At 69.9% G+C, this 57,132-nt stretch carries 47 protein-coding genes, 2 tRNA genes and 2 pseudogenes (2 of these 51 only partly in view); 21 read left to right on the forward strand and 30 right to left on the reverse strand.

From position 1 onward, the window contains the following. Nucleotides 1–567, reverse strand: partial view of a pentapeptide repeat-containing protein gene (locus ABZ851_RS05575; protein ID WP_361122550.1) — the 5' portion only. It extends 501 nt beyond the left edge of the window; the window shows 567 of its 1,068 coding nt (coding positions 1–567); its start codon is at nt 565–567; its stop codon lies beyond the left edge, outside the window. Between the two features lie 426 nt (nt 568–993). On the opposite strand from ABZ851_RS05575, the gene ABZ851_RS05580 reads away from it, so the two are divergent. After that, nucleotides 994–1,530, forward strand: coding sequence for a hypothetical protein (locus ABZ851_RS05580; RefSeq protein ID WP_361122553.1), 537 nt, complete (start codon nt 994–996; stop codon nt 1,528–1,530). Nucleotides 1,531–1,670: 140 nt separating this feature from the next. Here ABZ851_RS05580 and ABZ851_RS05585 read toward each other — a convergent pair. The 3 genes from ABZ851_RS05585 to ABZ851_RS05595 form a co-directional block, all read right to left on the reverse strand. Further along, a tRNA-Ser gene (locus ABZ851_RS05585) sits at nt 1,671–1,759 on the reverse strand. Between the two features lie 405 nt (nt 1,760–2,164). After that, nucleotides 2,165–2,665: a hypothetical protein gene (locus ABZ851_RS05590; protein WP_361122556.1), complete on the reverse strand. Its 501-nt coding sequence runs from the start codon at nt 2,663–2,665 to the stop codon at nt 2,165–2,167. A 469-nt stretch (nt 2,666–3,134) separates the two neighbouring features. Continuing rightward, nucleotides 3,135–4,157, reverse strand: coding sequence for a hypothetical protein (locus ABZ851_RS05595; RefSeq protein ID WP_361122559.1), 1,023 nt, complete (start codon nt 4,155–4,157; stop codon nt 3,135–3,137). Nucleotides 4,158–4,294: 137 nt separating this feature from the next. Here ABZ851_RS05595 and ABZ851_RS05600 point away from each other — a divergent pair, with 137 nt between their 5' ends. Beyond that, nucleotides 4,295–4,600, forward strand: a complete 306-nt coding sequence (locus ABZ851_RS05600) for a helix-turn-helix transcriptional regulator (RefSeq protein WP_361122562.1) — start codon at nt 4,295–4,297, stop codon at nt 4,598–4,600. Then, a complete protein-coding gene (locus ABZ851_RS05605; RefSeq protein WP_361122564.1) occupies nt 4,593–5,117 on the forward strand; it encodes an ImmA/IrrE family metallo-endopeptidase in 525 nt (174 codons plus the stop codon). The genes ABZ851_RS05600 and ABZ851_RS05605 overlap by 8 nt, the downstream gene beginning before the upstream one ends. Nucleotides 5,118–5,683: 566 nt before the next feature. On the opposite strand, the pseudogene ABZ851_RS05610 reads toward ABZ851_RS05605, so the two are convergent. Beyond that, a pseudogene (locus ABZ851_RS05610) lies at nt 5,684–5,985 on the reverse strand (hypothetical protein); the annotation flags it as partial. A 221-nt stretch (nt 5,986–6,206) separates the two neighbouring features. On the opposite strand from ABZ851_RS05610, the gene ABZ851_RS05615 reads away from it, so the two are divergent. The 3 genes from ABZ851_RS05615 to ABZ851_RS05625 are packed head-to-tail and all read left to right on the forward strand — an operon-like array spanning nt 6,207 to nt 7,286. Further along, nucleotides 6,207–6,440: a hypothetical protein gene (locus ABZ851_RS05615; RefSeq protein WP_361122566.1), complete on the forward strand. Its 234-nt coding sequence runs from the start codon at nt 6,207–6,209 to the stop codon at nt 6,438–6,440. Continuing rightward, entirely contained in the window at nt 6,437–6,940 is a 504-nt protein-coding gene (locus ABZ851_RS05620) for a hypothetical protein (protein ID WP_361122569.1), read from the forward strand. Before ABZ851_RS05615 ends, ABZ851_RS05620 begins: the two co-directional genes overlap by 4 nt. Then, complete coding sequence (locus ABZ851_RS05625) at nt 6,918–7,286, forward strand: hypothetical protein (protein ID WP_361122572.1); 369 nt, start codon at nt 6,918–6,920, stop codon at nt 7,284–7,286. The genes ABZ851_RS05620 and ABZ851_RS05625 overlap by 23 nt, the downstream gene beginning before the upstream one ends. An 89-nt stretch (nt 7,287–7,375) precedes the next feature. Here ABZ851_RS05625 and ABZ851_RS05630 read toward each other — a convergent pair whose 3' ends face one another. After that, entirely contained in the window at nt 7,376–8,152 is a 777-nt protein-coding gene (locus tag ABZ851_RS05630; RefSeq protein WP_361122575.1) for a hypothetical protein, read from the reverse strand. 171 nt (nt 8,153–8,323) lie between these two features. Between ABZ851_RS05630 and ABZ851_RS05635 the strand changes: the two genes are divergently transcribed. Next, nucleotides 8,324–9,397, forward strand: coding sequence for a hypothetical protein (locus ABZ851_RS05635; protein ID WP_361122578.1), 1,074 nt, complete (start codon nt 8,324–8,326; stop codon nt 9,395–9,397). A gap of 265 nt (nt 9,398–9,662) precedes the next feature. Here ABZ851_RS05635 and ABZ851_RS05640 read toward each other — a convergent pair whose 3' ends face one another. The 7 genes from ABZ851_RS05640 to ABZ851_RS05670 form a co-directional block, all read right to left on the reverse strand. Beyond that, nucleotides 9,663–10,706: a serine hydrolase domain-containing protein gene (locus ABZ851_RS05640; RefSeq protein ID WP_361122581.1), complete on the reverse strand. Its 1,044-nt coding sequence runs from the start codon at nt 10,704–10,706 to the stop codon at nt 9,663–9,665. Nucleotides 10,707–10,787: 81 nt separating this feature from the next. After that, nucleotides 10,788–11,888 carry a glycosyltransferase family 4 protein gene (locus ABZ851_RS05645; protein ID WP_361122584.1) on the reverse strand — a complete coding sequence of 367 codons (1,101 nt, stop codon included), beginning with the start codon at nt 11,886–11,888 and terminating at the stop codon, nt 10,788–10,790. Then, complete coding sequence (locus tag ABZ851_RS05650) at nt 11,885–12,421, reverse strand: deoxycytidine triphosphate deaminase (RefSeq protein WP_361122587.1); 537 nt, start codon at nt 12,419–12,421, stop codon at nt 11,885–11,887. Before ABZ851_RS05650 ends, ABZ851_RS05645 begins: the two co-directional genes overlap by 4 nt. Continuing rightward, nucleotides 12,418–12,957 (reverse strand): dCTP deaminase, encoded by a 540-nt coding sequence (gene dcd, locus ABZ851_RS05655; protein ID WP_361122590.1) that lies wholly within the window; start codon nt 12,955–12,957, stop codon nt 12,418–12,420. The genes ABZ851_RS05650 and dcd overlap by 4 nt, the downstream gene beginning before the upstream one ends. Beyond that, nucleotides 12,954–14,177 (reverse strand): metallophosphoesterase, encoded by a 1,224-nt coding sequence (locus tag ABZ851_RS05660; RefSeq protein ID WP_361122593.1) that lies wholly within the window; start codon nt 14,175–14,177, stop codon nt 12,954–12,956. The genes dcd and ABZ851_RS05660 overlap by 4 nt, the downstream gene beginning before the upstream one ends. Next, a complete protein-coding gene (locus tag ABZ851_RS05665) occupies nt 14,174–15,496 on the reverse strand; it encodes a UDP-N-acetylglucosamine 1-carboxyvinyltransferase (RefSeq protein ID WP_361122596.1) in 1,323 nt (440 codons plus the stop codon). Before ABZ851_RS05665 ends, ABZ851_RS05660 begins: the two co-directional genes overlap by 4 nt. Continuing rightward, complete coding sequence (locus ABZ851_RS05670; protein WP_361122599.1) at nt 15,493–15,936, reverse strand: ATP-binding protein; 444 nt, start codon at nt 15,934–15,936, stop codon at nt 15,493–15,495. Before ABZ851_RS05670 ends, ABZ851_RS05665 begins: the two co-directional genes overlap by 4 nt. 176 nt (nt 15,937–16,112) lie before the next feature. On the opposite strand from ABZ851_RS05670, the gene ABZ851_RS05675 reads away from it, so the two are divergent. Continuing rightward, the gene (locus ABZ851_RS05675; RefSeq protein ID WP_361122602.1) at nt 16,113–17,384 is read left to right on the forward strand and encodes a helix-turn-helix transcriptional regulator; all 1,272 of its coding nucleotides are present in this window, start codon (nt 16,113–16,115) and stop codon (nt 17,382–17,384) included. Then, complete coding sequence (locus tag ABZ851_RS05680; protein WP_361122605.1) at nt 17,381–17,938, forward strand: flavoprotein; 558 nt, start codon at nt 17,381–17,383, stop codon at nt 17,936–17,938. Before ABZ851_RS05675 ends, ABZ851_RS05680 begins: the two co-directional genes overlap by 4 nt. Here the strand turns inward: ABZ851_RS05680 and ABZ851_RS05685 are convergent, their stop codons facing one another. The 4 genes from ABZ851_RS05685 to ABZ851_RS05700 all read right to left on the reverse strand — a co-directional run bounded on the left by ABZ851_RS05685 (nt 17,939) and on the right by ABZ851_RS05700 (nt 22,438). Then, on the reverse strand, nt 17,939–19,654 hold the full coding sequence (locus ABZ851_RS05685) for a relaxase/mobilization nuclease domain-containing protein (protein WP_361122608.1): 1,716 nt from the start codon (nt 19,652–19,654) through the stop codon (nt 17,939–17,941). It lies immediately after the preceding gene. Further along, nucleotides 19,651–19,992 (reverse strand): plasmid mobilization relaxosome protein MobC, encoded by a 342-nt coding sequence (locus ABZ851_RS05690; protein WP_361122612.1) that lies wholly within the window; start codon nt 19,990–19,992, stop codon nt 19,651–19,653. Before ABZ851_RS05690 ends, ABZ851_RS05685 begins: the two co-directional genes overlap by 4 nt. Before the next feature lie 857 nt (nt 19,993–20,849). Continuing rightward, complete coding sequence (locus tag ABZ851_RS05695; protein ID WP_361122615.1) at nt 20,850–21,548, reverse strand: ATP-binding protein; 699 nt, start codon at nt 21,546–21,548, stop codon at nt 20,850–20,852. Beyond that, on the reverse strand, nt 21,545–22,438 hold the full coding sequence (locus ABZ851_RS05700; RefSeq protein ID WP_361123741.1) for a hypothetical protein: 894 nt from the start codon (nt 22,436–22,438) through the stop codon (nt 21,545–21,547). The genes ABZ851_RS05695 and ABZ851_RS05700 overlap by 4 nt, the downstream gene beginning before the upstream one ends. A gap of 261 nt (nt 22,439–22,699) precedes the next feature. Between ABZ851_RS05700 and ABZ851_RS05705 the strand changes: the two genes are divergently transcribed. The 3 genes from ABZ851_RS05705 to ABZ851_RS05715 all read left to right on the forward strand — a co-directional run bounded on the left by ABZ851_RS05705 (nt 22,700) and on the right by ABZ851_RS05715 (nt 24,785). After that, nucleotides 22,700–22,984, forward strand: a complete 285-nt coding sequence (locus ABZ851_RS05705) for a helix-turn-helix transcriptional regulator (protein WP_361122618.1) — start codon at nt 22,700–22,702, stop codon at nt 22,982–22,984. Between the two features lie 170 nt (nt 22,985–23,154). Continuing rightward, nucleotides 23,155–23,352 (forward strand): helix-turn-helix domain-containing protein, encoded by a 198-nt coding sequence (locus ABZ851_RS05710; protein WP_361123744.1) that lies wholly within the window; start codon nt 23,155–23,157, stop codon nt 23,350–23,352. Further along, a complete protein-coding gene (locus ABZ851_RS05715) occupies nt 23,349–24,785 on the forward strand; it encodes a tyrosine-type recombinase/integrase (protein ID WP_361122621.1) in 1,437 nt (478 codons plus the stop codon). The genes ABZ851_RS05710 and ABZ851_RS05715 overlap by 4 nt, the downstream gene beginning before the upstream one ends. 141 nt (nt 24,786–24,926) lie before the next feature. Here the strand turns inward: ABZ851_RS05715 and ABZ851_RS05720 are convergent, their stop codons facing one another. Next, nucleotides 24,927–26,675 (reverse strand): hypothetical protein, encoded by a 1,749-nt coding sequence (locus tag ABZ851_RS05720; protein WP_361122624.1) that lies wholly within the window; start codon nt 26,673–26,675, stop codon nt 24,927–24,929. Nucleotides 26,676–26,819: 144 nt separating this feature from the next. Here ABZ851_RS05720 and ABZ851_RS05725 point away from each other — a divergent pair, with 144 nt between their 5' ends. Beyond that, entirely contained in the window at nt 26,820–26,969 is a 150-nt protein-coding gene (locus ABZ851_RS05725) for a hypothetical protein (protein WP_361122627.1), read from the forward strand. A 125-nt stretch (nt 26,970–27,094) separates the two neighbouring features. On the opposite strand, the gene ABZ851_RS05730 is transcribed toward ABZ851_RS05725, so the two are convergent. Together ABZ851_RS05730 and ABZ851_RS05735 are read right to left on the reverse strand one after the other, a co-directional pair. Continuing rightward, nucleotides 27,095–30,220 carry a tetratricopeptide repeat protein gene (locus ABZ851_RS05730; RefSeq protein ID WP_361122630.1) on the reverse strand — a complete coding sequence of 1,042 codons (3,126 nt, stop codon included), beginning with the start codon at nt 30,218–30,220 and terminating at the stop codon, nt 27,095–27,097. An 876-nt stretch (nt 30,221–31,096) separates the two neighbouring features. Beyond that, nucleotides 31,097–31,172: transfer RNA gene (locus ABZ851_RS05735), tRNA-Arg, on the reverse strand. Nucleotides 31,173–31,474: 302 nt separating this feature from the next. Here ABZ851_RS05735 and ABZ851_RS05740 point away from each other — a divergent pair. From ABZ851_RS05740 to ABZ851_RS05770, 7 genes and pseudogenes are all read left to right on the forward strand, one after another. Then, the gene (locus tag ABZ851_RS05740; protein ID WP_361122633.1) at nt 31,475–33,490 is read left to right on the forward strand and encodes an ATP-binding protein; all 2,016 of its coding nucleotides are present in this window, start codon (nt 31,475–31,477) and stop codon (nt 33,488–33,490) included. Nucleotides 33,491–34,068: 578 nt separating this feature from the next. Beyond that, the gene (locus tag ABZ851_RS05745) at nt 34,069–35,829 is read left to right on the forward strand and encodes a GTPase (RefSeq protein ID WP_361122636.1); all 1,761 of its coding nucleotides are present in this window, start codon (nt 34,069–34,071) and stop codon (nt 35,827–35,829) included. Between the two features lie 319 nt (nt 35,830–36,148). Then, a pseudogene (locus ABZ851_RS05750) lies at nt 36,149–36,514 on the forward strand (single-stranded DNA-binding protein); the annotation flags it as partial. Between the two features lie 766 nt (nt 36,515–37,280). After that, complete coding sequence (locus tag ABZ851_RS05755) at nt 37,281–38,678, forward strand: LAETG motif-containing sortase-dependent surface protein (RefSeq protein ID WP_088797694.1); 1,398 nt, start codon at nt 37,281–37,283, stop codon at nt 38,676–38,678. 516 nt (nt 38,679–39,194) lie between these two features. After that, the gene (gene ettA / locus ABZ851_RS05760) at nt 39,195–40,859 is read left to right on the forward strand and encodes an energy-dependent translational throttle protein EttA (protein WP_361122639.1); all 1,665 of its coding nucleotides are present in this window, start codon (nt 39,195–39,197) and stop codon (nt 40,857–40,859) included. Nucleotides 40,860–40,864: 5 nt separating this feature from the next. Beyond that, nucleotides 40,865–41,311 carry a thioesterase family protein gene (locus tag ABZ851_RS05765; RefSeq protein WP_361122642.1) on the forward strand — a complete coding sequence of 149 codons (447 nt, stop codon included), beginning with the start codon at nt 40,865–40,867 and terminating at the stop codon, nt 41,309–41,311. Further along, nucleotides 41,308–42,123 carry a hypothetical protein gene (locus ABZ851_RS05770; protein WP_361122645.1) on the forward strand — a complete coding sequence of 272 codons (816 nt, stop codon included), beginning with the start codon at nt 41,308–41,310 and terminating at the stop codon, nt 42,121–42,123. The genes ABZ851_RS05765 and ABZ851_RS05770 overlap by 4 nt, the downstream gene beginning before the upstream one ends. Before the next feature lie 164 nt (nt 42,124–42,287). On the opposite strand, the gene ABZ851_RS05775 is transcribed toward ABZ851_RS05770, so the two are convergent. From ABZ851_RS05775 to ABZ851_RS05810, 8 genes are all read right to left on the reverse strand, one after another. Further along, a complete protein-coding gene (locus ABZ851_RS05775; protein ID WP_088797690.1) occupies nt 42,288–42,692 on the reverse strand; it encodes a globin in 405 nt (134 codons plus the stop codon). A gap of 187 nt (nt 42,693–42,879) precedes the next feature. Continuing rightward, nucleotides 42,880–44,553 (reverse strand): FHA domain-containing protein, encoded by a 1,674-nt coding sequence (locus ABZ851_RS05780; protein ID WP_361122648.1) that lies wholly within the window; start codon nt 44,551–44,553, stop codon nt 42,880–42,882. A 60-nt stretch (nt 44,554–44,613) separates the two neighbouring features. After that, the gene (locus tag ABZ851_RS05785) at nt 44,614–45,966 is read right to left on the reverse strand and encodes a VWA domain-containing protein (RefSeq protein WP_361122651.1); all 1,353 of its coding nucleotides are present in this window, start codon (nt 45,964–45,966) and stop codon (nt 44,614–44,616) included. Between the two features lie 208 nt (nt 45,967–46,174). Next, nucleotides 46,175–47,767 carry a PP2C family serine/threonine-protein phosphatase gene (locus ABZ851_RS05790; protein WP_361122654.1) on the reverse strand — a complete coding sequence of 531 codons (1,593 nt, stop codon included), beginning with the start codon at nt 47,765–47,767 and terminating at the stop codon, nt 46,175–46,177. 1 nt (nt 47,768) lies between these two features. Next, nucleotides 47,769–50,354: a tetratricopeptide repeat protein gene (locus tag ABZ851_RS05795; RefSeq protein ID WP_361122657.1), complete on the reverse strand. Its 2,586-nt coding sequence runs from the start codon at nt 50,352–50,354 to the stop codon at nt 47,769–47,771. After that, nucleotides 50,351–51,682, reverse strand: a complete 1,332-nt coding sequence (locus tag ABZ851_RS05800; protein WP_361122660.1) for a hypothetical protein — start codon at nt 51,680–51,682, stop codon at nt 50,351–50,353. Before ABZ851_RS05800 ends, ABZ851_RS05795 begins: the two co-directional genes overlap by 4 nt. Before the next feature lie 147 nt (nt 51,683–51,829). After that, nucleotides 51,830–52,849: a glutamate ABC transporter substrate-binding protein gene (locus ABZ851_RS05805; RefSeq protein ID WP_361122663.1), complete on the reverse strand. Its 1,020-nt coding sequence runs from the start codon at nt 52,847–52,849 to the stop codon at nt 51,830–51,832. 41 nt (nt 52,850–52,890) lie between these two features. After that, on the reverse strand, nt 52,891–54,279 hold the full coding sequence (locus tag ABZ851_RS05810; RefSeq protein ID WP_361123747.1) for a hypothetical protein: 1,389 nt from the start codon (nt 54,277–54,279) through the stop codon (nt 52,891–52,893). 298 nt (nt 54,280–54,577) lie between these two features. On the opposite strand from ABZ851_RS05810, the gene ABZ851_RS05815 reads away from it, so the two are divergent. Beyond that, on the forward strand, nt 54,578–55,270 hold the full coding sequence (locus tag ABZ851_RS05815) for a FadR/GntR family transcriptional regulator (RefSeq protein WP_361122666.1): 693 nt from the start codon (nt 54,578–54,580) through the stop codon (nt 55,268–55,270). Here ABZ851_RS05815 and ABZ851_RS05820 read toward each other — a convergent pair. Together ABZ851_RS05820 and ABZ851_RS05825 are read right to left on the reverse strand one after the other, a co-directional pair. After that, nucleotides 55,234–56,265: a BadF/BadG/BcrA/BcrD ATPase family protein gene (locus tag ABZ851_RS05820; protein ID WP_361122669.1), complete on the reverse strand. Its 1,032-nt coding sequence runs from the start codon at nt 56,263–56,265 to the stop codon at nt 55,234–55,236. The genes ABZ851_RS05815 and ABZ851_RS05820 overlap by 37 nt on opposite strands. Continuing rightward, nucleotides 56,256–57,132 carry the 3' portion of a 6-phospho-beta-glucosidase gene (locus tag ABZ851_RS05825; RefSeq protein ID WP_361122672.1) on the reverse strand. The gene runs 443 nt beyond the window's last position, so 877 of the gene's 1,320 nt are visible here — the last part of the coding sequence; its start codon lies beyond the right edge, outside the window; the stop codon is at nt 56,256–56,258. Before ABZ851_RS05825 ends, ABZ851_RS05820 begins: the two co-directional genes overlap by 10 nt.

Here is a 57,132-nt window from a genome sequence, read left to right on the forward strand (position 1 = left end):
GGACAGGTTCCGTTTCGGCCGCCTGGCGATCACTGACAGCGCTGCCCTCACATCCTCGGGCAGGAGTACCGATGGGGGATCCGCGCTTTTCTTCGCGAAGTCCGTGGACCGGTCGTCCGCCCCGACGTGATAGGTGCGTGCGTACGCGGCAAGGACGCTCACGATCGTCACGTGATCCTTCGCGGAGTCGTGCATGATGCGCTCCAGGGCATAGATCCCGCCGAGTCGTTCGGTGCGGCTGTCGGAGCCCAGCAGTTTGATCGCTTCCACGTAGCGATCGGTGACCTGCCCTTCGCGTTCGATCTCGGCCTGGACTCGGTCCTTGTCCCGTGTGTGCTGCAGCGTGCGGTGTGTGTAGTACAGGCCGATCGCCGCTATGGCGCCGGCCCCCAGGGCAGCCAGCGTGGTGCGGAAGCCGGTGATCACCACGCCGTCCGCCGGCTCGAGGCGCCGCGTGCGCAGATGGCTTCCGTCCAACCACCAGGGCCCGCGCCATAACAGCAGCGAAAAGCCAAGAATCACAGTGCCGAGGAGCAGAACACCCCCGAGCCGCTTCATCAGCTTCATGCCGGACATCATGTCGGCGTCCTGTCTTTGACGGGGTTGGTTCGCCCGCATCCACGCGGGCGAGTGCCACGTCAGCGGAGCGGTCAGCTGATTGTCCGAAAGCGTGCGCAGCGAGGTGGGCAACCCTGGGCCACGGCTCCGGAAGCCCCCGGCGTATGGCACATCTCCGCAGATCAGCGGCTTGAAAATGCTTCGCGGGAATCTCCCGTCCCTCAATTGGCCATGCGTTCAACGCCACTCGTACCCCACCGGAGTCGGGGCGCGCCCGGCCTTCCGACGGATGCCTACTTGCGCCGTTCGTTGCTTCCCCGCACGGTTTTCGTTGAATGCTGCTCGGCACTCACGTGCCGCGAGGGGGAGGGGCGGTAGTTCGTGGGGACGGTGCCGGAGTGGGCGGAAGAGGCATTCGGAGACGCAGCCGGGCAAGTGGCCGGTCTGATCCCGGCCAGTTTGGTGCGGGCCCACGCCAGGGCGCGCAGCGCGCACGAAGGAGTACACACCCAAACTCTGGAGGCTTACGGCCACGGGCTCTACGCCGCTCAGTACGAAGAGCTGGCAGCCGGCCTTTCCGCGCTTCCCGACGCCGTCCCGGTGCGCTTACAGGGCCGAACGCTGATGATCCTTCGCGACCACGTCATATACCCCTATTGCTATGCGAAGAAGGATGTCCCCGTTACGGCCGCGCGGTTGCGCTGTGTCACCGGCTTCCGCGCGGAGTTGATTCGCAGGCACGGCCCGGAGCCCATGCAGCAGGCATTCGATCTGGGCCTCGGTGATCTCGACGAGCCGGAAGTCCATCCCGACCTCACCTTGCTCTCTGAAGACATCAAGCTTGTTCTGGTCGCCTACGCGTGTTCCATGGCTCAGGGAGTCATGCGCGTCGAGTGGGGGTCGGCGGAACTGCGCCGGGAGGACCGCTACCTCATCTGGCACCACCATGACCCGCTTGATCTCGATCACTAGCCGGAACTTCGGTCCGCAGGCAGGTGCCCTCAGGCGGCGCTACGGCGGGTGGCCGCTTCGGTATCCGTGCCCACACCCGCCCTGACCCGCACCTGCCCTGACCAGCAAAAAGACCCTCCCGAAGGGAGGGTCTTGGAGGGCGCCCCCGGCAGGACTCGAACCTGCGGCCAAGTGCTTAGAAGGCACCTGGTGAGAGAGTGAACAGTAGGGCTCTGAGCTGGACGGATGCGAGAATTCCACTAGCTAGCAGTCCAACTTTCGACGTTTTCGGGAAGCGCCCATCAGAACGTCCCCAGGAAGAGCCTCCTGTCGGATCCGAACCGACAACCCTCGCCTTACAAGTTGGTCGAATTTGCGATCGGGGATGCTGGATCATGCTGTGTGGTGCTCGGCCCAGTATGTGATGGCTCACGCTCCACCATCAGCTCGCGCATGACGGACGGCTGATCAGGCAAGTGGCGCGGTTGCTTAGCGTATTTCGGGGGGGACAGGCGACCACGCCTTGAGTGGTCCTCGGAATGGGGCGCGAGCCTCACTGATGCCGGGACACGGGCCGGTGGGGCAGCGCCCTCGGGCTGGGGGCGCCGGAAAGGTCAGCGTCTGTCTCCCGCGGCTGCGCCCAGGAACGTTGGAGTCACAGATGGCGGCGCATGGCCGCGATGCAAGTAGTCTTGGCGGCGTTGGATCTATCCCGAGAGTACGCCGTGCCAAGGTTCATCCCGTTGTCGGATGTGATCGGCGGGTGAAGCCATGCCACGCTCATTTGGACGCCTGCTTCCGCCCGAGCGGTGGCGACAAGCGCGGCGTATGGACCAGCTACCGAGGAAGCTTCGATCTGTAGCCATGCCTGGTGAAACGCCATGCGTGCCAGGATGGAGCTGACCTCGTCGGTCAATTCCCGACGTACTTCTGGAAGGTCAGGCCGCCGGCGTATGCGGTACGGCATCTCCAGGTATTCCTCGACTGCGGTCAGAGCCTCGGCGAATGTCTTGGACCGTCGCTCCCTTCGCACCGAGCGTTGATTGAGGGCGTAAGTGACGTACACGCCGAGCAGCGCGACGAAAGGCACAATCAGGGCGGTGGTCTGCGCCCATGACCAAGCGCTCGACCTCTCCGCTGCCGAGACGATCTCCACGCACCACTCCCAGGCATGCCGTGCGGCGCATCCCTCACCAGCCACCGACCACCCTGCTCACCCCCGGTGAGGCGCCAGTAGTGCTCAAGGAACAGATGCGTACGAACGATCTCGATGAGATCGAGAAGCCCGTTCTCGCTTGTCCACCGGTGCTCCTTAGGATCGTACGGGTGCCAGAGGCAAAGGGCATCGTCCCGGAAGTACCGGTGCTTCGAAGCTGCACCTGGATTCGCGTGCACGCGGGGGAAGTTACTTGGGTGAAGCCCATAGGTGTCGTACGGCGGATCTTCGAAGAAGCGGATCTGCACATCGATGGGGTGGACTTCGCCTACCACATCGAGTTCTGTGACCTTGTAGGTCAGCAGCCCGGAGCCGTACGAGTGCTGAAGCTCCCCTCCAAAACGGTGGCGCGCATTCCGCTCCAGTGGGGCCCACCATGCAGGCTGTACCCCGTACCAGAGGACCATGGTTACGCTGCCCAAGCGCGCGTCGTGGTTACCCCGGGGGTGACGAGGCCGAGGCCGGACGAGGCGCTGCCAGTCGTACTCACACTGTGAACGAGACGGGCGGCCTCTTCCTCGGCGGAGTTGGCATCGGGGATGATCTCCGGCATTACCTGGTGTAGCACGTGCTGAGCACTGAGCGGGCGCCCTGCCGATTCGTGATCGATGGCGAGATCGATGTAGTCCTTGGCAGTCCGGAGGCGCTTGCGCACTTCCTTGATCGGTAGGCCGAGTGGGATCTCTCCTGCAATGCCGGCGGGGTCAGCAGTAGGGCCCTTTTCGAGCTCTTCCACCGCATGGGTAAAGAAGACCTGCAGTGCGTTGATCAGGGGCATTGGAGCATCGATGCAACCCAGCCCGAGCGCCTTGATGTTCCAGGAACAGAGAGGCTTGCTGTGGGTGGAGTTCCAGTGCTTGAGCAGCCTGACCATCCGCGCGAAGACCATGTTGGTGTCCGCGATGGCCGTGTGGATCATCTGCGTATGTCGAACCGGGTCGGCTCGGTCCCACTTCGCCGCGATCTTGTTGTTGGGGATGTACAGCCCCTTCCCAGAGGGGTGCGGGATGGCTGTCATGACATCCGCTGTGAAGTCCTGCTGGCCCTTGGTTACGGGGGCACCGAACCGCACGAGTACTGCGCGGCGACGGCCCATCACCTCAATCGTGAGATTGGGGAACTCGTCTTCCAGGTCTTCACGGATTGCATCGCGCGCCCGCTCCATCAGCGGCAGAGCATCCCTCCCTTCGGGCCCGTAGCCCTCAGCGGCGGCTGCTCTGAGGATGACGCCGAGGTCAACATCGGTCAAAGGCGTGTTCGCATCGCCGTGGGCGACGCTGCCGTTGAAGTAGCAGATCGAACCAGGGAACGCTCGCCGCATGCATGCGGCGAGCAGGCCACGACGGCGCTTAGCTTCGGCGAGTTCGTCGTCGGTCACTTGAATCATGCGACGGCCGTCGTTGAGCAGTGTCGCGAGTGGCTTCTTCTGCATCAGGGCTTCCTTCCTGTCGTTCCCTGGCCCAGAAATTCCCTGTGCTCCAGTCTGCCAAACTCTGCTCTGATTCCAGTTTCGCAAATACCGTTTGGGATAGTGGAACCGGCCATGACGGTGCTCCAGGATGGGAACTGATGGACTATTTCTATGAGTGCTTCGGAGATCGAGTGCGACGGGCCCGTACAGCTCTTGGCCTGAACCAGCAAGCTTTGGGAGATGCCGTCGGGCTGAATCGGACATCAATCAGCAACATCGAGAAGGGGCGTCAGCGAGTCGCTCTCCACATGCTCTACGAGTTCGCCGCAGCCTTGCGGGTGGAACCGGAGGCGCTCCTGCCTGTCCCAGGTAACCAGTCGGACATTCTGGACGCGGTACCCGAAGACGCAAGGCTATGGGCCCAGCACGTGCTGGCGAATGCTGAGGAGGTCGACCATGGCTAGACGAGCCGAGGCTCGCGCGGCTCAACTGCTCGCTGACTGCGGGGCGTTCTCGCCGCCCGTGGATATCGAGCAGCTCGTGAGGCATCAGGGCGCAATGATCTCCAGGAGTTCATTCAAGGACGGGGACGTCTCCGGGATGCTGCTCCGCCGTGACGGGCAGCCGCCAGTGATTGGGGTCAATGACTCCCAACCACGCCTTCGTCAGCGCTTCACGATCGCCCACGAGCTCGGGCATCTTGTGTTGCACCCGGGGCGGGAAGTTGTTCTGGATCGGCCTGTTCGAATCAATCTGCGAGATGGGACGTCCAGCACAGCTACCGATCGCGAAGAGATCGAGGCGAACGCCTTCGCTGCCAGCCTCCTGATGCCTGCCGACATGGTTCGCGAACAGCTCATGCGGCTGCCCTCAGCGATCAGGCAGGACCCCGACCGGTGTACGACCGCGCTTGCGGACCTCTTCGACGTAAGTGGTCCAGCCATGGGGTTTCGTCTGATCAATCTTGGTTTGGTTAGCTGAACCGGTGAGCGGTGCGGCCAGCACGCAGTAGCCCGGCCGTAGACCGGCCCAGAAGTATCACTTGGAAACACCTGCAAGATCCGACCCACCCGATGCCAGCCGCCCACGAGGATCGCGGAAAGCACTGAGCAGCCAAGCACCATCCACGGTCGGAGGTCCGCGCTGATCCCCAGCGGCTGCATACATGCGGACGCGGCGACCGCTGCGCCCATGGCGGTGAGGATGGCGAATGCGATGTGCACTGACTCCCTGAGAGTTGTGCGCGCGGTGGAGATGGGCGACACCGAGTTGAGGGCTCCCTCCGGGAGCATTGCGCCGACCCTGCCTTCAGCGCATCGCTCACTAACCGCGATAAGCATGGAGGCCAGCTCTGTCAGGGCCTCTCGGGGCTCTGCATCAACACGCAGTAGCTGTGCGCGAAGCGCGCCGGCCACCAGAGCGGCGTGCTTCTTCGCGGGCATACGTCTGAAGGATCGCCGGGGACATGACACTGGCACGCAGGGCGAGGCGGCTGCGAACCGGAGCATTTCCGCAGGCGTCGTAGCGCTGCCTGCCACTGACCGGGTTCAGCCGACGATCTTGGCGAAGGGCTGGTGCGGGTCTGAGGAGAGGATCCAACGGGGGCCGGACGGGGTTTCCTCGATGACAAGGCCGACTGCTGGAGCTGGTCGCGGATGGCGCCGGCGGTCGCGTAGTCCTTGCAGGAGCGGGCGGCCTGGCACTGTTCCAGTACGAGCCGTAAGAGGGAGTCCACGCCCCCGTTCAGGTCCCCGCCGTTCTCAGCGCCACCGGGCCAGCGCTCGTCGAGCGGGTCCAGGCCCAGCACACCGCGCATGGCGCGCAGTTCGGCCATCCGGGCCAGTGCGGCGGTGGGCAGGGACTCCAATCTGGGGCTCCCCGGTGTCGGATTCCGGACCCTTCGGTAGCAGACTGTGCCTCTTGAGAGCGATCGTCTGAGCTCGTGCGGTGATGTGTGGCGAGGCCAGATGTTGCCTTGACAGGCCAGCCTTTGGGCCTCGTTCTGCGCCCTCAACATCCCTTGATGGATAGGGTTCTACCGAGCACTCAACGGACTCAGGGGGAACCGTCATGGCCGAGATAGTCGCTGCCTTCATCGGCGGAGTGTTTGCGCTCGGAGCCGCCGTCATCACCGTGCGGTGGACACGCTCACGCTCTACTGGCGACCCCGTTCCTGCCCCGGAGCCCCCTGCTAGCAATGCGCAGTCGGACGGCGTCACCATCAACGCCTCTCACGCCGGGCAGATCATTGGGACAAACAATGGCACTGTGTCGCAGACCAACTATCGTGACGGCAAGCGGTGAAGCTGCCGACGATCAGCGCTGCCGCCTTACTGGGGCTGGCTCAGGCTGTATTTGCTGTGGCCCTCGCCGTCCTGGTGGCCTTGTTCTCTATCGGAATGATCGGTGAACAGTTCCCCGATGCGCTCCCAGCCGTGGGACGGTTCCTGGAACATTTGGTTCAGCTGTCCTCTGACGAGTACACCGCAGCGTTCATACGGGATCGGCTCCTCGTCTTCGCTGTTATCGGCGTGGCTTTCGTCCTGTGGGTCACGCACAAGTGGCCCACATTGGTCAAAACGATTGGGCAGGCGCTCAACCCGTTTGCTCGGGTGGGGGTGGCCGCTGTCTCGGCTGTCGCCGCCGTCTTGGTCGCGCTCATCCTGGCTGGCCCGCTTGGCCAGGCCAAGACGAAGGGCGAGTGCACATCGTCCTTCCGACTGCGCCTGGACGATGCGCCCTCCCTGGTGAGTAACACCGCATGTGGTGGGGGGAGGGGCGTTGGCCGCGCACACCGCCATTGACCAATACATCCAGACCAACAACGGCAGTGTCTATCAGACGATCATCAACGGTACGGGGGTCGATGAGGAGACCAAGCAACAGGTACGGCGTCTGGCGGTCTCCTCGCCCGAGATGATGGCCAAGCTCGATGCGATGCTGAAGGAGTCGGGCGACGTGAAGGCGGCCGCAGCGCTGGTCCGGGATGCTAGCGACATCCTCACAGGCAAAGGGGGCTCGTCGGCTCTGTTCACCGATGCGGGCGACGACCCCATGTTTCCCGGCAAGGGGGAACGGGAGCTTCGGAAAGCGATAGCCGGCCCCTTCTTGGTGCTCGTCGTGGTCGTCACCCTGATCCTCTGGCTGTAACGGGCCGTCGCAAAACTGATGCGCAACGCCTTCTCCTGGCGCGGGCTGCCGCCACGCCAGCGTCCGAGTCGGACACGCATTCGGGATGCTCAGTTGTCCATGTGCCGGGTCATCATGATTCGCCGCGCCAGTTCCTCAGCTTCATCAGCGCTGCGTACGTATGAACACACGACACAGGCGCCCGATCCGACGCCGGCGCCGAACGGATCGATGCCACTCATGGCTAGGGCCTCCCATCCGCAAACGGGACACGCATCCAGCGCGACGCCATCGTTCACGGCTCCAGGTGCGATGACGACAAAGTGTGGAGCAGCCTTGGCCCGCCGCTCAGCTTCCTCATCCCCGATCAGCTCCAGGTAGTCCGAAGCACGCAGCCGGTCGTGGCGCTGCCGGATCTCTTCCTTCACCCAATCCGACTCTCGCTGCTCGTCTGAGACTTGCAGCAAGGCGGCGTGGGCATCGAGTTCGAGGAGTGCATCGACGTAGGGCCGTCGGAGCTCACCTACTCCTCGGGCATGCCGGATCGCCGCGGTGTGGTCGATTGCTTCCAACAGCGTCTTGCACTCGACTTTGACGTCAAGCGCACCATCCGTGCCCCGGAGAATCTGCACGTCATCCTGGCCGGGGCGCTTCTCTGCCCTGGCCTTGGCTACCTCGATCAGGAACCGAGCCGACTTCACGGCCCCGTTCTTCTTGAGCTCCTCACCAGGCCACTGGTGAGCAACAATCGCGGCCAGCCCGCAAGACAGCGCTTGGTCGAAGATCGCGGCCGCGCCGGGGACCTCGTGGTCCTTCTCCAGCACAGCGGCGAGCCGCCCGTACTGTTCCGCTCTGTGCCTCTGCATCTCCTGCGCGCCCAATTCCATGCAGAGTTCGACTCTCGAAACTGGAGAAGAGTTGTAGCGCGCCCCTGATTGCCGTCGACAGCACGGCGCAAGCGCGGAGGCACCCTCCCATCCTGCACTGGGGTACGTCATGTCCATTGCGTATTTGGTGAAGTGCATGTGCGGTCCCCACTTTGATGGCATCATCGCGGCATGAGGGCTTGGAATCACGCCAGGCGCACCCGTCGCGTCAGGGGCGCGGCAAGCAGCGAGATCGAGGGTCTGCAGCAGAGTCTTTCACTGCTTCTTCCTGATCGGTCAGTTCCGCTGCGCGTCAGATTAGCGCTGCGCATTTTCGACCGATATCGGCGCACTGCCAGCCTGGTCAATTTTGCGTGTGGCTTAGTGGTCGGCCTCTGGTGGCCTATCCCCATAGTGCTCGCGATAGATGATCGCCCAGGTTCCGCTCGTACATTATGTGCGAAGGTTGTCACAGTATTCGAGGAAGTGGCGAAAATCGAGAATCCGGGCAGCATGATTGAGGGGTGTATTCGTCTATTCTTTGCTGTGCTTTTTCTCGCTTCGCTCTATTTTGCACTCGCGTTGGGGCCGCTCGTCCTTAGTTACCGAGTGAGTCGCGGGTATTCGGGGCTGCCAATTCCTGGCAGGCGGGCTGTGAGATTTCGTTGGCGTAGTCTAGTTACGGCAACAGCTGTTTCCGCTTTAGCTGCTTGCGCCAAAGTGATTGGGAAGACCGGCGAACGGAGAATCCTGGTACTGCATGCTCTTGCTGCGGAATTGGGAATGGTTCGTTCGGCGCTCGCTTCCTTGCCGCGCTTGGACTATGGCCCACTTTCCGGTAGGCGTCGCCGTAGAAAGCACGTGGCATCGCATGTGCGGCAGGTATCGGCGAGACTTGAGCAGTTTGAGATGCGGATTGAAAAGATATCGGATGATGATGTGAGGCGGCTCGGTCTCGTCCTGTTTCTCATCTCTGAAAGAGTTTCGGATCGGCGATACCTTGAGCTAGCTGGGGATGATTTTCTTTCAGGGGTCGACGCGCAGGATCGCGATCCGCTCCGATTGGCTATCGGGGCAGGTCTCTGTTTGATTCTCTCAAGCGCAACGGTGGGCGTGATGCATCTGCTCGGTCTTCCTGACGGGATCCAGCCTGTTGCTATTGGCGTTTCGGTTATCATTTCAGCGGTTATCGTATTTCGGGGGCGAGCCTTGGAGAAACTTGAGTCCTTGGGTCTCCTTGGGGGAGGGCGGGAGCAGCGGCCGTAGTCGTTGCGACGTTCGCATGGGAACGGTGTGTCACTGCCTCATGTAGGGGCCGCGACAGAGCATCGAGACTGGCAGCGGCGACTGAGCAACGCCCCCAGCCGTTCCCCGAGGGAACGAGTCGTCTGTTCCTTGGAGGAACGGCTGTCTTGTTCCCTTAAGGATCGGTCCTTCGGCATCCCGTGTTTGCTGGCCCGGATCGGCCTTCTGATGGCCGCGGTACACCAGGCCCCTCATGCACGAGATGGGTTCGGGCTGCGCAGCTTCTTCAACTGAAGATCAGGCTGCGGAAGGCATTGCGGATGCGGGTCAATGGTTCGCGTTCGCGGGTGTAGTAGAGCTTGTTTGTCAGCAGGACGGCCCAGGTTCCCCGTTTGGGGGAGATCCACATGCCGGTGCCGGTGAATCCGTAGTGCACGTAGGCGCGGTCGGCGGGGTCGGTGCCGGGGGCGGGGTGCCAGAAGAGACCGCGCACGGGCTCCAGGGTTCCGGTCTGGACGCTGAGGGACTCCTCGACCCAGCTCGGCCCGAATCCCGGCGCTGCGGGGGCGGTCGTGGGGTCGAGCATGTACCGCAGGAAGCGGGCGAGGTCGTCGAGGACGGAGAAGGTGCCGGCGACGCCGCAGACGCCGCCGAGGAGGCGGGCGGAGAAGTCGTGGGCGGTGCCCTTGAGGTGGCGGCCGGTGCCCTCGTCGAGTTCGGTCGGGGCACAGCGGACGGACAGCTCGGGTAGCAACGGGCCGAAGCGGGTGTGGGTCATGCCCAGGGGCTGCCAGATGCGGGTGCGGGCGAGTTGGTCGAGGCTCTGGCCGGAGAGGTGTTCGGCGAGGTAGCCGAGGATGAGAGCGGCCCGGTCGGTGTATTCGACGGCCTCGCCGGGCGGCCGGTGCAGGGCTTCGTGAAGGACGCCAGCCCGGATGGCTGCCGGGTCGGTGCCGTAGAGGTTCTTCAGCTGGGCTCGCAGTGGTACGCCGGCGGTGTGGGTGAGCAGGTGGCGGGCGGTGACCTGGCCGAGGGGGTGGCCTGTGGCTTCGGGCCAGAAGGTGCCGAGGGGTTCGTCGAGCGAGAGGGAGCCGTCTTCCCAGAGGGCGCCGACTGTGGACCAGACGGCCAGGATTTTGGTCAGACTGGCGACGTCGAAGACCGTGTCCGGCCGCATGGGGGTGTCCGGCTCGGCGGGGTCGAGGGCACCGGCGGTACCTCTGGCGTTGATGCCTGTGGCGTTGCCGGTGGCCCACACCGCGCCGGGGTAGACCTTGTCGCGGACACCGTCGGCCACGAGCTGCTTGATCCGGTCGGCGCTGTCTTCCATGAACATCTCCGATGTCGCGATGCGGGCCGCCCATCAGCGTAGTGACGCGGGCGTGCCCGGCCGGGGAACGTGGCGGGGTGGTCAACTGATCCGGTGGCCGAGCTCGGTCAGGGCCTTGGCCGTGGCGCTGAGCGGGTAGCGGGCGGCATTGCTCCGCCCGGCCTGCCGCACGGCAGCGCGCAGCCCGGGGGTCGTACGAAGGCGGTCGACGTCTCGGGCAACGGCTGCGGGGCGGGTGAAGTCAGTCGCGATGCCGGAGGCGGCGAGCATTTCGGCCAGGCCGGGGACGGGCTGGTAGAGCACGGGCAGGCCGCAGGCTTGGGCTTCGAGGGCGACCAGTCCCATGGCTTCGAGGGTGGTGGAGGGCATGACGAGCAGGTCGTGGTCGGTGAAAGTTCTCCACAGCTGTGGGCGGCGGAGCCAGCCGAGGTACCGGATCTTGACGCCGGACTGCCGTACGACGCGGCTGAGGGTGCGGAACTGGTCTGGCGGAGCGGCGATGCTCAGCTCGACGTCCTGTACGGCCGCCAGGGCCAGCAGCAGGTTCTCGGCGCCCTTCTCTGGTGTGAGCCGCCCGGCGTACAGCAGCCGGAAGAGACTGCCTGACGGACGGGGTGATCTGTGCGACGGGTGGGCCAGGAGTCGGTCGGGGATGCCCCAGGGAATGTGGGTGATCTTCGCGCGGTCGGTGGTAGGCGCGATGCGCAGGAGTCGGTCTGCCATGGCCGGTGTCGGCACGACGATGGCGTCGGCGAGCCGCACGGATTCGGTCAGCACTTTGTGCTGGTGGCGGTGGGCTTCGGCGAACAGCAGATCGGTGCCATGCACGAGTGCGATCCGCGGGTGCTCGCGCAGCGCCCTGATCAGCGCGGGGGTGCCACCGAAGGTGAGGTGCTGGAGGTGAAGGACGCCGATGTGGTCCGGGTCGATTGCCTCGGCCAGGGACCGTTGGAGGGCTGCTACGTAGCGGTGGAAGGCCGGGCCTTCGAGACACTTGCCGACGACTGGCAGCAGGTCGAGCCCGGCGGGCAGTCTGGGGCCTGGTCGGCCGGCGGGGGCGAGCATGAAGGCACGCGCGGGGATGAGGGGCCTGTCCCCGGTATAGAGGTCGAGGAAGAGTTCGACGCTTCCGCCGGGGCTGGGGAAGGGGAGGTCGAGGACCGTGGCAACCTCAGCGCTCATGGCTGGCCTCCGGAGATCTCCTCGTACAGGCGGGAGGTCTCGATTCCCTGGCTGGCTGTGTACTTGAGGCCGTGCTGCTGGTAGCTGGCCGCAGCGCCGAGGGGCTGTAGGAAGACGAGCTTGCCGAAGGTCATGCCGGGATAGATGCGGACTGGCTGGCTGGCGCGGATTTCCAGGGTCCAGCGGATGGCGTGGCCTTGGTGGCCGAGTGGGGCGGAGACGTGGACCCAGATCCCGAGGGCGCCGGTGGTGCGGTCGCCGTTGAGGAGCTGTGCGTAGGTCTCCGATCCGGTCTTCTCGTGGGTGACGCCGAGGTAGAGCACACGGGGTTCCAGGACGAACCCCGTGCGGGGGATGGAGATCTCGGCGGACGAGGTTGGGGTGGCGGCGTCGAGGTCTCCGTCGCAGATGCGCAGGTCGTTGCCGAGACGCCAGTCGTAGGCATTGGGGGAAAGCCTGTCGGGGTCGTACGGGTCGATGGTGATCTCGCCCGCGGCGTGGGCTGCGGCAATGGCGGGGCCAGTGAGGATCACGGCGCCACAGCTTCCAGTGGGGCGACGTCCCGCCAGTAGGCAGAGGGTCTGGGCCCGCTGGCTGCCTGGTACTTGCCGGAGTACGGGGTGATGGGCCCGACGGCGACGAAGAACATGATCTGCCCGATCTTCATGCCCGCGTAGACGCGTAAGGGGCGGATGGGGGAGAGCATCAGAGTCCATTGGCCATGGAAGCCGATGTCGCCGATGGGGGCGGTGATCTCGACGAACAAGCCGAGCCGGCCGACGGAGGAGCGGCCGAACAGGAGGGGGACGAAGGTGTCGGAGCCGACCTGTTCGACGGTGTGGCCCAGGTAGAGCTGGCCGGGTTTGAGGACGTAGCCCTCGGCGCCGATCTCGATGCGGTGGGTCGGGTTGGACCGGTGGGCGTCGAGGACAGGGGCTTTGTAGGTGAGCAGGGTCGGGCCCAGGCGGACGTTGTAGCTGTTGGGGTTGACCTGCGCGGCGTCGAAGGGGGTGATGCGCAGGCGGCCGTCGACCTCGGCTGCGGTGATTTCGGGGCCGGTGAGGATCATCGGTGAGGTCCTTCGGTCAGGATCCGCTGAAGGGCCTGGCGGAGGCGGAGGCCGGCTTGATGGGTGCGGCCGTCCAGGTAGCTTTCGGCGAGGTAGTCGGTGGACAGCACGGTCGGCAGATGCGGCGGCAACGGTGCCGGTTCGGTGATCAAGGGGCCTGCGCTCTTGGTGAGGTGGGTCAGCAGCGCGCCAGGGTTGTCTCTCAGCGCTGCGGGGACACGGGTGTGGACGAGCTGGTTGTTGAAGGGCTCGATGGTGAGGAGGTCGCCGAAGGTGAGGACGTCGTCGAGCTGAGTGGAACGCAGGGCGGTCTCGTTGAGGATCACGGCTTCGGCGCCGAGGGCGGTGTGGAGCCGGGTGGCGAGGCTGGAGAGGAGGCGTCGTCGATCGAGAGTCTTGCCTCGGTACGGGTCGGCGATGGCGCCGATCGGCAGGGCCAGGCGATCTTTGAGGTCCTCGATCCGGTCATGGGCGGAGGCGAGTTGGGGCGGTAGCGCTGCCGTGCCGGTCGTGTCGGGGAAGCGGGCGGTGTGCCCAGTCCATCGTGCGGGGGTCGGTCCGGCGAGGGCGTAGCCGACGCCGAGTTCGCGGCTCTTGAGGACGAGGGTCTCGCCCAGATGGATGGGGCCGTACTGGTTGCTGTGGCAGTGGCCGGCGAAGATCACGTCGAGGAAGGGGCAGGCTGCGGCCAGTTCGAGGTCCTCGTCGAAGCCGCTGTGGCTCAGCACGACCCAGGCGTCGACTTTGTGGTGGTGCGCCAGCATTACTTCGCGCAGGGCTTGGGCTGGTTCTGTGACGCGATGACCTGCTCGTTGCTCGATGGGGATGGAGTGGAATGCCTGCGAGCCGATGACTGCGGTGATGGCGACGCGCTGTTCGCCGATGTGGGTGGTGTGCAGGCGGCGAAAGAGGGTTTGGCCGGTGGCGGCTTCGATAGCGTTCGCGCACACGGTGATGTCCCGGAGCGGGGATTCGAAGTGGTGGATCCAGCCGTGGTTCCCGGGCGCGATCACGTCGTAGAGGCCCAGGAGGATCGCTGCCTCGATACGGCCATGACCGAGGCGGTAGTAGCCGCTGCCTTCGAAGAAGTCGCCGCAATCGACGATCAGCGTGTCCCGCCGGATGGCGTGCAGGTGGGTCAGCATCGGCAGGGCGTTGTCGAACGAGGAGTGGACATCGGTGGTGGCGGCGATCCGTTGCAGTGCGCGTGGACCGGTCACGGGGTGACCTCGCAGATGTCGGCGCCGAGTGCGAGCAGCTTGGTGGGAAGGTCGGCGTGGCCTCGGCGGAGCTGTTCGAGGCCGCCGAGGGTCGTGACGCCGCTGGCGGTGAGGCCGGCGATGAGTAGGGCTGATCCGGTGCGGATGTCGGTGGCCTCCACTCCCGTGCCGGTCAGCTGCTGTGGCCCGGTCAGGCGGCACTGGGTGGGGGAGGTCTGGTGGATGTCGGCACCTAGGCGAGCGAGCTGGGGGATCAGGTTGCTGTGACGCCCGGGGTTGATCGCGTCGGCGAACAGATGGGTGCCGTGCAGTCCCAGCGCCAGTGCCATCAGCGCGGGTTCGAAGTCGGCATCGAGCCCGCGGGGAGAGAGTGAGGCGATGGCTCGCAGGGGCTGGTGGGTGGGCCGAGTGCCCTTGGCACGGACGTTGAGGGCGTCGTGCTGGGCGTCGACGGGAATGCCGAGCCAGCGCAATGCGGCCACCATCGGTGCCACGTCCTTGCTGCGTACGCCCTCGACGCGGCCGTTTCCACGGGTGGCAGCGATGGCGCAGGCCAAGGTGCCTGCTTCCACCTTGTCACCGGGGACTTCCCAGGCCACCGGCTCCTGTGATGCGGAGGCGGGCGGAGTCAAGGAGAGAACGCGCTCGTCGGCCCGTGTCTCCCAACCGGCCACCTGGAGCGCTTGCAGGACGCTGATGACTTCGGGCGAGAGGTTGGGCTGGCCCAGCCGCAGCGGTCGCCCGGCGACGACGGCGCGCAGTATTGCCGCGATGCTCGCGCCGCGGGAGCGGAACGGCAGCATCACCGACACTGAGCCGGTGCGGCTCTCACCGGCTTCGACGCTGTAGCCGTGGTCGTTGACGAGCGTGCGGTCGCCGAACGCCTCGTACACCTTGAAGTGCTGCTCCATTCCGCGGTCACCGATCCGGCAGCCGCCCGGCCACGGCAACACGGCCCGCCCGTGCACGGCGAGGAGAGCCGGAACCAGGTAGTACGAAGCCCGGATGCGAGCGGCGGTTTCGTGGAAGTCCGGCGCGATGTGCACACCGTCGCTCGGCAGTACAAGGGCCGTGTCGGGCTTGCCGACCGGGTGGGTGATGCCGTGGCCGGCGTGCTGGAGCAGGATGAGCATGGCCTGGACATCGTCGTTGGCCGGGACGTTGGACAGCTGGACGGGCCGGCGCAGTACGGCTGCCGCAGCGAGGAGCGGCAGGGCCGCGTTCTTGGAGCCGTCGACGGTCACGGTCCCGGAAAGCGGCGGGCCGGGACGGATGGCGATCACCTCGGAGGTAATGGCTGGTGTCCGAGCGGTTGTCACGGTCGTCTCCTCGGAAGTGGAACGGGTAGTGCGACTTCGGGACTTGAGACTGCTTGGAGGCGGACCTCCGCCCAGCACCGCTTGCCAGACGCGGTCGGTTCGGTGCCGTACCGGTCGGCCAGGGCCGCGACGATGGACAGGCCCCGACCGTGCTCGTCGTCGTGGCTGGGCGACCGGGTCCGGGGCAGATCGCGACTGCTGTCGCTGACCTCGACCCGAATGGCGTTGCCGTCACAGCGGGCAGTCACGGTGACTGCGCCGGGACCTGCGTGCTGCACGGCGTTCGAGAGCAGTTCGCCGGCCATCAGCTCAGCGACGTGCAGTGGTTCGCTGCCGGCAGGCAGGCCCCAGTCGCGTATCGCGGCGACGAGCCGCTGCCGCGCGGACGCCGCGGCAGCGGGTGTACCGAAGACAGACATGCGGATGTCGTGCACTTCCATGAGTGGCCTCCTGGATGGGTGCGGCTGCTCCACGCAACCGCTCCAGGAGCAAGCGGAACCAGTCCGTGTGCTGGGGCTGCATCACTTATGCACGAGCTGCATCACAGCCAAGTGCCTCTCCATTACGCTCGGTTGAGCAGGCAGGATCGGCGACGGCGGGAGGAGCCGTGGCGCAGATGGCCGAAGCACAGAGCGAAGCGAGACGGATCGGTGAGGTGATCCGTCAGGCACGCGTGTTACAGCGGCGCTCGCAGAAGAACGTCGCTGCCGCACTGGGGTATCACCAGTCCAAAGTGAGCCGCCTGGAAGCCGGCAGAGGTGCCCAGGACGTCCACATGCTGCGCGAGGTCGCGCGGGTGTTGGGCATCCCGCCGCACCACCTCGGCCTCGGCGCTGCTCCGGATGCCACTCCCTCCAACCCAGAGACAGAAGACATGCACCGCCGTACCTTTCTCGCTGCGGGCGTCGCTGTGCTTGCGTCCCCGACTACTCCCGCCGGCGCACACCAGGATCTGATCCAGTCCCTTCTCCCCGGCCCGAGCCCTGCGGCCACAGACCCCGTACCGGACCTGCCGGAGATGCGAGATCACGTCGCCGCCGCACGCCGCCTCTTCTCCACCTGCCACTACACGCAACTGGAGCGCACGCTGCCCGGACTGATCGGGCAGCTCCGCCAAGCCATCGGCGAATCCCCCGGCTCGACCGACCTGTCCGCACTACTGGCCACGGCCTACCAGACCTCGGCAAGCCTGCTGCTCAAACAGAGTGATCACGGCAACGCCTGGCTCGCGGTCGGCAGGGCCATGGCCGAGGCCGAGCGCTCCGGCGATCCGGTGGTACTTGCGTCCAGTGTCCGAGTACATGCCCACGTACTCGCCCGTGACGGCCACACCGCCCAGGCCATCACCCTCGTCCGGCACACCGCCGACCAGCTCACAGGTGCGTACGACCAACGCTCCCCGAAATACCTCGCCGCGCTCGGCCTGCTGCTCCTGCGCGGCGTCACCGCCGCCAGCACCGGCGACGACCGCTCCGCCACCCAGGATTTCCTCACCGAGGCGAAGGAAGTCGCCCGCTATGTCGCGCTGGACCGTCCCGATGCCTGGGCCAATTTCAGCCCGACCAATGTTGCCCTGCACGGGGTCAGTGCAGCCGTCGCCTTCGGCGACGCAGGAATCGCCTTGCAGACCGCCCGACCCCTCATGCGTCGCCACATCCCTGTGCCCGAGCGCCGTGCTGCCCTGTGGGTCGAATCCGCCCGTGCCTACAGCCAACAGGGCCGCCTCGCCGACGGATACCAGGCACTGCGCATCGCCGAGAGCTGCGCGGCCCAGGACATCCGCCGCCCGGCTATCCGGGAACTGGTCGCCGACATGGCCGCCCGCGACCGCCGTCGTACCCTGCCGGAACTGCATCACTTCAGCCGTCGACTGGGAGTCCCCGCGTGAGCGAACAGCCCGATCAGCAGACCAAGAAGCCTTTCCTGTACGTCGTCGTGTGCGCGTCCGGAATCGCCGGCGACGTCGGCAAGCTGATCACGGCTGCGCAGGAGGCGAACTGGGACGTGGGCGTCATCGCCACCCCGCAGGGCCTCGGCTTCATAGACACGACGGCGGTCGAAGCGCAGACCGGCTATCCCATCCGCTCGGCCTGGCGCTCACCCGGCGATCCCCGGCCTCTGCCGCCCGCCGACGCCATCGCGGTCGCGCCGGCCACCTTCAACACCATCAACAAGTGGGCCGCCGGGATCTCCGACACCCTCGCGGTGGGCATCCTGTGCGAGGCGTACGGCTTCGGTATTCCGACTGCCGTCTTGCCGTATCTGAACTCGGCCCAGGCCGCCCACCCCGCGTACCGGCAGAGCTTGGACCGGCTGCGCGAGATGGGCGTCCTGATCGGTGGCTACGAGCCTCACCGGCCCAAGGCCGGCGGCGGGGCCGCCCACTTCCGGTGGGAGGAAGCGCTGGAACTGCTCGCCCCGAAGGTGTCGGGGCGGTCGTGATCACCGGAGTCGTGGCCGCGGCGCCTCCTGGTGGACGACTGTCGTCGCGGCAGGAGCAGCAGGGGGACTGCTGCGTGGACGCTGCGGCCGGGGTACGGACGCGGTCGGGGCGATGTAGCCGAGGTGGTGCAGTCGCCAGACCAGGACGTCACTGATCGACTCGGCGCTGCCCAGTTCACGTTGCTGAGCGGCCTTAGCCAGCAGGGCGACGGTGTCGTGGCCGGCACGCTCGGCCTGGTCGAGTACAGCAGTCAGCGCGTCCCGGCCAGGCTCGGCTTCGAGGCGGTCGGCGAGGTGGGGGAGCGCGGCGCGGATCGTGGCGGCGTGACGCTCCCGGGCCGGGTCGGGCAGTCGCTGTCCGTATGTACGCATGGCGGCTAGTGGACCGGCGGCAGTTGCCTGGTACGCCACGCGCAGGCGGTCTGCGGCCTGTTGGGCGGCCTCGGCCTGTTGGGCATGGCCGCGGGCGGCGTGCCAGCGGGCAGTGCCTATGACGGCCAGGATCATGACGTCGAGGACCAGGGCAGTGGCGGCACCGTCCTGACCGCTGCCGAGCGCGGTCCCAGAGTGGATGATCTGGTTGGCCGCGCGACGCAGGGCGTACATCTCCTCGTTCTTGGCGCGGATGTGGGAGCGAGCGGCGCGCTCGAAGTACCGAGCGGCTTCTCGCAGTTCTGCCTGTGTGGGGCCGAGCGAGGTTTGGGCGAGGGCGTCGAGGACCTCGCCGACTCCGATCAGCTGGGCCGCTGTCGCGCTGTCGTCGTCGGACGACATCGATGCCAGTGCGGAGTCAGTGGCCTCGGCGGCGAAGTGGCGGGCGCGGACGGGTGCGGAGGCTGCGCTGGGTTCCAAGACTGCGGGAGGCTCAGGCATGTCCGTCGTGGCCGCCAGTCGCTTTCGGATCCTGGGCAGGGACAGGTCCGGGGCGAGTTTGGAGCCGGAGAACCAGACCGGCTCGTTGTCTTTGTTGCGGTCGCCGACCATGGCGACCGAGTAGCCGAGCACGTCGCCGGAGGGCGCGATCCGCTTCTTGACGCGTACGCCTTCGGCGGCGAGCCGGTCGAAGAACTCGCTCTCGTCCATGGCCCCGGCCAGCGCCCGATGGACGCGTTCACGAAGGAGGTCACGTGAGGTGGCGTTCTGACCGCGACGTTCGGCCTTGTGGCGCTCGGCACTGGTGGGGCGCTTGGCGGCGGTACCGTCACCGGGCGCGATGCGGCGGAGGCCGTAGTCGGCCTCGATGCGGCGGGCCTCGGCCTGGGCGCGGCGGGCTTCGTTGTGGAGGCGGGGGCGTCGGCCGTCGTCGCGGACGAGGGTGGCGATGATATGGATGTGGTCGTCAGCGTGGCGCACCGCCGCCCACCGGCACGCGGCTTCGTCGCCTTCCGGCGCGATGCCGGTAGCGGCGACGGTTCGGCGGGCGATGACGGCCCAGTCGTCGTCGGACAGGATCGGGTCCTCGGGGCTGGCCCGTACGGAGATGTGCCACACGTGCTTGTTAGGGCGGCGGTTTTTGGGCAGGGCGTTGACGGGTTGGTCGAGCAGGCGCTGCAGCTGCTCGTAGGTGGCGCTGAGGTCGCGGCCGGGGTCCGGGGTGAGCGGGTCGAAGGCGGCGACCAGGTGCGGGTCGATGTGCTCCTCGTGGGTGCCGGGGCCGTAGAGGTAGCGGATCAGGCCGATCGTCTCGCTGCCGCGCTTGTGGATGCTGGGGATCACGCCGACTCGCTGCCGTCGCGGTGGGTGAGCAGGGCGTCGGCGGCATCCTCCATGCGGCGGGCCGCGTCGTGGACCGCCTGTGCGGTGGCGTCGAGGTGGGGTGCGTCGGCGCCGGAGTTGAGGGCCTTGGCGACCTGGTTGAAGAGGCCGTGGATGCGGCCCAGGTGCCGGCGGGCGGCGAAGATCTCGTCGATGACTTCCCGTTCGGTGGCGATCTCGGCTGCGGTGCGGGTCAGGTCGCGGGCAGCCTTGTCGACGGCGTAGGCGAGGAAGGCGGCGTTGGTCATCTTGCAGTGGGCGGCTGCGGCGGTGAAGCGCGCGTACTCGGGCTCGTTCATGCGGCAGCTGGGCTGGTGCAGGCGCTTGAGCGGCTTCGGCTGACGGGCGCGCTGACGCTTCGGCGGGAGGGGCTCGGCCTGCCGTCCCTCTCCAGGCTGCGGTCCGCCCTCGGCCGCAGCTTGCCAGTCCGGTGCCTCCTGGCGCCGGTCCGTTCCCGCCACCCCCGGGGCGGGAACTCCGGGAGCATTGCTCCCGGTACAACTTGCTGCGTCTGAGGCCGGGGTGGCGGTTTCCGCGCTGAGGTCGGTGCGGCCTACGGGGTGCGACTGGTGCATAGGGCCTCTCTGGGGCGATGAGGGGATGGGTGAGTGGGGGTTCGGCCTATGAGCGCACGGTGGCTGTGCGCAGGCGGGCTCGTTCGGATTGGGAAGGGGACGGTCGTCTTCGGGTCCGGGGCGGCGATTGGGACGGCGACCGGTCCCCGCAACTCATTGCGTTTGGGGACCGCGCTTTTGGCAGCTGGTTTCCTCGTCCGGCGAGGACGGGAAGCGGCAGTACCGTGATGGTCCCCGCCCCCGGTGCACGTCTCCGATTCCTGGTTTCGGGACCGGACTCGGGGGCCGCGTGAGCGGTGACCTGCGCCTTTGTTGGGACCGGTCCCCGAATCTGCTGTGTCGGATGAGGACCGGTCCCCGAAGCGTCCGGGGACCGGTCCCAACTTTCGACCGGGACCGGTCCCGGGTTCTTGGCGGGACCGGTCCCCGACGGAGTGTCAGTGGGACCGTCCCCGGCGGGGACCGCGAGCGGGACCGGTCCCTTCCGAGTCCCCGCTCGGTCCCCTGTGTTGGTGGTGCACGGTCCCGAACCGTCCGGGGCTCGCGGTCCTTTGTGTGGTGGGGACTGGTCCCCGGGACCGTCAGTTTTGGGACCGGCGCCTGCGGTCGGGACCGGTGAGGATGACGCGTTCGGTCATCTCGGCGAGGCGGGAGGCGATGCGGTCTCCGAGGGCGGTGCGGAGGGCGTCGGTGGGGAGGTTGGTGGTGATGAGGGTGGGGCGCATGTGCTCGTACCGGTGGTTGATGAGCCGGTAGGTGAGCTCCTCGGTCCACTCGCTGTTCTTGGCCGCGCCGAGGTCGTCGAGGAGCAGTAGCGGGCAGCGGGCGAGGGTCTGCAGGTCGCGTTCGGCGTCGTGGCCGGAGCGGGGGCGCAGGCGGGCGTACAGGTCGGCGGCGGTGACGGCCTCCCAGCGCAGCCGGACTCCGGCGGAGAGCAGGGTGCGGACGGCGCCGTATGCCTGGTGGGTCTTGCCGGTGCCGGTGGGGCCGACGATCAGCAGGGACGGGCCTTCGGCGATGCCCGGTGCGCCGCTGGGGCCGGGGCGTCCGGCGGCGGCGATCGCCTTGGTCCAGGCGGTGACCTGCCGGTGGTCGCCCAGGGCGTGGCGGTATCGGGCGGGGATGCGGGCATCGGCCAGCTCCAGGGCCGTGACCGGTTCGCTCGGTGGCTCCTGCGTGGTGGCTGCCTCGGGGTCGATGCCGCGTGCGGTGAGGATGGCGCCGAGCCGCTCGGCGAGCGGGCCGAGGCGGTCCGGGGTGTGGGTGAGGGTGGCGGTCACAGGTCACCCCCGTAGGCGGCGGAGACGTCGGACGGATTCGTCCACGACCGGTGGGCTGTGCCGGATGAGGTCGGGGCGGCGTTCATGGCCTCGTGGACGAAGCTGGGCAGGGTGCTGGGGTGGAGGCCCTTGGCCCGGTGACGGTCAAGACCCGCACGTATGTGTGCCGGGTCGATGCCCTCGGCGAGGAGTTTTTTGACTTCGCTGCCGAGGTGTCCGAGCACGCCCGCAGGCGGTCGGTGGCTGCAGGCGGCGGCGTACTCGCCTATGAGGTCCTTCGCCGAGACGGACTGGGGTGCGGGGGCGCTTGCGCCCCCCAACGGAGTAGTTCCTAGATCCCTGTTCCTAGGTCCTAGATCCGGACCGTGAGCACTCGTCGCGGGCTCCGTGAGGCCTCCCTGCATCGGCGATGAGGGCTCACTGAATAGGTTCTGACCTGCGGATTCGTCGCTCATCGCGTCCCGCGTGATACCTCCGGGTGCCGGTGCGGAGGGCTCAGTGAGGGGTGCGTGCGTCGGCGGTGAGGGCTCACGCGGAACACCCTGATCGTGGTGGGGGCAGGCAGGATGGCGCACCCCGCTGGGACGGTTGACCTTCTGGTGCTGGGCGAAGGTGACGACGTGTAGGTACCGCTTGCCGTTGGCGCCTTGGTAACGGCAGACCAGCTCGGCGGTATGGAGCTGGGCGAGGTCGTCTTCGACGCCCAGAGCGCCGTGTTCGGGGCGCAGGGACCACAACAGGCCGGCGATGACGGCGGGCTGGTCGCGGAACCGGCCGTAGTCGTCTGCCTGGGTGAGCAAGCCGAAGAACGTCCGCTCGGCGGACAGGGAGACCGCCGCGAGGGACTCCGAGTGGAACGCCTCGGGCTTGATGGTGCGGATACGGGCGATGTCGATCGACCACCTTCGTCGCAGATCGGGGGCAGGGAATTCGGCGGTGCCGGGGGCATGGACAAGACAGCCACGCCAGAGGCGCAAAAGTCCAGAGTTGGTTCTCAAACTCTGTACTACTTGGCGAGTCGGTCGAAAGACAGTAGACGCGGACCCCCGGTTGCCGAAATCGGCCCTTCGAAATATCCGACGGTCGGCGCATCGCTCACAGCAGACGGGGAAGGGTTCCTATCGCTAGGGAACGCAAGCTACAACACATCCATGCCACCGCGTTCCCTTGAAATCGGCCCCGCAGGAAAGGCCGCCGCTCGGGCCATCGTGCGCACCCGCACCGTCCGCGGCTACTCCCAGCGTCAGCTCGCCGCCCGCGTCACCGCCCTCGGCTGGCCCATGACCGCCACCGCGCTCTCCCGCATCGAACGCCTGGTTCGGCGCTGCGACATCAACGACTTCGTCGCCATCGCCATCGCGCTCGGAGTCGCCCCGCACGCCCTCCTCGCCAGCTCTTCGAGAGACCGGGGCCATGCGGAGCGGGCGGAAACATAGCCGACGATCGCCGGTTGGCCAAACCGGCGATGCTCCGCATCATTGAATATTCCGGCACCTCGGCGTGCCGTCTTTCGGTAATCCGCTCTTTCCATGCGAGGAAACCCTTTGCCCCGACCCCTCATAAGCCCTGCCCGAAACCCCCTCGGCAACGAGGAGGCGGGGTGCTGATGGATGGCTCCAGCCGCTCGCGCGACAAAATGACCGTGGATGAACTCTGCGCCGAGCTTCAAGTGTCGCGGTCCACCTTTTACGACTGGCGTCAGAAAGGCCGGGCGCCACGATGCGTGAAACTTCCCAACGGGAGCCTGCGCATCCGCCGCAGTGACCTGGAGAACTGGCTCACCGACTGCGAGGGCAGCGCGTGACAAACCGGTCCTTCAAGGTCCGCTTCTACAAGACGGAGGTCTACAAGGGAAAACGTGGCACGACCTACACCGTGCGCTGGTCGGTGAACGGGAGGCGGCACGGCGAGGCGTTCAAGACTGCCGCCTCGGCCGATTCTTTCCGCGCAGTCCTCCTCGTCGCCGCCAACAACGGAGAACGGTTCGACCAGGACACCGGCAGGCCGGCGTCGCACGCGGCGCCGGCGGCCGAGGTCACCTGGTACGACTTCGCCCTGCGCTACGTGGACATGAAGTGGTCCCGCATCTCGGCCAACAACCGCATCAGCACGGCCAAGGCCCTGACCAAGGCCACGCTCGCGCTGCTGCGAGTCGAACCGACCCAGTACGACCCCGTCGAAGTCCGCAAGGCCCTGCGCGAGTACGCCTTCAACAAGAACCGTCGGGACGAGGCCCCCTCCGAGCTACGAGCCATCCTCGCCTGGATTCGGCGCAACTCGCTGCCGATGAGCGCCTGGGAGGACACCAAGCACGTCGACGCCGTGCTCCACGCCCTCGACACCCGACTCGACGGCACGCCCGCAGCCGCAAGCTCCGCCAAACGCTATCGCCGCGTCTTGAACGTTGTCCTGCGCTATGCCATCCGCCAGAACGTCCTGGTGGACAACCCGTGGCCCAAGGGGAGGGACGAGAACGCCCCGGTGACCTCCGGCGCAGTCGACAAGCGCTCCCTCCTCAACCCCGGGCAGGTGGCTGCCCTGCTTGTCTGGATTGCTTCCCGCCCGCGCACCGGCCACCGGCTCACAGCGTTCTTCGCGACGCTCTACTACGCCGGACTCCGCCCTGAGGAGGCGGTGGCGCTCCGCGTTGAGGACGCCGTGCTCCCTTCCACCGGTTGGGGTGAACTCCGGGTGCACACCGCAGCGCCCGAGGTCGGCAAGCAGTGGACGGACGACGGCGAGGTCCACGAGACCCGGGAGTTGAAGGGACGGGCGTCAGGGGACACCCGCACCGTGCCCGTGCATCCCGCCCTCGCATCGATCCTCCACACCCTCGTCGCCCAGGATCAGTTGACAGCGGGAGATCTCTTTTTCCCCGGCGAGAAGGGCGGCCTGCTCGCCGGCTCCGTCTACCGGCGAGCCTGGGACAAGGCCCGCAAGGCAGTCCTGGCCGAGCGTGAGTACAGCTCGCCCGTTGGCAAGCGGGTATACGACCTCCGCCACACCTGCCTGACGACCTGGCTCAACCACGGCATCCCGCCGGCACAGGTCGCCGAATGGGCAGGCAACAGCGTCCCGGTGCTGCTTTCCACCTACGCGCGCTGCATCACCGGACAGACCGTTGAACTACAGAAGCGCATCGAGGGGCCCCAGAAGCTCCCTGGCGTGCCACTGGCTCCAGGCCCCGGTGGCGCGCTCTCTCCGCCTCTTCCCAGGGCGCTCGGCCGCGCCCGCTGATTGCGACGGTGACAAGGCACATGGCAGAGGCCCGGCCGAAGCCGGGCCCTCTGCCATGTGCCCGTATGCCGAGTGGGTGATGGCGACCTATCGCCATTGGGCGGGCTACGCGGGGAGGTCGTCACTCAATAGGCGCAGCCCTTACCGTGGCACGGTCACCGCCATAAGTTTGCCGTCCCCGAGGTGGAGCCAGCCCCGGCCAGGAGTGAGAGGGCGGCCGACAACGGAGTCTCCCGTCTTGATGCCGATCCAATCACCAGCATGTCGATCTTGAGGAGACAGCAAGAGGCCGCGGTGGGCTCTCTTCGCTTTGTCAAGCCATGGGTAGCTCGGCCCGAGCTTGTCTTCATCGCCTGCCAGGACCAGCGCTGTACCCTCCTCGAAGCCATGCTCTAGCAGGTTCCGCAGCACACGTCGGGCATCGCAATCGCCCAAGACCTCCGCGTCGTCCATCACGACAACGACTGGCTCCTCAGCGGACGCCACTGACAGAGCCTCCTCGAGTTCGTCGTGGCCGAGGTCGTCTTGATCGAAGCATGCAACCACGCCGTCCCGATCGGCCAACTCTCGTAGAGGCGACGGCCTAGGGGTGACTAAGGCGAGCTGGGCGCCAGATGCGAGTAGAGAGCATGCGATGTTCACCAGTGCCGTGGAGCGACCTGACTTTGCGGGCCCGGCCACAACGAACGCGGGAGCAGTGCCGGAGCCCAGATCAGGGCCATATGCGGCCATGTTGTCACCCCCGACACCCGCAAGTGCCCACAACCTCGGTGCCGCCGGATCGCGCATGGACCACGCTTCATCGAAGCTGATGTCGGACGGCAATGAGGCAGAGCGTTTCTGCACCTCCAGCGCGTCATGGGCTGCTTCCCACAGGCCGAGCAACAGGACATGATCCTCTTGCTGGAGGCTCGCCATGTGGGAGAACGCGACAAGTGCCTCCCGCTCGGGCAGCTCATCGTGGGTGTACCAGCGGATCCACGCATCCGACGAGATCCCCGTCTGCTCCTCCATCTCAGTGAAGGACCACTTGCGCTTCAGTCTGTGTTCATCAAGGCGGCGATGCAGCGTGACCAACTCAAGCCGCGCGGGCGAGCGGTCCACCTCGAACTCTCTGCTCTTCACGCCGTAGAAGGTCGCGTTCGCTGGCCGTTGCTCTTCCGCGGCGTCAGCCATCCTGACGAAGCCTTCGCTACGGCGAACTACACCAAGGAACACTCTCAACGCGTCCTTGTCGTGCCACAGAGCCTGCGCCGCGTTGAGGATCAGCCCCTTCAACGACTCATGCGCGTAGTTGAACTGCGTAGAGGCTTGGCTGGCGTTGGTCGGCTCCTCCGTGCCGGCTGGTGCCTCTTCTGCTGCCCGCCCACTTTGGGCCCCGGTGTTCTGCTTCGGCAAGCCCTCGGGAGGGGCAGTCGCGTCGTTCACGTCACCATCTCCGGGGGATGCTGTGGTATCTGCCGGAGGGTGTACTGATGCTTGGGCGACCGTTGCTTGGGCGACCGTTTCCCTGAGGACCTGCTTCCACAGACCCTTGAAACGAACAACTTCGCCGTCTACGTCGCTGTGTCGAGCGAATTCGGCCAGGACACGGACGATCATCTCAAGGCGCCCCCACGGCGGTAGGGATGGCTTCTGGAACATGTCCAACACTGCTTGGTGATTCACGATCCAGTAGTCCTGCGCGTCCTTCCCGACGCGGTCGCGAATAGTGCGGGCTGACGGGAGTCCCGCGTCCAGCCTCAGATTGTGGAGCTCGTCGTTCAGCTTCTTCAGGTCAGGCTGGTCAGCTAGATCGGGCCTCTTCCACGGCTGAGCGACCACTATTTCTGCCCCCTCCTGGTGCTTCTGCGTCGTTTGTACATCGGGCGCGTTGGCGCCTGTACTCACGGGCGTCCGGATCTGTCATGGGTGTCATGCGGCGGCTGTTCTTGGCCGATGCTGTCAGCGATCGTCTGGAGCCGTCAGGGCTGTCTGGGAAGGACCCACGCTGGATGCACAACTCAGTCGGTGCCACACGGAAGGTAAATCCTCATGGAACAGATCAGCGTGCGCCTCGTAGTCCTCCTGCTGGTAGGAGTCCTAGTCGTCGCCCTGACGCTGCATGCACCCGAAGTCGGCGCGGCCTTGGTAGGGGCCACTGCAGTGGTGGCACTACTCGCCCAGCTCATGGGCAGCGAATGACTCTGCCCGAGCGGAGAAGCTTGCAGCCATCGGCCACCTGATCTCCCAATCTCTGGTCCGATACCTTGCGGCTCCACCGAACTCACGGCACATCTGCGGCCTCATGGAACCTGTGGTGGTGGGTCTCAGCCTCGGTGGTGGTGTTCCTCAATGTCGGCCTGATCCAGCCAGTACGCGATGTTGTTGCTGATGGTGGTGGTGATGGGATGAGCAGGGCCTACGAGGCGTCGTGCGTCCGTGAGCATCCGAGTGAGAATGCGTACGGCTTCCCTGGGGTGGCCAGCGCGTCCGCGCCACATGGCGAGCTTGTCCAGTACCGACAATGTGGCGACGTGATCAGTGCCAAGGTGGCGTTCGATGTGCGTCAGCAGGGCCTGGTAGGTGTCGCTTGCCGTCTGTGCATCGCCCGTTTCGCCCTGCCAGTGGCCAAGGCTGTCGAGGGTCGTCAGGGTTTGGAGGTGGCCAGGGCCCAGGACGCGTTCCTGGTCAGGGAGGAGCTCCTGCAGTGCGGCGATGGCTGCCTGGGGTGCTCCTGCAAAGCCACGCATGACTGCGAGGCTGTGGCGGGTGCTGAGAATCTCTGCGCCTTCTGGCACCAGGCGGCGCTGCTGATCACGGAGGACATCCTCCAATGCTTGTACAGCCTTCTGGGGCTCTCCTGCCCAGCCCAAGCACAGGGCGTGACTGTGTCGGGAGCTGAGTGTGTCTGGGTGGTGAGGGCCGAGGACTCGGGTTCTGTCGGCGACGACGGCGGCGAGGTTCTCAGATGCGGTGGCTGGATCGATTCTTGCCTGCAAACGGGCGAGGTTGTGGCGCGCGGTGAGCAGCTCGGGATGGTCTGGGCCCAGGACCTTACCCATGTCGGGGATCAGCGCCTGATACCCGTCGATGGCCTTATCCGTCTCGCCCGACTCTCCCTGCCAACGGGCAAGGCTTTGCCTGGTGGTCAGGGTGCGCAGGTGCCGGGACCCGAGCGCTAGTGTCTGGTCGGGTAGCAGCGCTTCGAGCAGGCTGACGGCCTCGGTAGCGTTACCTGCTTCGCCCAGCCAGCGGGCCAGATTGTGGCGGGCGGTCAGGGGGCCATCGGCATCGGCGCCAAACTCCTCTTCCATGAGGGGGATCAGCCTGCGGTAAGCGGCAGCAGCCTCTGCTGCGTCACCTGCGACGCCCATCCAATAAGAAAGGTTGTGGAGAGTAGCGAGTATCGCCCCGCCGCTCGCTCCGTTGCGCTGCCGGACAGCGAGAATCTCTTTGAGGGCCGCGATGGCGCCGCTTGTGTCGCCCGCCGCACCCCGCTCGATTGCAAGGTTGTGACGAGTCACGAGTGTCTCAGGCGCCTCGTAGCCGAACAACCGGATGTGGTCCGCCTCAAGATTTTCCAGGGTCTGGACTGCTCCGGCATGATCTCCGGCTTGGCTTTGCCAGCGGGACAGCTCGCTTCGGGCGACAAGGGTGTGCTGGTGGTCGGCTCCGAGGTGCCGGTGGGCGAGGGAGCGGAGCGCGTCGAAATGGTCGCGTGCCCAGGAGATGTCGCCGGATTCACCTGTGCTGATGCCCAGCCGGAAGAGGAGGGTGTACGCGGTGTCGTCCTGCCACAGGGGGTGGCTCTCGCCGTCCTGGTCGCGGCGGGCCAGCGAGCGGGCGCTGGCCCGCAGCCGCTGTGCGAGCTCCTGGCCTTGCTCGGTGTCGGGCCAGATGTCAAGCAGGGCGTGGGCAGCCGCCGGCAGGACGGTGTTCCTGCGCTGTGCCCGGGGGTCGGGCAATGAACCAGGAGGTTGATGCTCGCGCACGGCACGCTGGATCAGTTGGTGCATGCGGACCAGCCATACGTCGTCACAGCCCTCGCCCGGGGTGTGATCGATGAGATGGAGTCGGTCCAGCGTTGCCAGGGTGTGCTCGGCCTCGAACTCGTCGACGGGCTGGTCTGCTCTGCTGCGCTCAGTCAGCCAATCGCGGGCGGCGTTGCTGGTGAACAGAGGCGTGGGAATGCCGGTTGTCCCGTCGAGGACGGCTGCCAGTTCGAGCATTGGCCGGGCCAGCATGCCGGTGTGCTGGTCGGCCTGCTCGACAGAGACGTCCCACAACGCTGCCAGTGAGCTTGTTTCAGCACTGCCGCGCACGGCAGGGATCAGTCGTTCGAGGGTGAGCCGACGGTCCGCGAGCAGGCGTCGGTAATGGGCGATGCTGTAAGAGGCGTTGTAGTCGAGGTATGCGGCGGCCCGCGACAGCGCCAGGGGAAGATGGCCGAGGTCGTCGGCGAGTCCCGCCAGCTCCGCGTCCGCACCGACGGACACGGCCCGTTGCAGTGTGTTGCGTAGGTGCGTGAGGGATTCCTCGCGGGTGAAGACGCCAACGGACAGGAATGGATGGCCGCTTGCTGTGGCGAGGTCGCTTTCGCGGCTGCGGGTGGTGACGATGACCCTGCCGCGACCGGCGGTGCGCCGAGGCGGCCATAGTCCCTCCAGCGCGCCGGGGGAGTGCACGTCGTCGAGGACGATGAGCCAGCTGCGATCGGTGATGCGGAGCCAGTTGAGGAACTGTTCTGCGGCAGATGCGCTGTTCTCGCTACTGGGTACGAGCTCAAGCTCGCGGGCTGCTTGGGCGTAGGCACCAGTCACGGCTGGAGTGGTGTTCGCCGTCACCCATATCAGCACGTCCACTCCACCGTCGGGCCCGTCGGCGGCACTGCGGCAGTAGTCGGCGGCCAGGCAAGTTTTGCCGACGCCCCCGGTTCCTGTGAGCACGTGCCCCCTAACGGCTGCGCTGGCTGCGTCCCCGACGTCACTGTCCTCGGGGCCGTCCAGAGCGCCCGTCAGGGCCTCACGATGTGCCCGCTCGACGAGCACATCGGCTGTGTCGGGGACCAGACCAATGCGCAGCGGCCGCGCGCTGCGGGGTTTATCGCCATGCTGCCGCTGCGTGCCGGGCTCGGTCGCCGCACTGTCGCGGCGAGCTGTGGTCCTGCTTCGCTCGGCCGCTCGGCGTAGATTCTCCCACCGGTCACGGGATCGTGGCCCGACCCTCGAACCGGCCCGGGTTTCGAGGAGTTCGGTCAGGAAGATGAATGCGTGTCCGGCCCGCGGAACACTCTGAGCGTTGAACCACGCGCTGAGAGTGCTCTTGGTCAGGGCGACGGGAGGCGACTGCCGCTTGCCCTGCTGGATGATCTGACCGAACGAGAGCCCGGATGCTTGCCGACTCGCCCTCAGTTCCTCGGCCAGGCGCGAGGCTGCCGCCGGGATGTCCACCATGCCGTTCCCCGTTCGTTCCGAACCTTCTACGAACCCTATTCCTCGCCTGTCCGGCCAGCACTTACCCGTAGTCCGGCATGAGTTGCTTCTCGCCGAACCCCGATCCGAACAGGTCACGTGGCCTGTGACCGATCGCTTGGTTGGTCAAGTCCACGGATGGGACAGGCAATGCGCAATCTCTGTCGTAAGGCGCGGTACGTGTGGCGCACGCCAAGGCTTCGGCGGCGCATGGCCGCGCTCGTTGTGCGGGGGGTGGCCGGCGTCGTGCTGAGGGAACTGGCAGGTCTCTTGTGGCGGTGGTGGACCGGCCCGTGACGTACCTCGGGGCCGGTTGGTCCACCGACACAGACGGCACGGGGGGCTGCTCCAGCCGTGGCCCGGTGTCCGCCGAATCGCTGGGAGGAATGCTGCCCGGTCACGTCCCGCGAAGTGGTGTAGCGATGATGAGTGGGCTACTCCGCAGTTCCTTGCCCGCGCTGACCCCAGCGCGGGCAAGGCGCAGCTATGAGCGACGCAGACGTGACCAAGGACTTTTGATGACATCCACCGCAGAGCAGGTCACCGGAGTGCGGCGGTCCGAACCAGGCCCCTGGAGGGGGGCCATCCTTCAGCCGTCGCCGACAGACGCAGTCGAACGCCCTCCGGTCCGCTGGAGGGGCGAAGCGCTGACCGTCGCCCGGAGAGCCGGGGCACATCGGGGCAGCGGGCACACCATAACTTCGGGACGTTTTCGGGAAGAACAGCCGCCGAAACCCGCCCCGGGTCGGTTCCAGTCGGATAAGTCGGGCTGGCCCGGCCTGCTCCGGGACACGTTCGCCAAGGGCAACGAAGGGCCCCTGACCAGCAAAAAGACCCTCCCGGCAGGAGGGTCTGCTCTGGCGCCCCCGGCAGGACTCGAACCTGCGGCCAAGTGCTTAGAAGGCACCTGCTCTATCCACTGAGCTACGGGGGCCGGGTGTGGGCGTGGATCACGGACCGCGGACAAGGATAGAGGTCCGGGTGCCTCGTCCCGGTTGCTTCACCTGCGTGGCACGTTGTGGAGGTTCAGTGAAGCGGTCCCGATAATCGCAGGCAGGTACGAATCCTGCATCGCTTTTGGCGTCCCGTGCGGCGGGTGTTGTGCACTCGTTATGCCTGTGCCTCGCTTGTCGCGAACGTCCCATGCGTCACTCATCCCGTTCTGTGGGGGTTCTTGCGGCGCGCACAAGGGGTTATACGCTTCAAAAACCCAACGAAATTGGGCATTCTGCACATGTGGCGACCTTGGACGTACGACCCCGGCTGATCGACGCACTGTCCGTTCTGCGCAACCGCGTCGACGCCGCACGCTTTCCACTGCCACTTCGGGGTGCTGCCCGGGCCCGGCGCAACCGGGCCGAGCTGCTGGCCCAGCTCGATGACTATGTGATTCCCCGCTTGCGTTCCCCTCAGGCCCCGCTGCTCGCGGTGATCGGCGGATCGACCGGGGCGGGCAAGTCCACCCTGGTGAATTCGCTGGTGGGGCGGCGGGTCTCGGAGGCGGGGGTGCTGCGGCCGACGACGCGTACGCCGGTGCTGGTCTGTCATCCCGATGATCTCCATTGGTTCGCCGGGCCGCGAGTCCTGCCGCAGCTCGCCCGGGTGTGGGTTCCTGAGCAGGACGACGGCGGTGAGGACGAGTACCCGGCGGGTGGTGACGGCCTGGGGCCGGGCCACTACGGGGTGCACGGTGCGGGCGGAGTCGGCGGCGTCGGCAGAGCGACCGGAGTGCCCGGAGGCTATGGCTACGTGGGTGACGGGCGGGGAGCCGGTGGCGGCGCGGCCGTGTGTGGCGCCGGTGGTGGCTATGGGGGCGGAGACGGTGGGGCGTACGGGGGCGGGGGGTACGACGGTGGGGCGTACGAGGGCGTGGGGAGTGTCAGGGGCGCAGGGCCGGGTGGGGAACCCGGTGAGGCTGCGACGGGAGGTGGGGGCGAGGCGGGGCTGTTCACGGTGCGGATCGAGACGGATCGGGCCTTGCCCAGCGGACTTGCGTTGCTGGACGCCCCGGACATCGATTCGCTGGTCGCGCGCAACCGGGAACTGGCCGCCGAGCTGATCTGCGCGGCGGATGTGTGGGTGCTGGTCACCACGGCCGCCCGGTACGCGGATGCGGTGCCCTGGCATCTGCTGCGTACGGCCAAGGAGTACGACGTCACGCTGGTGACCGTGCTGGACCGGGTGCCGCATCAGATCGCCACGGATATTTCCGGGCGGTACGCGGACCTTCTCCAGCGGGCCGGGCTCGGCCATGTCCCGCGGTTCACCATTCCCGAGCTGCCCGAATCGGCCGGCGGCGGGAGTGGCCTGCTGCCCGCCACGGCCGTGGCGGCGCTGCGGGGCTGGCTGGAGCGGCATGCCCAGGACCCCGTGGCCCGCACCGCCGCGGCGGACCGCACGGCCGCCGGGGTGATCGCCTCGCTGCGCAGCCGGCTGCCCGCGCTCGCCGGGGCCGCCGCCGCTCAGCACGCCGCTGCGCTGCGGCTGGCCGGCCGCGTCGAGGAGGCGTACGAGCGGGCCGCGGAGCGGGTACGGCAGGAGGTCGCGGCCGGAGAGGTGCTGTCCGGGGACGCCCGGGCCCACTGGCGTGACCATGGGCCGGGCCGCCGGCCGGACGAACTGCTCGACGCACTGACCGACGGGCTGGCCTCGCTGCTGACCTGCGCCGTCGAGGAGGCCGACGAGCGGTCCGCGAGTGCCTGGCGGCAGGATCCCGCGGCCGCCGAGATCTCGATGTCGGCCGCCGCGGGCGCGACGGGCGCGGGCGGACGGCTCGGCGTGATCGTCCGGCGCTGGCGGCGCTGCCTGGAGGAGCTGGCCGAGGAGGAGACCCGTGAGGCGCGTGCCGGGCAGGCCGGTGAACGGGCCGGGTCGGTGGAGCCGGAGGAATCGGCGGCGCTGTTGGCCGCCGCCCTGCTCGGCGGCCGGCGGGCCCGTACAGCGGGCGAGAACCTGGCCGATCTCTTGGGGGCCCAGACCGCGCTGCGGCTCTGCGACCGCGGTGCCCGGCTCCTGGCCACGTACGTGGAGCGGGCTCTGGACGGCGAGCGCGAGCGGCGGCTGGCACCGCTGGACCAGCTGACCGTGCCGCTGGACCAGCAGGCGGAGCTGATCGCCGCGCTGTCCGTGGTGCAGAGGGAGCGGCAGGAGGAGCCGGAGAGGCAGAAGCGGGCGCGGGACGAGGACGAGCGGGAGAGGGCGAGGGAGAAGGGGATGGAGAGGGAGATGGAGAAGGAGGAGGTGTCGGGGTGAGTGATTCCGAGGCGGCGGTCGGTTCCGGGGAGAGGCCCGGGAAGAGGCGGGAGACGGGGGACGGGGAGGCCGAGGAGAGGGCGGGGCAGGGTGCGGCTTCGGGGGAGGGGGCGACGTCTGTGGAGATGGGGGCTGAAGGTTCTGAAGGGCTCGGAGGGGATGAAGGGCTTGAAGGGGCTGAAGGGGGCGGCGCGTTGGTGGAGCCCGTGGGGGCTGTGGAGGGCCGGGAGCCGGATGGGGGCGGGGAGCGGGAGACCTGCGTGGCGGCGGAGCCGGTGGTGCGGGCGGCGGTGGTGGGTGGGGCGTGGGATGACGGGTTGATTGCGCGGCGGGCGCGGGATGTGGGGGTGCCCAGGCCGCTGGGGCGGCAGGCGGGGAGCGCGGAGCGGGCGGAGACGCCCGTGGGGGTGGCGTCGTCGGGTGGGAGCCATGGTGCGTCAGGCGTGCGGGCGTTTGGCGCGCCGTATGCCGAGTCACGTACCGCGTACCGTGCCGAGGCGCGTGGTGACCGCCGTGGTGACGACCGTGGTGACGCGCGGGTGCAGCCGCGTTCGCCGGCGGGTGTGGAGGGTGGGGGCGTGGGCGCCTGCCGGTGGGTGGCGGGCGGTGGGCGACGGGCCGTCGGGGGCGGGCTGCGCGGGCGGCTGGATGCCTTGCGGGAGTTGATCGCGCTGTCCCGGTCCCGGCTGGACGGGCGGGCGCTGGAGGGCGCGGGGCGGGTGCTGGAGACGGCGGACGAGCGCTACCGGCTGTCCGGCGAGCACACCGTCGTCGCCATCGCGGGGGCGACCGGCAGCGGTAAGTCGTCGCTCTTCAATGCGCTGGCCGGGGCGAACCGTTCCCAGGTCGGGCCGCGGCGGCCGACGACCGCGGAGCCGGTGGCCTGTGTCTGGCCGGGCAGCCGGTCGGGCGCGGAAGGGCTGCTGCACCGGCTGGGCGTGCCCGCGCACCGGCGGCACGCACCGGCGGACGGCAGCTCCGAGCTGCACGGGCTCATCCTGATCGACCTGCCCGACCACGACTCCTCGGCCACCGAGCACCGCGCTCAGGTGGACCGGATGCTGGAGCTGGTGGACGCGGTGATCTGGGTGGTGGATCCGGAGAAGTACGCGGATGCGGTGCTGCACGAGCGCTACCTGCGGCCGTTGGCGGGCTACGCCGAGGTCATGTTCGTCGTCCTCAACCAGGTGGACCGGCTGCCCGGGGACGCCGCCGACCAGGTGGTGGACGATCTGCGCAGGCTGCTGGACGAGGACGGGCTGGCCCTCGGCGAACACGGGGAGCCCGGGGCGGCGGTGCTGGCACTGTCCGCCGCGACCGGCAGGGGGGTGGGTGAACTGCGGGAGTCACTGGGCCAGTTCGTCGCGGAGCGGGGAGCGGCCGACCGGCGGCTGGCGGCGGATGTGGATGCGGCCGCCGAGCGGTTGCGGTCCGTATATGCGGCACAGAGCCGGGTCGGGCTGACCGAGCAGGCCCGTGCGGAGTTCGACGACCGGCTGGCGGAGGCGGTCGGGGCGGTGGCCACCGGACGCGCGGCGGAACGGGACTGGCTGCGGTACGCGGAGCGCGCGTGCGGGTCACCGTGGGCGCGGATGCGGGGGTGGCGGGGGAGCTACGGGATCCGGTGGGGGCTCCGGGGCTCCGGGGGCGGGACAACGGGCGCAGGGGGAATCGGGGGAGGGCTCACGGGCGCCGGTCGGGCGGAGGCGGGGCGCACGGGTGCGGGGCGGCAGAGGGCGTCCGGTGAGCTGCCTGCGGCCGGTGGCGCGGCCCGTGAGGCAGTGGAGTCGGCGGTGGACGGCCGGGCTGCGGCACGGCCCGTGGTGGAGCAGGCCGTCCGCACGGTGGCTGCTGAGGCGGCGCATGGACTGCCGGCGCCCTGGGCCCAGGCGGTGCGGGAGGCGGCGGACCGGGGGGCGTACGGGCTGCCGGAGGCATTGGACAAGGTGGCGGCGGATGCCGAGGAGTCGCTGCGGGGCGGGCCGGGAGTGAAACCGCGATGGTGGAAGGTTGCCGCCTCGTTGCAGGGGCTGCTGTCCGTACTCCAAGTCGTCGGTGTGCTGTGGCTGCTGGGCGCCGTCACGGGGGCGGGCGGTGCGACGGCTTGGGTCTCCGGGCTGCTGCCCGCGCTTCTCGGCTCGGTGGGCGGGCCGGCGCTGGCGTGGCTGTGCCGGGTGGTGGCACGCGGCCCGGCCAGGCGTTACGGGCAGGACGCCGAGCGGCGGCTGCGGAGTGCGGCGGCCGGATGCGGACGGGCGCGAGTCCTGGAGCCGGTCGCCGCCGAGCTGTTGCGCTATCGCGAGGTGCGGGAGCAGTACGCGGTGGCGTCGGGCGCCTGATGGTGGGGGTGTGAGGAGTGTTGCGCTGCCGCCGGCCGCGCCTGTGTGCCTGACGGCTGTTGCCTCGTGGCGGTGCCTTCGTGGCGGTGCCTTGTGGCGGTGCCTGGCGGCGTCTGACGGTTGGCATCGGCGCGCGACAGGGGGTGCGGGGCTGTGGGCCGGGACGGCGGATTCCCTCTCCCGGGTGGCCGAGTTGTCCACAGCCGGCCGGTGGTCCACAGGCCGCCGCGGCGCCCGCCGAATCCGTGCAGCATGAGGTCAACGCAGCGCGAGCGGCACATGACGGGAGCGAGCGCAGGAGGCGGGGGAGGCGTGTTCCGTGAACGACACGATGGTGACGCTGGTGGGGAATGCCGCAACGGCGGTGGAGCACCGGCAGACGACGGCGGGTGTGTCGGTGGCGAGGTTCCGGCTGGCGGCGACCTCCCGTCGGTGGGACAGGGCGCAGGAGCGCTGGACCGACGGGGGGACGAGTTTCTACACGGTCCGGTCGTGGCGGGCGCTCGCCGACAACGTCGCGGCGTCGGTGGCGGTGGGGGAACCACTCGTCGTCCAGGGGCGGTTGCGGTTGCGGGAAGGGGAGCAGCCGCCCGAACGGGGCGGGCAGCGCTGGTTCTCGGCGGAGGTCGACGCCGTGGCGATCGGCCACGATCTCGCCCGCGGCACCGCCGCCTTCCGGAGGGTCGTCCGGCCGCCGCGTACGGACGCCGACCACGGACCGGCCCCGTCATCCGCACCGCACCTCCCGCCCTCGTCGCGGCAGGAGTCTCCCGGGCAACAAGAGCCCGAGGAAGGGATGTTGTCCGCTGGCCGGACGCCACCGGGCGCCGCCGGGTCACCGACTGAACCAACGGAACCAACGGAACCGACGGAATCGATGGAATCGACAGAGGGGGAGCCGCCGGCGGCCGGGGAAGGACCGGTGGCCGGAGAGGCGCCGGCGCAGGCCGACGCACAAACGCCCGCCGAGAAACCGGCACTCGCAACGGAACCCGCCACGGGACCGGCGCCCGCCACGAGACCGGCGCCCGCCAAGACGCCTGCACTCGCAAAGCAATCCGTCAGAAGGCAGTCACCTGCCGAGCGCCGGCCGCCTGCCGCGCGGCAGGCACCCGCCAAGAGACGGGCTGCCGCAGCGAATTCGCCTCCGTCCGAACCACTGGAAGCGGCCGTTCCGCCGGTCTCGACCCCGACCCTTTCACCCGAGAAGGTCGCTATATACCGAAAAGTTACGGGGATTTGTCGATAATGACAGGCCAGGGTGCCCGTTGTCGGTAACGATTGCGATTCGGATCGCTTATGGGATGCCATTACTGGGGACCCTGATGCGCCTGCTCCATAAGATCCGACGAGTACTCACGGGGGCTGACGTGTTCGGCTGTTGAGTTCTTTGGGATCTTTCCGGCGAGGCATCCTCTCCCACTCGACCGCCTCGCCCAGAGGGGAAATTCATGCTTTCGATGAAGAGGCGGGGCGCAGCTCGCCTTGCCGCCGCGGTCGTGGCCTCGGGCCTGGTCGCGGCGGGTGCGATAGCCACCGCGGGCACTGCCGCGGCGGATGACACGACCCCCACGCACGGGGGTGCCACCGCCACGCTCGGCGGTCTGAAGACCTTCGACCAGGCGGTCGTGCACAACGACGGAGGGGACCAGCGCGTGGGCGCGGGCCTCTTCGAGATGGCGGTCGACAACGGCGGCACGCTCCAGACGTACTGCATCGACATCCACAACCCGACGCAGCAGCAGGCGAAGTACCAGGAAGTGCCCTGGAGCGCCTCGTCGCTGCACAACAACGGGGACGCGGGCAAGATCCGCTGGATCCTGCAGAACTCGTACCCGCAGGTGAACGACCTGGCCACGCTCGCCTCCAAGGCCGGCGCCGGCAACCTCACCGAGAAGACCGCCGCGGCCGGCACCCAGGTCGCGATCTGGCGCTTCTCCGACCACGCCAAGGTGGACGCGGTCGACCCGGCGGCCGAGAAGCTTGCCGACTACCTCGAGAAGAGCGCACAGAACGTCGGCGAGCCCAAGGCGTCGCTGACCCTGGACCCGCCGGCGGTCTCCGGCAAGTCCGGCAGCAAGCTCGGCCCGGTCACCGTGCACACCAACGCCGACAGCGTCACGATCTCGCCCGCCGCGGGTGTGCCGGCCGGTGTGAAGGTCGTCGGCAAGGACGGCAAGCCGGTCACCAGCGCGACCGATGGCACCCAGCTGTTCTTCGACGTGCCCAAGGGCGCCGCCGACGGCAGCACCTCGCTGACCGCGCAGGCCGCGACCAAGGTCCCGGTCGGCCGTGCCTTCACCGGCATCGGTGAGCACGCCAAGAGCCAGACCCAGATCCTGGCCGGTTCCAGCGAGTCCACGGTCTCCGCGGCCGCCACGGTCTCCTGGAAGAAGCAGGGCGCCATCCCGGCGATCACCGCCGAGAAGAACTGTGCCAAGGGCGGCGTGGACGTCACGGCGGCCAACAAGGGCGATGAGGCCTTCCGCTTCCAGCTCTCCGGCAAGAACTACGAGATCGCCCCGGGCAAGTCGCAGACCGTGACGGTCCCGGTGTCCGAGGACCAGCCGTACAACATCACGATCAAGGGTGAGGGCGGCTTCAAGAAGTCCTTCTCCGGGGTCCTGGACTGCAAGACCGCCGGCAGCGGCGGCGGCAAGCCCTCCTCGCAGCCCAGCCCGGCCTCGGTCGGCGGCAGCACGGGCGGCGACAAGGGCGGCGACCTCGCCGAGACCGGTTCCAGCAACGCCACCCCGATGATCGCGGGCGTCGCGGTCGTCCTCGTCGTGGTCGGCGGCGCCGCGGTGTTCTTCCTCCGCAAGAAGAAGACCGGCACCCCGGCTCAGTGACGCCAGGGACGCGGTGACCCGGCGTCCGGTGGTACCTGACGGAGCCGGTGAGAGCCGGTGAGCAGCGATCACCGGCGGCCGCTCGGTTACCTCAGGGTGAGCGAGCGGCCGCCGGCCGGTCGGCAGGAAGGCCCCGGAGCGCAACGGCGCTCCGGGGCCTTCCGCGTCCGGGGCGCCGGGCCGCTTCCTCCCGCTCCTGCCGCAGGGAAGCGCGGCCCGGGGTGCGGACGCCGGGCACAGCGGAAAGGCTCGCCGCGCAGGACTCGGCGGAAAAGCTCGGCACACGGCGCTCAACAGCGATCAACGCCGGCAGAACCCTGACAGAGGGCAACCGGGCGGACACCGTCTCGTAGCGGGTCGGCGCTGAGCAGGGGCGCTCTGACCTACTCGTTTCCGCCAGAGCACAGGCGTACGGCAAGATGGGTGTATCTGCCCTTCCCATGGTCACGGCGTATGACGGCCCTGGGGCGGTGCCGCACAGACCCTGATCCATCCAATTCTGCCGGACGGTTTCTCTTGGCTGAGTACATCTACACGATGCGCAAGGCGCGCAAGGCGCACGGCGACAAGGTCATCCTCGATGACGTGACGCTGAGCTTCCTGCCGGGCGCAAAGATCGGTGTCGTGGGTCCCAACGGCGCCGGTAAGTCCACGGTGCTGAAGATCATGGCCGGTCTTGAGCAGCCGTCGAACGGTGACGCGTTCCTCTCCCCGGGCTACACCGTCGGCATGCTCCTGCAGGAGCCGCCGCTGGACGAGTCCAAGACGGTGCTGCAGAACGTGCAGGACGGCGCCGCCGAGATCATGGGCAAGCTCCACCGCTTCAACGAGGTCGCCGAGCTGATGGCGACCGACTACTCCGACGCGCTGATGGAGGAGATGGGCAAGCTCCAGGAGGACCTTGACCACGCCAACGCGTGGGACCTGGACACCCAGCTCGAGCAGGCCATGGACGCGCTCGGCTGCCCGCCCGGCGACTGGCCGGTCACCAACCTCTCCGGTGGTGAGAAGCGCCGCGTCGCGCTCTGCAAGCTGCTGCTGGAGGCCCCCGACCTGCTGCTCCTCGACGAGCCCACCAACCACCTGGACGCCGAGTCCGTGCAGTGGCTGGAGCAGCACCTCGCCAAGTACCCCGGCACCGTCGTCGCCGTCACCCACGACCGGTACTTCCTCGACCACGTCGCCGAGTGGATCTGCGAGGTCGACCGCGGCCGCCTGCACCCCTACGAGGGCAACTACTCCACGTACCTCGACAAGAAGGCCTCGCGCCTCAAGGTCGAGGGCCAGAAGGACGCCAAGCGCGCCAAGCGCCTCAAGGACGAGCTGGAGTGGGTGCGCTCCAACGCCAAGGGGCGGCAGGCCAAGTCCAAGTCGCGACTGGCGCGTTACGAGGAAATGGCCGCCGAGGCCGACAAGATGCGGAAGCTGGACTTCGAGGAGATCCAGATCCCGCCGGGCCCGCGTCTGGGCAATGTCGTCGTCGAGGTCGACAAGCTCAACAAGGCCTTCGGCGAGAAGGTCCTGATCGACGACCTGAGCTTCACCCTGCCCCGTAACGGCATCGTCGGCGTCATCGGCCCGAACGGCGCCGGCAAGACCACGCTGTTCAAGATGCTCCAGGGCCTGGAGACCCCGGACTCCGGTGACATCAAGGTCGGCGAGACCGTCAAGATCTCCTACGTCGACCAGAGCCGCGAGAACATCGACCCCAAGAAGACCCTGTGGGCCGTGGTCTCCGACGAGCTCGACTACATCAACGTCGGCCAGGTCGAGATGCCCTCGCGCGCCTATGTGTCCGCGTTCGGCTTCAAGGGCCCGGACCAGCAGAAGCCGGCCGGGGTGCTCTCCGGTGGTGAGCGCAACCGCCTCAACCTCGCGCTCACCCTCAAGCAGGGCGGCAACCTGCTGCTCCTCGACGAGCCGACCAACGACCTCGACGTCGAGACCCTGTCCTCGCTGGAGAACGCGCTCCTGGAGTTCCCGGGCTGCGCCGTGGTCGTCTCCCACGACCGCTGGTTCCTCGACCGCGTCGCCACGCACATCCTGGCGTACGAGGGCGAGTCCAAGTGGTTCTGGTTCGAGGGCAACTTCGAGTCGTACGAGAAGAACAAGGTCGAGCGCCTCGGTGCGGACGCGGCCCGTCCGCACCGCGCCACGTACAAGAAGCTGACCCGGGGCTGACCGCCGTGCGTCACCTCTACTCCTGCCCCCTGCGCTGGTCCGACATGGACGCGTTCGGCCATGTCAACAACGCGGTGTTCGTCCGCTACCTCGAAGAGGCGCGGATCGACTTCATGCGCCGCCTGGCGCCGGGGGGCGGCAGTCCGTCGTTCACGGGCGGCTCGGTCGTCGCCCGGCACGAGATCGACTATGTGCGGCCGCTGGTGCACCGGCCCGCCCCGGTGACCGTCGAACTGTGGGTGACGAAGATCAGCGCCGCGTCGATGACGGTCGGCTACGAGGTCAAGGACGAGGACGCGCTCTACCTGCGCGCCTCGACCGTCGTCGTCCCGTACAACTTCACCGAGGAGCGCCCGCGCCGCCTCACCGCGGAGGAGAAGGCGATCCTCAAGGAGTATCTGGACGACGCCTCGCACCAGACGCCGCAACCGAAGGGGACCGTCGCGGTATGACGGTGCTGCACCTGGCCGACGCGGGGGAGGCGGCGGATCTCGCCGCCTTCCTCGCCCGGCTGATCCACTACGACAAGGCCGCCGCGGTACGCCTCCAGGCCGGCGGCGGGGTGCTGGCCGTCTTCGGCCGCCCGCCGTCCTTCGAGGTGCTGGCGATCCGCACCGCCCGGCTCGCCGCAGACGGTTCCCCGGAGGCCGGGGACGGCACACCGGACGCCGGGAGCGGTGCTCCGGGCGCCGGGCACACCGCTGTGGACGCGACCGTCTCGGCCGGTGCGCTCCTCGACGGCATCGAGGAGCCGACGGGCGTGGTGACCGTGCCCGCCGCGGTCACCGGCCCGCCCTGGACCGGGCTGCTGCCGCCGCGCGGCGGCTGGCAGCGGGTGCCGGGACTGCCCGCGCCCGAGGCGCTGGTGCGTGCGGTGGCCGGCGCGGTCGCCGAATTCCGGGCCCGGGACGAGGCGTTGCCGCCGCAGCACCGCACCCGCGGCGAACGGGACCGTATCGGCCGGGAGATCTGGTCGCGGACCCTCGGCGACACCCACCTTCCGCTGCGCGCCGCCCATGCCGCGCACTCGCTGGGCTTCCTGCGCCCGGTGCGCGCGGGCGCGCTCGTGGGGGGCGGCACGTCTCCCGGAGCCGCTGACCCCGCCGCCGCCGACCCCGCCGACGCACCGCAGCCCCAGCCGCTGAGCCTGCTGTCCGCGGGCGGCTGGCTGCGGCTCAGCACCCCGTACGGGTCGATCGCCGTACGGACCGGGGGCCCGGAGGGGCTGACGGGGCTCTCGGGGCTCACGGTGACGCCTGCCTGAACGAGGCGGCGGCGCGGAAGGCTGACCGGCGCCGGCGCTGACCGACCCGCGGCGGTGCTGACCGGCTTGCGCCGACGCGCGTACGGCCGACGCGCGTACGGAGGTGTCAGCCCGCGCCGGCCCGTGTACGACCGTGTCGGCCCGCGCCGACGCGTACGGCCGTGTCAGTCCGCGGTGTTGATCATCGTGGCGGCCGCGTACGTCAGGTAGTTCCACAGCTGGGTGGCGTGCGCCTCGGACAGGTCGAGGGAGTCCACCGCGTCCCGCATGTGGCGCAGCCAGGCGTCGTGGGCGGCCCGGTCGACGGTGAAGGGGGCGTGCCGCATCCGCAGCCGCGGGTGTCCGCGTCCGTCGCTGTACGTACGGGGGCCGCCCCAGTACTGCATGAGGAAGAGCGCCAGCCGCTCCTCGGCCGGGCCCAGGTCCTCCTCCGGGTACATCGGCCGCAGCAGCGGGTCCTCGGCGACTCCCTGGTAGAAGCGGTGTACCAGGCGCCGGAAGGTCTCCTCGCCACCGACCTGTTCGTAGAAGGTCTGCTCCTCGAGCGTGCCGCGTGGAATCTTGTTCACCCGTCCATGGTGGCAGACGCCCCGGCCGAGGACTTCGGTCGTAGGACGGAGAGACCGGTCACGGCCGGAACGGCGACCGGCCCGCGGCGGGAAAAGCTGCCGGAATGCGGCCGGAACGCGGTCGGAAGAGCGGCCGGGGCGTGATCGGTTGATCACGCCCCGGGGTCGCTCGGTGGTCCGCCGCGGGTCAGCCGCGGCGGACGGTCAGCGTCGTCCAGGCGCCGACATGCACCCGGTCGCCCTCATGGAGCGGCACCGGCACATAGGGCTGGATGGGGTCCTCGGCGAGGTTGAGCGTCGTGCCGTTGGTGGAGTTCTGGTCCACCACCGCCCAGCTGCCGTCCTGCTGCTGCACCAGCAGCGCGTGCTGGTGCGAGACGCCCGGGTCCTCCGGCGCGCTGCCCAGATCGATGTCCGGGGCCTCACCGGTGCTGTTCCGGCGGCGGCCGACCGCGATCTGTCCGTTGGCGAGCGGGAGGACCTGCTCGGGGGAGTACGCGGGCAGGTTGAGCCCCGCCGCCTCCGGGCCGCTGCGGCCCATCATCGCCATGAAGTACTCGCGGTCCGGCGCGATCGCCACCACCCAGCCGTTGCCGACCACCGGCTGCGGACCCTGCGGCGGTGCTGCGGGCCCCTGGCCGGGGCCGCCGTTCCACTGCTGGTCGGGGCCGGGCTGCTGCGGCGGCATCTGCTGCTGCTCGAACGGCGCGGACTGCTGCTGCTCGTACGGGCCGGGCTGCTGCTGCTCGAACGGAGCCTGCGGCGGCTGCTGCTCGAAGGGAGCCTGCTGCTGCTCGTACGGGGCCGGCGGCTGCGCCGGGAACGGCGACGGCTGCTCGAACGGGGCCTGCGGGCCCGGTCCGGGCGGTGCGGGTGCCATCGGCGGGGGTCCGGCCTGGGCGCTCGGCGGATTCAGGGTCCAGTCGTCGCCGCCCTGCTGCTGCGGCGGCGGGCCGGGCTGACCGGCCGGGCCGGGGCCGGGCATGCCGGGGAAGCCGCCGGGGCCGGGCTGACCGGGACCGCCGGGGCCGGGCTGGTCGGGGAAGCCGCCGGGGCCGGGCTGGCCGGGGCCGCCGGGGGGCATGCCGTGCGGGGGCTGGGGCTGCTGCGGTGGCGGGAAGCCGTAGCCGTCCTGGCCGCCGCCCTGGGGGCCGGGGGCGGGCGGCGGAAAGCCATAGCCGCCCTGGCCGCCCTGCGGGCCCGGCTGCTGGGTGGGCGGCGGCGCGTAGGACGTCGGGGAGTTGGTGAGGAAGTTGTAGCGGCAGCCCTCACAGAACGGCGCCATCGCCTCACGCGGGGTACCGCACTGGGGGCACGTCTCGGACTGGCCGGGCTGACCGGGCTGACCGGGCTGACCGGGCTGACCGGGCTGACCGGGTCCGCCCTGGGGGCCCGGTGCGGGGGGCGGGAAGCCGTAGCCGCCCTGACCGCCCGGGTTTCCCTGGCCGCCCTGGGTGCCGGGACCGGGAGCCACGGGTCCGGGAGCCGCGGGGCCGGGGGCCGGCGGCGGGAAGCCGTAGCCGTCCTGGCCGCCCTGGGTGCCGGGGCCGCCGGGGCCGGGTGCGGGGGGCGGGAAGCCGTAGCCGCCCTGGCCGCCTTGGCTGCCCTGGCCGTCCGGAGCGCCGGGACCACCGAAGCCGGGGCCCGGACCGGGGCCGCCGGGCGGCGGGCCGGCCTGTCCCGGCGGAGGGCCGGGCGGGCCGGGGGGCGGACCGGGCTGCCCGGGCGGCGGGCCGGGCGGCGTGTTCAGGAAACCTGCAGGCAAGGAGGGCGGCGGGGGGACAGCGCCCGCCATCCGCTGGCCGCACACCTCGCACCAGTCTTCGGCCACCGACTGGTGGCCGCTCGGGCAGGTCGGCATGTCGGTTCTTCCCCCTCCGTACCGATGTGCTGCGGTGGAACTGCTCGGTACTGATCGTGGCTAATTCTTCATGCGAACGGTTTTCGTCGAGCGCGTCTCGAGAGTCATCTCGTCCGCCTCGGCGACCTTCGCCTTCAGTCGCACAGTACCGGTCGCCGCATCGACGACGTCCACCACCTTCGCAAGGAGTTTCGCAGTCTCCCCGTGCCCCGAGGCGCCTGCGAGCTGCACCGCACGGCCTAATTTCGCCGTGGCGCCGTCGGTATCACCCGACTTGCGGGCATCCAGTCCCTGCTGGATGAGATATGCCAGTTCCGCCTGGCCTGTGTAGTGCGCGACCTGCGGATCGATCGCTGTGGAAGCGGTCACATCGTCCGTCCACACGGCGCGTACGAGCCCCTGTGCCAGCCGCCGCGGCGATGTGGCGCACGGGGCGGGGCCGTCCGGTGCGGAGATGATCAGCGAGACGCGGCCGGCCAGCATTTCCTGGCCGACGGCGGCCGCGGGGACCCGCAGGCAGAGGTGGTAGTCGCGGGACTCGTCACCCCAGGATCCGGTCGGATAGTCCCCCGACCGCGGGCCGGAATCCCGGCGCCGGCCCGTCAAGTCCGCCACGGCGGGCGCCACTTGCCGGACGAAGACGGTCTCGGCGCCCAGCGGGGTCCACAGCCGCAGGGTGACATCGGCGGTCTCCTTGCCCATCGCCCTCTCCATCAGCCGGGTGAAGTCGGCGGCGAGGTGCGCCGGATCGGCGACGATATCGGCGGTGCCGAGCAGCGCCGAGGCGATCCGGGTGACCTCCTTGACCTCCCAGTCCGTGCCGACACCGCGGGCGTCGCAGGTGAAGGAGCCGGCACAGGCGTCCAGGGCGGCGCGCAGCTCCTGAGGTGACTCGTGTTCATTGCGGCCGTCGGTGAGCAGAACGGCGTGCCGGACACCCACCGCGGCCCCCGACAGCAGCCGGGCGGTCAGCCGCAGCCAGGTCCCGATGGCCGTACCGCCGCCCGCGCTCAGTTTCCGCAGCGCTTCCTTCGCCCGCGCGCGGGTGGCCGCACCTGCCACGGCCAGCTTGCCGTCGCCGGGGAAGATCTCGGCGGCCCGGTGATTTCCGGCCACCACCGCGAAGCCGGCACCGTCGCGCACGGTGTCGATGGCGGCGGCCGTCGCCTCCCGGGCGCCGCGCATCTTCTCCGGCGGATGGTCCATCGACCCGGAGCAGTCCACCATGATCACCACTCCGGCGTCCGGGCCGCCGGTGCCCGCCGGACGGACCGGCCGGCCCCCGGTCGTGCCGCCCCCGGTCGCGGTGACCGTCACGATGGCGTGCACCTCGCGCCCGCCTTCGGGCAGGTAGGGGTTCTGGTACACCTCGGCACGGAAGCGCGGCACACGGGACTTGGTGAAGTGGGCCATCCGTTCCGCTCCTTGAGACGCCGTAACCGGTCGATCGGGGCTGTCGGGGCCGTGCTGCGTCGTGCGTGCTGCGCATGGTGCGTGGTGCGGGATCGCACGTTTTTGGACACAGGGCGCGCCGTACCGCGTACGTCGCGCCCTCCGTGCGCCCCACCGTCATCCGAACCGCTCTCCGGACCGGCATTTCACCGGGGCGGTGGTGAGCCGTTCAGGCCGATCCAGCCCGTCCTGCGGGGGCCGGGAACGGCACCAGTGCCACCGTTACGTTGTCGTGCCCGCCGCCGTCGAGGGCGTGGGTGACCAGCGTGCGAGCGCTCTCCAGCGGCCTGCTGGGCGCGTCGTACGGCAGCACCGCGGCCATCTGCTCCGCGGACTCGGCGTAGTTCCAGAGCCCGTCGGTGCACACCACCACGACACCGGGCCCGTCCGGCTGGAACGTGACGGTGTGCGGCTCGACCTCGTACGCGTCCGCGCCGAGCCAGCCGGTGATGGCGTGCGCCCGCTCGTCGGCGTTCGCCTCGGCCTCGGACATCAGGTTGTTGGCGACCATCTGGGCGGCCCAGGAGTCGTCCTCGGTGAGCCGGGCGGGCGGCGCCGTACGGTCGTCGGGGATCCAGTAGGCGCGGCTGTCGCCGACCCAGCCGACGGTCAGCAGCCCGCCGCCGACCACCGCACCGACGAAGGTGCAGGCCGGGGCGTTCTGCTGGCGGTGTTCGTCATGCGCCGAGGAGGGGTCGGGAGCCAGCGCGTCGACGGCCGAGGAGGCCGCCAGGATGGCCTCGTGCATGGCCTGCTGAGGGTGGGTACCGCGCGGCAGCGACGTCCGCAGCGCCTCGCCGGCGGCCTCGGACGCCGCCGTGGACGCCTCGTCGGGGCGGGTCGCCGAGGAGACGCCGTCACAGACCACCGCGACCACGGCCGGGGTGCCGTCGGGGAGCGCGGCGGCGCGGAGTGCGAAGAAGTCCTCGTTGCGGTGGTGGCGGTGGCCCCGGTCGCTGACCGCCGCGATGCCCGCCAACTCGCGTTCCATGTGGTCGCGTTCACGGGGCCGGGCGTGCCCGCAGTGCTCGCAGTAGCCGTCCGGCCCCACGGAGCCGGAACGGCAGGCGGCACAGCGGGCGGTGCCGTGGGCGGGGGTGTCGTGGGCGGGGGTGCCGGACGGCGCACCGGCCGGTGCGGGGCCACCTGCGGGGCCCTCGGCGGGCGCGGCGGTGGGCGCTGTGGCGGGCGCGACGGGCGGAGCGGGCGCGGCCTCCGGTGTACGGGAGGCCGGGCCGGGCGCGCCCGGTTCCGCGGCCGCCGTGACGGGCTCCGCGCCCGCCGCGTCGGCGCCCGGCTCGTATCCGGCGACGCGCGGGTCGACGGGCGGCACCGCGTGCGGAGCGCGCGGCGGGCCCACGGGCTGCGGCGTGTCGGCGACCGGCGCGGGACCGGCCACCGAGGGCGCATGGCCGGGCAGCGGCGGGGCGTTGCCCGGCACCGGCACCGGTACCGGCGACGGCGCGGGCACCGGCGGGGGCACCGGCACCGTGCCCGCGTTCCCGTACGGGAGCCGGGCCTGCGGGTCCGGAGGAGGCGGCGGCCCGGCCGGACCCGCACCGCAGGCGGCCGCCGGTCCGGGCGGCGCCGGCGGCAGGGGCGGCACGGGAGGTACGGCGCCGGCGCCGTGCGCGGGCCGGGCGCCGTACGCCGGCGGCGCGGCGGGCGCCGGGAGGGCGGCGCCGCACCGCCCGCAGAAGTTGTCTCCCGCAGCGCACGGTTCGTCGCAGCCCGGGCACCGGGACGGCTCAGTCACACCCATGTCACACCCACGTCCTGGGGCGGAAGCGGTTGGCCCGTTCCACCAGTTCGATCCTTTTCTCACCACGCTGCGCCAGCCGCGCGAGCAGGCGGTACGACCGCTCCAGGCCGAACCGCAGACCGCGCTCGTCCAGCGGGCAGCCGAGCAGCGACGGCCGCCCGGCCACGCCCGCCGGACCGTCCGGCCCGGCACCGTGGCTACCGGAGAGTACCCAGTCCAGGGCGCTGCCCAGTACCTCGGTGGTGAGTTGTTCCCTTCGTTCGGCGTCCAGGCCGAAGTCCGCCAGCGCCTCGACCTGTTCGGCGGCCGCCCGCAGGTCCGCCGTCAGCGGATCGCGCGGCGGGCGTCCCCGCAGCCGGGCGCGGACCGCCGCGATCCGCGCCGCTATGTAGTGGATGGACGACTCCGGGACGGACTCCAGCGCCCCGACCGCGCCGGTGCGGTCGCCCGCCGCCAGGTGCACCCGTGCCAGTCCGAACGCGGCGCCGACATAACTGCGGTCGGTCGCCCACACCAGGCGGTAGTACTCCACGGCGTTGTCCAGCTGGCCCAGCAGCTCCGCGCAGATCCCCAGCGCCAGCTTCGGCGCCGGCTCGCCGGGGAAGGCGTCGTAGACCGCGTCGAAGGCCAGTGCGGCGCCCTCGCGGTCCCCGGTCGTCAGCGCCACCAGGCCGCGGTGCCACACCACCCGCCAGTCCGCGCCCCCGGCGCCGGGCCCGTTGCCGCGCGCGGCGGCCCACTGCCCGGCGGGCTCCGATGCCGCGATCTCCTCCAGCGCCCGCTGCGCCCCGGCGCCGTCCCCCGTCTCCAGACGGGCGCGCAGCGCACGCAGCCGGACCTCCAGGGACTCGACCGGCACCGAACGCAGGGCGCCCAGCAGTTCGGCGGGCGCGGCGGCCAGCAGCCCGGCCAGCAGCCCGGCGTGCGGATCGTCCGGATCCACCCGCGGCACCGGCAGGGCCAGGGCGGCGCCGGCGACGTCCAGGGGGCGCAGCGCCGGGCCGCCGGAGACCGGCTCGGCCCGGCGTGCCGCCCCCCGCGCGCCCAGCAGCGAACTGTCGCCCTCCGCCGCGGCCATCAGCTCCGTGTCGACCACCCGGAGTTCGGGCCCGAACAGCGGGGACAGCGCGGGCCGCGGCTCGCCCGACTGGAGCGCCACCACCTCCCGCAGCACGCCCGTCAGCTGCTCGGCCATCTCCTCCGCCGAGGCGAACCTGCGCGCCCGGTCCGGGTCCGTGGCGCGCACCAGCAGCCGGTAGAACGACTCGTAGCTGCGGAACACCTCGATGTGGTCCGGATCGGGCAGGGAGTCCGCGAAGACGTTCGTATAGCCCTGGAAGTCGAAGGTGAGGACGGCGAGGGTGCGGGCGACGGTGTAGAGGTCGGAGGAGACCGACGGGCCCAGTGCGGCGATCTCCGGTGCCTGATAGCCGATCGTGCCGTAGACCGGGCTGTGGTGGTCGTCCATCCTGCGCACCGCGCCCATGTCGATCAGCCTGAGCCGGTCGTGCTGCTGGATGGCGTTGTCGACCTTGAAGTCGCAGTAGAGGTAGCCGCGGCGGTGCAGGTGGCCGAGCGCTTCCAGCGCCTCGATGCCGTACGCACAGGCCTGTTCGACCGGCAGCGGATCGCGCCTGCCCTGGGGCGTGCGCCGGTCGTTGGCGAGCTCCTTGAGCGATTTGCCGCCGACGTACTCCATGACGATGTAGCCGTCGAGGCTGCCCGTCGCCCGGTCGAGGTGTTCCACGAAGTTGTAGATCCGCACGATGTTGGCGTGCTCGATCTCGGCGAGGAAGCGCCGCTCGGACACCGCCACCGCCAGCGCCTCCTCGTCGCCGGTGTCCAGCAGCCCCTTGAGCACCACCCACCGGTCGGAGACCGCGTGGTCCGTCGCCAGATAGATCCAGCCGAGCCCGCCGTGCGCCAGGCAGCCCGCGACCTCGTACTGGCCGTGCACCATGTCGCCGGGCCGCAGCTTGGGCACGAAGCTGTACGGGTGGCCGCACTTGATGCAGAAGCCTTCCGTGGTGCCCGGCTGCTCACCGTGCGCCCGGCCCACCGGCGCACCGCAGTCCGTACGGCTGCAGAACCGCTTCCGCTCCGGGACCTCCGGATGCTCCAGCACCGCCGTACGCGGATCGGGCCGCGGCACCTCCGGCACCGTCACCAGCCCCGCGCCCAGCCGCCCCCGGGCCGCCCCGGACGACGCGCCGCTGCCCGCGCCGCGCACCGACACCGCCGCCACACCGCGCTCCGGCCCCCTGCCGGACACCGACCGCGAGTGGCGGCCGGGCACCGAGCGCCGCGAGGGCGAGGAACGGGCGGTGCGGGTGCCGGGGCCGGAACCCGCACCGGAACCGGGGGCGGGGGAGGGGACCGTCAGCAACGCCCCCGCCGCCTCGCGGCCCGCCGTGCCGCCCGTGAACGCCCGGCCCGTCAGGCCCGTGGGCGGTGAGGACAGCAGCCCGTCCGGCGAGACCACCGGCGCCAGCCCGCACAGGTCGCAGTACAGTTCACCGCCGCCGACATCCTCGTAACTGCCCGCGCACTCCCGCCGCTGGCAGCGCTCGTCGGCCCGCTCCGTCACGAATCCCCCTCGTCCTCCCGCTGCTGCACGGCCAGTGCCTCCGCCGCCGCCTGCTGATAGCGCCACACCGCCTGTTCGGCGGCCCGCAGATCACAGGGCGCACTCCACAGCATCCGCCGCGCCAGGTCGTACCGCTCGGCCAGCAACGGATCCTCCGCCAAACCGTGACGTGCGAGCTTTCCCCGGTAGGCATCCAGCCGGCCGCGCAGCTCGGCCCGCACCGCCAGCGGTGCGGTCACCGCCGTCAACGACTCGCGCGCCCGCAGGAGTTCGTCCTCCGCCCGCTCCTCCAGGCTGTCCAGCAGTGGCGAGAGCCGGTGCCACTGCGCCCGTCTGCGGTAGTCGGCGGCCGCGGCCAGCTGTTCGTGCAGCGCCGTCGGCGGGCCGCTGACCGCCGGCACCTCCGACCCGGCGATCTTCGCCAGCACCTCGCCCCGGGCCTGCCGCGCCTCGGTCAGCGTACGGTCCGCCCGCGACAGCACGTCCCGCAGCTGCATCAGCCGCCGCTCCGCGTCCTGCCGCACGTCCAGCACCGCCGCCACCTCACGCCGGATGTCCTCCAGCGCACGGGCCGCACGGTCGTAGCGCACGGTGTCCGGACGGCCGGCACCCGGCGCCGAACTCCCCGTTGACGACGACACCCAGAACGCCAGCGGATCCGCGATCACCCGCTCCCGCAGCCGCAGCAGCTCGTCCGTGATCCGCTCCAGGTCGTCGCCCGCCGGGTGCTCGCCGGGGCGTACGCCCACCGAATGCGCCAGGGAACGCGTGCGCTGCAACTCGGCCGACAGCAGGTCTATCCGGGCCGGCAGCGCCGACCAGACCGCATCGGCGGCGATGATGACGTCCAGCGACTGGGCGTACAGCCCGTTGATCCGCTCGACGAGCGCGTCCAGGCTGAACCGTTCGCCCCCCGGGGCCGGTCCGTCCGGCGTACCGTCGCCGGCCGCGGCCGGGCCTGCGCCCGGCACCGTCACCCCGTCGCCGTACAGCAGCCCGGTCAGCTCCGCCAGGTCCTCCGGGGACGGCAGGCGCCGCCGCTCCCGCAGTTCACGCGCCTGCTCCAGCGCCGCCGTGTACGCATCGAACAGCGTCCACAGGAGGGTGATGGAACGCTCCGCCGCGGCCCAGCGCTCCTTGGTGGTGCCGGCCAGACCGGCGCCCTCCAGCAGCCGGCGCCCCGCGTGATCCTGCAACGCGAGCAGCGAGGTCTCGATCGCCTCGTACTCGGCACCGAGCCGCGCCAGGGCGCGGTCCACGTCCTCCCGGCCTCGAACCGGGGCATCGGGCTCCCCCGGAGAACCGGGGAAGGGCCTGGGGACCCCCATCGATCACCTCTCCAATACGCGTACGTGGCACGGCGTTTGCCGCGGCCGGGTGGCCGCTGCGGTCAGCTCCTCCCACGACCTCTTCCATAGTGACGGCATCCGGCCCTCCCGGGGCGATCGGTGGCACTACTCCGCTCCTTGGAGCGATCAGTCGCGGTACTGCGGCGCGGGCGGCCCCGATATGCCCGGCAGATCGGCCTTCAGCCACTTGCGGTACGCCCGCATCCAGGCGCTGTCCCCGCCGCCGCCCCGGTAGTCGTCCAGGACCTTGTTCACCCGCCGCACCAGATCGGTGTCGTTCTTGTTCATCGCCACGCCGTACGACTCGTCCGTGAACGGCTCGCCCTTCAGCTCCACCCTCGGGTCCTGCGCCGCCTGCGCCGCCGCCAGCGCGCTGTCCGTGACCACCGCGTCCGCCTGGCCCAGCTGCAGCCGCACCAGACAGTCGAGTTGGCTGGGCACCGTCAGCACCTGTGCGCCGTGCGGCCGTGCCCGCAGCGCCGTCTCACCCGTCGAACCCGCCGCCGTGCACACCCGCCGGCCCTTCAGCGAAGCGTCGAACGCCTTGATCGCCGAGTCGATCGGGGCCAGCACCTGCTGCCCCGCCTGGAAGTACGAGGTCGAGAACGCCACCTGCTGCTTGCGGGCACAGTTGATCGTCATCGTCCGCACCACCATGTCCACCGCACGCTTCTGCAGCGCCGGGATCCGCTGGTTGGTCGGCACCGTCTTGAAGACCACATGGGGGTGCGGCCCCAGGATGTCCTCGGCGACCGCCCGGGCGAGATCGATGTCGAAACCCTCCAGCGTGCCGGTGGACGGGTTGCGGTACCCCCACCGGTAGGTGTTCTGGTCCACCCCGACGACGAGTTGGTCCCGCTCCTTGATCCGCTTCAGCGCCGCGCCGTCGTCCGCCGACGGGCGCAGGCTCGCCGCGGCGGTGCGCGTCGTGCACGGCGCGGCGGCAGGTGCGGCCGGCGCCGCCCCCGGTCCGTACGCGCGGTGGGCCGGCGCGGACGAGGAGACCCGCCCGCCGCCGTGCCCGGCCCGCTCGGCGTCGCCGCCCAGCACCGGCACCAGTACGGCGGCGACCGCGGCCATCACCCCCATCCCGGACGCGACCGGCGCGAGGACGGCACGCAGATTCACCAGCTCTCCCGCGCGCATCCGCATGCCCCTCTCACCAGGCCTCCTCTCACCAGACCTCCTCACCGGTACTCCGCCAGCCTGCGGCCGATTCCCAGCACCGCGCCCGCCGCCGACGCCGCCGCCAGCAGCCCGGCCCCCACCACGAGCCCGTCCAGCGCCCGGCGCCCGGCGTCCGCCGCCGACCGGAACTCCGCCTGCTCGTGCACCAGCGCCTGCTGCAGCCCGGCGGCCACCCGGTCGAAGGACTGCCCGGTGGACCCGTCCGTGCCGATCACCTTGGCCAGCGCCTGTGCGTAATCGCCCTTCTCGTCCGCCGTCCGTGCCTCGCCGTGCCGCGCCTGCCACTGCCGCGCGCCGGTCAGCGCCGCGCGCACCGGACGCCGGCCCGCCTCGTCGTCGGCCAGCGCCAGCGCCGCCCCCAGCCTGCTCTTCGCCGCCGCGGCCCCCGGCCCGCCCCCGCCCGCCAGATCCGCCATCCGGGAGCGGAAACCGGCCTCGTAGAAGTCCTGCTGGCCGTGCGTCAGCACCGCACCGCGCGCCACCAGCGTCAGATTTTCGTCCCCGCGCGCCTGCAGCGCATCGATCCGCGCCTCGTTGAGCACCCGCAGCGACCGGGCGCCGTGCTCGTACGAACCGGTCAGCCCCGTACGCGCCACGGTATGCCCGGCCACCAGCCACACCAGCAGCACCAGGGAGGCCGCCGTCGCCGCCAGCAGGCCCCTGTTGAACACCCGGTTGGTGCGCCGGTAGTGCCGCCGCTGCGCCCACCCCAGCGCACCGAGGGCCACCACCCCCGCTGCCACCGCGTACCACGGCCGTGCCCCGGCCGCGCCGTAGTCCGCCGCCAGCCGGTCCGTCTCCGCGTCGTACAACGCCCGTGCGGCCGGGAGGAGTTCGGTGCGCATCTGCTCGTTGGCGTAGCGCAGGTAGGCGCCGCCCAGCGGCAGCCCCTGCCGGTTGTTCGCGCGCGCCGTCTCCACCAGCCCCGTATAGCGCGGCAGTCCGCTGTTGAGCTTCGCGATCTGCGCGCCGCCGCCGGCCGGACCGCTGCTGTGGGCGGCCGCCTTGACCAGCAGCGCGGACGCGGTGGAGATATCGGCGGCATAGCGGTCGCGGGTCGCCCGGCTCTCCTTGGCGCCGGCCAGGAAACCAGCCGCGGCGGTCGTATCGGCATCCGCCAGCGAGCGGTAGATGCTCGCCGCGTCCGCGCTCAGCGGCTGGCTGCGCTCCACCACGTCGTCCGCGGCCGTCGCCCGGTCCGCGACCTGCCAGGCCGTGACCGCGCCGAACAGCACCACCAGCAGGGCCAGTACGGCACCGATCACCCGCAGCCGGCCCGGCTCCGTCGTCGCCGCGGCGCGCAGTTCGTCCAGCCCCTCGGCCCAGGCCGTTCTGCGCCCGGCGGCGGGCGGTGCCGGGCCGCCGGCCGGCCCACCGGCAGCCGGCACGCTGGTGCTGGACACGGACCCTCCCCCCGGTCGCTGACGTCGGTACCGGCCTCCGCGCACGGCGCCCGGGAGCGCTCACGAGAAGAACCGGTGCATGGGCAGCAGTATGTCCGCAGCCACTGACACACACACCGCGATTGCCCCGATCTTGTTCGGAGATCTTGTTCGAGGGGGGTGTTCGGGCCGCGGTCCGGCGGGGCCCGCCGCGCCGCGGGGACCGGCACTACAGTGGGCGGAGAATCGTCAGACATCAGGTGATACCGGGGCCCGGACACCGTGCCGAAGGGGGAGTGATCCCGTGCAGTCGGTCCGCAAGGGCAGGGTGTCGCTGGTGGAGAGGGCGACCGACGAGATCCGCGCCCAGATCGTCAGCGGCGGCTGGCCGGTGGGCAGCCGCATCCCGCCCGAGAGCGCGCTGTCCGAAACCCTCGGGGTCAGCCGCGCCTCGGTCCGCGAAGCCGTACGGTCCCTGGTGCACGCCGGCCTCCTGGAACCCCGGCAGGGCGACGGCACCTTCGTGCTCTGCGACGACGACAGCGCCCTCGCCCTCCGCCGCCGCCTCGAACGCGCCGAGCTCAGCCATGTCACCCAGGTCCGCCAGGGCCTCGACGTGGTCGCCGCCCGCCAGGCGGCCAAGCACCGTACGGACCGCCAGCTCGCCGGCATCGAAGCCGCGCTGGCCCGCCGCGGGGCCGCCCTCGCCGCGCAGGACGGCGAGGCCTTCACCGCCGCCGACGCCGAGTTCCACGTCCTGGTCGCCGAGGCGGGCGACAACCCCGTCCTCGCCGACATCTACCGCTCCCTGAGCGCCGCCCTGCGCGAGGAACTGCGCCGCGCCGCCTGCCTGGACACCGCCACCGCGGCTCCCGACGACCCGCACTCCCGCCTCACCGACGCCATCCGCGACCGGGACCCCCGGGCCGCCGTGGACGCCGCGGTCCTGCTCCTCGCCGGTCACGTACGGGACCTGGCGCTTCCGGTGGGGGACTGAGCGGCGGGCGGCTTTGCCCGCCAGGCCGCCCGCAGCCGTTCATGAGCGCCGGCCTCCGCGCCCGCCCGGTCCAGCGTGTCCAGGGCCGCCCCCAGCACCGGCGGGGCGACCACCACACGGGGCACCGCCCGGGGGGCACGCTCCGCGAGGAGCCGGGTGACCCGGTCGTGGAGGAGCGGGTGACGGGCGGCCAGGACGCCGCCGCCCAGCACCACGGGGACCCGTGCGCCGAGGAGCCCGAGACGCTTGAGGGCGACGGTGGCCAGCAGCGCGATCTCCTCCGCCTGGCGGGCCACGAGGGCGCGGGCGACCGGGTCACCGGCCGCCGCCACGGAGAAGAGCAGCGGCACCAGTTCGTGGCGGCGGTGGCCGGGGAGGGCCCGCAGATGGAACGCCTCGATCAGTTCCGGCATGCGGGCCAGGCCGAAGTGCGCGGGCAGGGCCTGCGCCAGCCGGGTCGGTGCGCCGCGGCCGTCCTCCGCCCGGGCCGCGCGCCACAGGGCCTCTTCGGCGAGGAACGCCCCGCCGCCCCAGTCGCCGGAGAGCCGGCCGAGGGCCGGGAAGCGCGCGGTGGCACCGTCCCGGCCGGCCCCCACGCAGTTGATGCCCGCCCCGCACACCACGGCGACGCCCACCCGCTCCCCGTCGTCCGGCAGCCCGGCCCGCAGCAGCGCGAAGGTGTCGTTGCGGACGCTGACCGTGCGCGCCCATCCCCGGCCCGTGATCTCGGCGGCCAGGCGCTCCTCCTCGACGGGGAGATCGGCGCCGGCGAGGAACGCGGAGAGGTGCCCGACGGGCTCCGCGGGCCGGGCCCGCGCCAGGACCGACCGCACCAGCGGCGCCAGGACGTCGACCGCCGGGCCGGTCCCCACCGCCGGCGGCCGGAAGCCACCGCCGCGTGCCGTGCCGAGCAGCCTGCCGTCCGTGGCCACCAGCGCCACGTCGGTCTTGCTGTTGCCCGCGTCGACGGCGAGCGCCGTGCCGGTCAGGCCCACGGCAGGTGCTCCCGGTTGTGCGCGATCAGTGCGTCGGTGAGCCGGTCCGCGTGGTCGGTCCGGCCGATGAGGGGGTGGGCGAGGAGAGCGGAGAAGACGGCGTTGCGTCCCCCGGCCCGGTCGGGTCTCCGGCCGGCCCCGCCCCACAACGCGGCCTCCAGGGCGAGGTGTTCGTAGGCGCTGACATGCGCGACCAGCCCGGCGTACAGCGGCTCCAAGGGGCGCACCGGGAGGGGCGTGGCGCCGGTCGAGTCCACGGTCGCGGGCACCTCGATCACCGCGTCGTCGGGCAGGAACGGCAGGGCGCCGTGGTTGAGGGCGTTGACGACCTGGGTGTCTCCCGTGTTGCACAGGAGGGAGGAGGTCAGCGCCACCGCGGCCTCCGAGTAGAAGGCGCCGCCGCGCCGCGCCAGCAGCTCCGGCTTCTCGTCGAGTGCCGGGTCGCCGTACATGCCGAGGAGCCGTCGTTCGAGGGCGGCGACCTCCGTCGCGCGGGACGGTGCGCCCCGCAACTCCCGTACCACCGCGTCGTGCTGGTAGTAGTAGCGCAGGTAGTACGACGGGATGACACCGAGGCGGTCGAGCAGCGCGCGGGGCAGGCGCAGGCGCTCGGCCAGGGCGTCGCCGTGGTCCGCCAGCAGCCGGGGAAGGACGTCCTCGCCCGCGACGCGTACCGCCCGCTCCCAGGTGAGGTGGTTCAGGCCGACGTGCTCCAGCTCGACCTCGGCGGGGGAGACGCCCAGCAGCGCGGCGAATCCGCGCTGCAATCCGATGGCGACGTTGCACAGCCCCACGGCCCGGTGGCCGTGGGTGAGCAGCGCCCGGGTGACGATGCCGACGGGGTTGGTGAAGTCGACGATCCAGGCA

The organism is Streptomyces sp. NPDC047049 (assembly GCF_040643995.1).
Taxonomy (GTDB): domain Bacteria; phylum Actinomycetota; class Actinomycetes; order Streptomycetales; family Streptomycetaceae; genus Streptomyces; species Streptomyces mooreae.

Excerpts from the sequence above, each read along its gene's own strand:
- ABZ851_RS05790 (WP_361122654.1), bottom strand. The coding sequence starts at position 47,767 with ATGGGTGTGACTGAGCCGTCCCGGTGCCCGGGCTGCGACGAACCGTGC.
- ABZ851_RS05600 (WP_361122562.1), top strand. The coding sequence starts at position 4,295 with ATGGACTATTTCTATGAGTGCTTCGGAGATCGAGTGCGACGGGCCCGT.
- ABZ851_RS05595 (WP_361122559.1), bottom strand. The coding sequence starts at position 4,157 with ATGCAGAAGAAGCCACTCGCGACACTGCTCAACGACGGCCGTCGCATG.
- ABZ851_RS05770 (WP_361122645.1), top strand. The coding sequence starts at position 41,308 with ATGACGGTGCTGCACCTGGCCGACGCGGGGGAGGCGGCGGATCTCGCC.
- ABZ851_RS05780 (WP_361122648.1), bottom strand. The coding sequence starts at position 44,553 with ATGCCGACCTGCCCGAGCGGCCACCAGTCGGTGGCCGAAGACTGGTGC.
- ABZ851_RS05635 (WP_361122578.1), top strand. The coding sequence starts at position 8,324 with ATGAGGGCTTGGAATCACGCCAGGCGCACCCGTCGCGTCAGGGGCGCG.
- dcd (WP_361122590.1), bottom strand. The coding sequence starts at position 12,957 with ATGATCCTCACCGGCCCCGAAATCACCGCAGCCGAGGTCGACGGCCGC.
- ABZ851_RS05730 (WP_361122630.1), bottom strand. The coding sequence starts at position 30,220 with ATGGTGGACATCCCGGCGGCAGCCTCGCGCCTGGCCGAGGAACTGAGG.
- ABZ851_RS05710 (WP_361123744.1), top strand. The coding sequence starts at position 23,155 with ATGGATGGCTCCAGCCGCTCGCGCGACAAAATGACCGTGGATGAACTC.
- ABZ851_RS05615 (WP_361122566.1), top strand. The coding sequence starts at position 6,207 with ATGGCCGAGATAGTCGCTGCCTTCATCGGCGGAGTGTTTGCGCTCGGA.
- ABZ851_RS05690 (WP_361122612.1), bottom strand. The coding sequence starts at position 19,992 with ATGAACGAGCCCGAGTACGCGCGCTTCACCGCCGCAGCCGCCCACTGC.
- ABZ851_RS05705 (WP_361122618.1), top strand. The coding sequence starts at position 22,700 with ATGCCACCGCGTTCCCTTGAAATCGGCCCCGCAGGAAAGGCCGCCGCT.
- ABZ851_RS05800 (WP_361122660.1), bottom strand. The coding sequence starts at position 51,682 with ATGGGGGTCCCCAGGCCCTTCCCCGGTTCTCCGGGGGAGCCCGATGCC.
- ABZ851_RS05670 (WP_361122599.1), bottom strand. The coding sequence starts at position 15,936 with ATGGAAGTGCACGACATCCGCATGTCTGTCTTCGGTACACCCGCTGCC.
- ABZ851_RS05785 (WP_361122651.1), bottom strand. The coding sequence starts at position 45,966 with ATGGCCCACTTCACCAAGTCCCGTGTGCCGCGCTTCCGTGCCGAGGTG.
- ABZ851_RS05640 (WP_361122581.1), bottom strand. The coding sequence starts at position 10,706 with ATGGAAGACAGCGCCGACCGGATCAAGCAGCTCGTGGCCGACGGTGTC.
- ABZ851_RS05605 (WP_361122564.1), top strand. The coding sequence starts at position 4,593 with ATGGCTAGACGAGCCGAGGCTCGCGCGGCTCAACTGCTCGCTGACTGC.
- ABZ851_RS05805 (WP_361122663.1), bottom strand. The coding sequence starts at position 52,849 with ATGCGCGCGGGAGAGCTGGTGAATCTGCGTGCCGTCCTCGCGCCGGTC.
- ABZ851_RS05675 (WP_361122602.1), top strand. The coding sequence starts at position 16,113 with ATGGCCGAAGCACAGAGCGAAGCGAGACGGATCGGTGAGGTGATCCGT.
- ABZ851_RS05725 (WP_361122627.1), top strand. The coding sequence starts at position 26,820 with ATGGAACAGATCAGCGTGCGCCTCGTAGTCCTCCTGCTGGTAGGAGTC.
- ABZ851_RS05755 (WP_088797694.1), top strand. The coding sequence starts at position 37,281 with ATGCTTTCGATGAAGAGGCGGGGCGCAGCTCGCCTTGCCGCCGCGGTC.
- ABZ851_RS05630 (WP_361122575.1), bottom strand. The coding sequence starts at position 8,152 with ATGGAATTGGGCGCGCAGGAGATGCAGAGGCACAGAGCGGAACAGTAC.
- ABZ851_RS05645 (WP_361122584.1), bottom strand. The coding sequence starts at position 11,888 with ATGAGCGCTGAGGTTGCCACGGTCCTCGACCTCCCCTTCCCCAGCCCC.